This window comes from Salipiger bermudensis, assembly GCF_020171625.1.
Classification (GTDB): domain Bacteria; phylum Pseudomonadota; class Alphaproteobacteria; order Rhodobacterales; family Rhodobacteraceae; genus Salipiger; species Salipiger bermudensis_B.
Genome location: NZ_JAIUZY010000013.1, coordinates 1 through 54,656, shown reverse-complemented (window position 1 = coordinate 54,656; position 54,656 = coordinate 1). Strand labels below are relative to the sequence as shown.

The 54,656-nt window shown below is 66.8% G+C and carries 57 protein-coding genes (1 of these 57 running past the window's edge); 24 read left to right on the top strand and 33 right to left on the bottom strand.

The genetic code is table 11. From position 1 onward, the window contains the following. The 4 genes from LCM15_RS18775 to ccrA all read right to left on the bottom strand — a co-directional run. Positions 1 to 798: the 5' portion of an ATP-dependent DNA helicase gene (locus tag LCM15_RS18775; RefSeq protein ID WP_224859134.1), read on the bottom strand. The gene continues 738 nt to the left of window position 1, outside the view; only the first 798 of its 1,536 coding nucleotides appear in the window; it begins with the start codon at positions 796 to 798; the stop codon falls past the left edge of the window. A 60-nt stretch (positions 799 to 858) separates the two neighbouring features. Continuing rightward, positions 859 to 1,530 (bottom strand): autoinducer binding domain-containing protein, encoded by a 672-nt coding sequence (locus LCM15_RS18770; RefSeq protein ID WP_224859132.1) that lies wholly within the window; start codon positions 1,528 to 1,530, stop codon positions 859 to 861. Positions 1,531 to 1,534: 4 nt separating this feature from the next. After that, positions 1,535 to 1,732, bottom strand: a complete 198-nt coding sequence (locus tag LCM15_RS18765) for a hypothetical protein (protein ID WP_224859131.1) — start codon at positions 1,730 to 1,732, stop codon at positions 1,535 to 1,537. Positions 1,733 to 1,946: 214 nt separating this feature from the next. Further along, on the bottom strand, positions 1,947 to 3,233 hold the full coding sequence (gene ccrA, locus LCM15_RS18760; protein ID WP_224859129.1) for a crotonyl-CoA carboxylase/reductase: 1,287 nt from the start codon (positions 3,231 to 3,233) through the stop codon (positions 1,947 to 1,949). A 429-nt stretch (positions 3,234 to 3,662) separates the two neighbouring features. Between ccrA and LCM15_RS18755 the strand changes: the two genes are divergently transcribed. The 3 genes from LCM15_RS18755 to deoD all read left to right on the top strand — a co-directional run bounded on the left by LCM15_RS18755 (position 3,663) and on the right by deoD (position 6,864). Beyond that, on the top strand, positions 3,663 to 5,660 hold the full coding sequence (locus LCM15_RS18755) for a protein meaA (protein ID WP_224859127.1): 1,998 nt from the start codon (positions 3,663 to 3,665) through the stop codon (positions 5,658 to 5,660). Between the two features lie 188 nt (positions 5,661 to 5,848). Further along, the gene (locus tag LCM15_RS18750) at positions 5,849 to 6,160 is read left to right on the top strand and encodes an H-NS family nucleoid-associated regulatory protein (RefSeq protein ID WP_224859125.1); all 312 of its coding nucleotides are present in this window, start codon (positions 5,849 to 5,851) and stop codon (positions 6,158 to 6,160) included. Next, complete coding sequence (deoD, locus tag LCM15_RS18745; RefSeq protein WP_224859124.1) at positions 6,160 to 6,864, top strand: purine-nucleoside phosphorylase; 705 nt, start codon at positions 6,160 to 6,162, stop codon at positions 6,862 to 6,864. Before LCM15_RS18750 ends, deoD begins: the two co-directional genes overlap by 1 nt. Before the next feature lie 19 nt (positions 6,865 to 6,883). Here the strand turns inward: deoD and LCM15_RS18740 are convergent, their stop codons facing one another. The 8 genes from LCM15_RS18740 to LCM15_RS18705 all read right to left on the bottom strand — a co-directional run bounded on the left by LCM15_RS18740 (position 6,884) and on the right by LCM15_RS18705 (position 12,932). Next, on the bottom strand, positions 6,884 to 7,729 hold the full coding sequence (locus tag LCM15_RS18740) for an urea carboxylase-associated family protein (RefSeq protein WP_224859123.1): 846 nt from the start codon (positions 7,727 to 7,729) through the stop codon (positions 6,884 to 6,886). 69 nt (positions 7,730 to 7,798) lie between these two features. Next, positions 7,799 to 8,485 carry an ABC transporter ATP-binding protein gene (locus tag LCM15_RS18735; protein WP_224859122.1) on the bottom strand — a complete coding sequence of 229 codons (687 nt, stop codon included), beginning with the start codon at positions 8,483 to 8,485 and terminating at the stop codon, positions 7,799 to 7,801. Then, a complete protein-coding gene (locus LCM15_RS18730) occupies positions 8,482 to 9,231 on the bottom strand; it encodes an ABC transporter ATP-binding protein (protein ID WP_224859121.1) in 750 nt (249 codons plus the stop codon). Before LCM15_RS18730 ends, LCM15_RS18735 begins: the two co-directional genes overlap by 4 nt. Then, entirely contained in the window at positions 9,224 to 10,204 is a 981-nt protein-coding gene (locus tag LCM15_RS18725) for a branched-chain amino acid ABC transporter permease (RefSeq protein ID WP_224859120.1), read from the bottom strand. The genes LCM15_RS18730 and LCM15_RS18725 overlap by 8 nt, the downstream gene beginning before the upstream one ends. After that, positions 10,201 to 11,121 (bottom strand): branched-chain amino acid ABC transporter permease, encoded by a 921-nt coding sequence (locus tag LCM15_RS18720; protein ID WP_224859119.1) that lies wholly within the window; start codon positions 11,119 to 11,121, stop codon positions 10,201 to 10,203. The genes LCM15_RS18725 and LCM15_RS18720 overlap by 4 nt, the downstream gene beginning before the upstream one ends. A 50-nt stretch (positions 11,122 to 11,171) precedes the next feature. Next, positions 11,172 to 12,308 carry an ABC transporter substrate-binding protein gene (locus LCM15_RS18715; RefSeq protein ID WP_224859118.1) on the bottom strand — a complete coding sequence of 379 codons (1,137 nt, stop codon included), beginning with the start codon at positions 12,306 to 12,308 and terminating at the stop codon, positions 11,172 to 11,174. Positions 12,309 to 12,505: 197 nt separating this feature from the next. Then, entirely contained in the window at positions 12,506 to 12,703 is a 198-nt protein-coding gene (locus LCM15_RS18710; protein WP_224859117.1) for a hypothetical protein, read from the bottom strand. 70 nt (positions 12,704 to 12,773) lie between these two features. Next, a complete protein-coding gene (locus tag LCM15_RS18705) occupies positions 12,774 to 12,932 on the bottom strand; it encodes a hypothetical protein (RefSeq protein ID WP_224859115.1) in 159 nt (52 codons plus the stop codon). A 268-nt stretch (positions 12,933 to 13,200) separates the two neighbouring features. Here LCM15_RS18705 and LCM15_RS18700 point away from each other — a divergent pair, with 268 nt between their 5' ends. After that, positions 13,201 to 13,977, top strand: a complete 777-nt coding sequence (locus tag LCM15_RS18700; RefSeq protein ID WP_224859113.1) for a transglutaminase-like domain-containing protein — start codon at positions 13,201 to 13,203, stop codon at positions 13,975 to 13,977. Between the two features lie 67 nt (positions 13,978 to 14,044). Here LCM15_RS18700 and LCM15_RS18695 read toward each other — a convergent pair whose 3' ends face one another. The 10 genes from LCM15_RS18695 to LCM15_RS18650 all read right to left on the bottom strand — a co-directional run bounded on the left by LCM15_RS18695 (position 14,045) and on the right by LCM15_RS18650 (position 21,545). After that, positions 14,045 to 14,824 carry a succinate dehydrogenase iron-sulfur subunit gene (locus LCM15_RS18695; RefSeq protein ID WP_224859111.1) on the bottom strand — a complete coding sequence of 260 codons (780 nt, stop codon included), beginning with the start codon at positions 14,822 to 14,824 and terminating at the stop codon, positions 14,045 to 14,047. Between the two features lie 139 nt (positions 14,825 to 14,963). Continuing rightward, the gene (locus LCM15_RS18690) at positions 14,964 to 15,284 is read right to left on the bottom strand and encodes a hypothetical protein (RefSeq protein WP_224859109.1); all 321 of its coding nucleotides are present in this window, start codon (positions 15,282 to 15,284) and stop codon (positions 14,964 to 14,966) included. A gap of 10 nt (positions 15,285 to 15,294) precedes the next feature. Beyond that, positions 15,295 to 15,681 (bottom strand): hypothetical protein, encoded by a 387-nt coding sequence (locus LCM15_RS18685; protein WP_224859107.1) that lies wholly within the window; start codon positions 15,679 to 15,681, stop codon positions 15,295 to 15,297. A 44-nt stretch (positions 15,682 to 15,725) separates the two neighbouring features. Then, positions 15,726 to 17,531: a succinate dehydrogenase flavoprotein subunit gene (gene sdhA / locus LCM15_RS18680; RefSeq protein WP_224859105.1), complete on the bottom strand. Its 1,806-nt coding sequence runs from the start codon at positions 17,529 to 17,531 to the stop codon at positions 15,726 to 15,728. Positions 17,532 to 17,549: 18 nt separating this feature from the next. Then, positions 17,550 to 17,921, bottom strand: coding sequence for a succinate dehydrogenase, hydrophobic membrane anchor protein (gene sdhD, locus LCM15_RS18675; RefSeq protein ID WP_224859103.1), 372 nt, complete (start codon positions 17,919 to 17,921; stop codon positions 17,550 to 17,552). 14 nt (positions 17,922 to 17,935) lie between these two features. Continuing rightward, positions 17,936 to 18,331 (bottom strand): succinate dehydrogenase, cytochrome b556 subunit, encoded by a 396-nt coding sequence (gene sdhC / locus LCM15_RS18670; RefSeq protein ID WP_224859101.1) that lies wholly within the window; start codon positions 18,329 to 18,331, stop codon positions 17,936 to 17,938. 514 nt (positions 18,332 to 18,845) lie between these two features. Continuing rightward, positions 18,846 to 19,877, bottom strand: a complete 1,032-nt coding sequence (locus LCM15_RS18665; protein WP_224859099.1) for a MaoC family dehydratase — start codon at positions 19,875 to 19,877, stop codon at positions 18,846 to 18,848. Further along, positions 19,877 to 20,080, bottom strand: a complete 204-nt coding sequence (locus LCM15_RS18660; RefSeq protein ID WP_224859097.1) for a DUF1737 domain-containing protein — start codon at positions 20,078 to 20,080, stop codon at positions 19,877 to 19,879. Before LCM15_RS18660 ends, LCM15_RS18665 begins: the two co-directional genes overlap by 1 nt. A gap of 13 nt (positions 20,081 to 20,093) precedes the next feature. Next, positions 20,094 to 20,651, bottom strand: a complete 558-nt coding sequence (locus LCM15_RS18655) for an NnrU family protein (protein ID WP_224859095.1) — start codon at positions 20,649 to 20,651, stop codon at positions 20,094 to 20,096. 42 nt (positions 20,652 to 20,693) lie between these two features. Further along, entirely contained in the window at positions 20,694 to 21,545 is an 852-nt protein-coding gene (locus LCM15_RS18650) for an HpcH/HpaI aldolase/citrate lyase family protein (protein ID WP_224859093.1), read from the bottom strand. Between the two features lie 282 nt (positions 21,546 to 21,827). On the opposite strand from LCM15_RS18650, the gene LCM15_RS18645 reads away from it, so the two are divergent. The 11 genes from LCM15_RS18645 (at position 21,828) to lpdA (ending at position 33,960) form a co-directional block, all read left to right on the top strand. Next, positions 21,828 to 22,148, top strand: a complete 321-nt coding sequence (locus LCM15_RS18645) for a hypothetical protein (RefSeq protein WP_412103303.1) — start codon at positions 21,828 to 21,830, stop codon at positions 22,146 to 22,148. A 275-nt stretch (positions 22,149 to 22,423) separates the two neighbouring features. Further along, on the top strand, positions 22,424 to 23,386 hold the full coding sequence (mdh, locus tag LCM15_RS18640; RefSeq protein WP_224859091.1) for a malate dehydrogenase: 963 nt from the start codon (positions 22,424 to 22,426) through the stop codon (positions 23,384 to 23,386). A gap of 481 nt (positions 23,387 to 23,867) precedes the next feature. Beyond that, the gene (gene sucC, locus LCM15_RS18635; protein ID WP_224859089.1) at positions 23,868 to 25,061 is read left to right on the top strand and encodes an ADP-forming succinate--CoA ligase subunit beta; all 1,194 of its coding nucleotides are present in this window, start codon (positions 23,868 to 23,870) and stop codon (positions 25,059 to 25,061) included. Between the two features lie 87 nt (positions 25,062 to 25,148). Further along, positions 25,149 to 25,499 (top strand): hypothetical protein, encoded by a 351-nt coding sequence (locus LCM15_RS18630; protein WP_224859087.1) that lies wholly within the window; start codon positions 25,149 to 25,151, stop codon positions 25,497 to 25,499. Positions 25,500 to 25,644: 145 nt separating this feature from the next. After that, the gene (gene sucD / locus LCM15_RS18625) at positions 25,645 to 26,529 is read left to right on the top strand and encodes a succinate--CoA ligase subunit alpha (protein WP_224859085.1); all 885 of its coding nucleotides are present in this window, start codon (positions 25,645 to 25,647) and stop codon (positions 26,527 to 26,529) included. Positions 26,530 to 26,722: 193 nt separating this feature from the next. After that, entirely contained in the window at positions 26,723 to 29,695 is a 2,973-nt protein-coding gene (locus tag LCM15_RS18620) for a 2-oxoglutarate dehydrogenase E1 component (RefSeq protein ID WP_224859083.1), read from the top strand. Between the two features lie 4 nt (positions 29,696 to 29,699). Next, a complete protein-coding gene (gene odhB, locus LCM15_RS18615) occupies positions 29,700 to 31,241 on the top strand; it encodes a 2-oxoglutarate dehydrogenase complex dihydrolipoyllysine-residue succinyltransferase (RefSeq protein WP_224859081.1) in 1,542 nt (513 codons plus the stop codon). A 200-nt stretch (positions 31,242 to 31,441) separates the two neighbouring features. Then, entirely contained in the window at positions 31,442 to 31,678 is a 237-nt protein-coding gene (locus tag LCM15_RS18610) for a hypothetical protein (RefSeq protein WP_224859079.1), read from the top strand. Between the two features lie 2 nt (positions 31,679 to 31,680). After that, positions 31,681 to 32,073: an MAPEG family protein gene (locus LCM15_RS18605; protein WP_224859077.1), complete on the top strand. Its 393-nt coding sequence runs from the start codon at positions 31,681 to 31,683 to the stop codon at positions 32,071 to 32,073. Between the two features lie 2 nt (positions 32,074 to 32,075). Continuing rightward, complete coding sequence (locus tag LCM15_RS18600) at positions 32,076 to 32,465, top strand: MAPEG family protein (protein ID WP_224859276.1); 390 nt, start codon at positions 32,076 to 32,078, stop codon at positions 32,463 to 32,465. 100 nt (positions 32,466 to 32,565) lie between these two features. Further along, positions 32,566 to 33,960: a dihydrolipoyl dehydrogenase gene (gene lpdA / locus LCM15_RS18595; RefSeq protein ID WP_224859075.1), complete on the top strand. Its 1,395-nt coding sequence runs from the start codon at positions 32,566 to 32,568 to the stop codon at positions 33,958 to 33,960. Between the two features lie 78 nt (positions 33,961 to 34,038). Here lpdA and LCM15_RS18590 read toward each other — a convergent pair whose 3' ends face one another. The 5 genes from LCM15_RS18590 to LCM15_RS18570 form a co-directional block, all read right to left on the bottom strand. Further along, the gene (locus LCM15_RS18590; RefSeq protein ID WP_224859073.1) at positions 34,039 to 34,830 is read right to left on the bottom strand and encodes an intradiol ring-cleavage dioxygenase; all 792 of its coding nucleotides are present in this window, start codon (positions 34,828 to 34,830) and stop codon (positions 34,039 to 34,041) included. 84 nt (positions 34,831 to 34,914) lie between these two features. Beyond that, entirely contained in the window at positions 34,915 to 35,517 is a 603-nt protein-coding gene (locus tag LCM15_RS18585) for a pyridoxamine 5'-phosphate oxidase family protein (RefSeq protein ID WP_224859070.1), read from the bottom strand. Continuing rightward, positions 35,504 to 36,238, bottom strand: a complete 735-nt coding sequence (locus LCM15_RS18580) for a lysophospholipid acyltransferase family protein (protein ID WP_224859068.1) — start codon at positions 36,236 to 36,238, stop codon at positions 35,504 to 35,506. The genes LCM15_RS18585 and LCM15_RS18580 overlap by 14 nt, the downstream gene beginning before the upstream one ends. Next, on the bottom strand, positions 36,238 to 37,137 hold the full coding sequence (locus LCM15_RS18575; protein ID WP_224859066.1) for a cell division protein FtsX: 900 nt from the start codon (positions 37,135 to 37,137) through the stop codon (positions 36,238 to 36,240). The genes LCM15_RS18580 and LCM15_RS18575 overlap by 1 nt, the downstream gene beginning before the upstream one ends. A gap of 2 nt (positions 37,138 to 37,139) precedes the next feature. Next, positions 37,140 to 37,817, bottom strand: coding sequence for a cell division ATP-binding protein FtsE (locus LCM15_RS18570; protein ID WP_224859064.1), 678 nt, complete (start codon positions 37,815 to 37,817; stop codon positions 37,140 to 37,142). 158 nt (positions 37,818 to 37,975) lie between these two features. Here LCM15_RS18570 and LCM15_RS18565 point away from each other — a divergent pair, with 158 nt between their 5' ends. Continuing rightward, positions 37,976 to 38,932 (top strand): zinc-ribbon domain-containing protein, encoded by a 957-nt coding sequence (locus tag LCM15_RS18565; protein WP_224859063.1) that lies wholly within the window; start codon positions 37,976 to 37,978, stop codon positions 38,930 to 38,932. 122 nt (positions 38,933 to 39,054) lie between these two features. Here the strand turns inward: LCM15_RS18565 and LCM15_RS18560 are convergent, their stop codons facing one another. The 3 genes from LCM15_RS18560 to LCM15_RS18550 form a co-directional block, all read right to left on the bottom strand. Next, complete coding sequence (locus LCM15_RS18560; RefSeq protein ID WP_224859062.1) at positions 39,055 to 40,320, bottom strand: ABC transporter permease; 1,266 nt, start codon at positions 40,318 to 40,320, stop codon at positions 39,055 to 39,057. Continuing rightward, positions 40,317 to 41,123, bottom strand: coding sequence for a taurine ABC transporter ATP-binding protein (locus LCM15_RS18555; RefSeq protein WP_224859060.1), 807 nt, complete (start codon positions 41,121 to 41,123; stop codon positions 40,317 to 40,319). Before LCM15_RS18555 ends, LCM15_RS18560 begins: the two co-directional genes overlap by 4 nt. Before the next feature lie 109 nt (positions 41,124 to 41,232). Continuing rightward, the gene (locus LCM15_RS18550; protein WP_224859058.1) at positions 41,233 to 42,225 is read right to left on the bottom strand and encodes an ABC transporter substrate-binding protein; all 993 of its coding nucleotides are present in this window, start codon (positions 42,223 to 42,225) and stop codon (positions 41,233 to 41,235) included. A gap of 316 nt (positions 42,226 to 42,541) precedes the next feature. On the opposite strand from LCM15_RS18550, the gene LCM15_RS18545 reads away from it, so the two are divergent. Both LCM15_RS18545 and LCM15_RS18540 read left to right on the top strand, forming a co-directional pair. Then, on the top strand, positions 42,542 to 43,930 hold the full coding sequence (locus LCM15_RS18545; RefSeq protein ID WP_224859056.1) for an aspartate aminotransferase family protein: 1,389 nt from the start codon (positions 42,542 to 42,544) through the stop codon (positions 43,928 to 43,930). A gap of 3 nt (positions 43,931 to 43,933) precedes the next feature. After that, positions 43,934 to 44,635 carry a GNAT family N-acetyltransferase gene (locus LCM15_RS18540; protein ID WP_224859054.1) on the top strand — a complete coding sequence of 234 codons (702 nt, stop codon included), beginning with the start codon at positions 43,934 to 43,936 and terminating at the stop codon, positions 44,633 to 44,635. A 663-nt stretch (positions 44,636 to 45,298) separates the two neighbouring features. Here the strand turns inward: LCM15_RS18540 and LCM15_RS18535 are convergent. From LCM15_RS18535 to LCM15_RS18525, 3 genes are all read right to left on the bottom strand, one after another. Further along, on the bottom strand, positions 45,299 to 45,586 hold the full coding sequence (locus LCM15_RS18535) for an HU family DNA-binding protein (RefSeq protein ID WP_007793529.1): 288 nt from the start codon (positions 45,584 to 45,586) through the stop codon (positions 45,299 to 45,301). Positions 45,587 to 45,727: 141 nt separating this feature from the next. Then, positions 45,728 to 47,212, bottom strand: coding sequence for an AMP nucleosidase (locus LCM15_RS18530; RefSeq protein ID WP_224859052.1), 1,485 nt, complete (start codon positions 47,210 to 47,212; stop codon positions 45,728 to 45,730). 828 nt (positions 47,213 to 48,040) lie between these two features. Further along, a complete protein-coding gene (locus LCM15_RS18525; RefSeq protein WP_224859050.1) occupies positions 48,041 to 48,910 on the bottom strand; it encodes a branched-chain amino acid aminotransferase in 870 nt (289 codons plus the stop codon). A 165-nt stretch (positions 48,911 to 49,075) separates the two neighbouring features. On the opposite strand from LCM15_RS18525, the gene LCM15_RS18520 reads away from it, so the two are divergent. The 6 genes from LCM15_RS18520 to dxs all read left to right on the top strand — a co-directional run bounded on the left by LCM15_RS18520 (position 49,076) and on the right by dxs (position 54,353). Next, positions 49,076 to 49,588 (top strand): MarR family winged helix-turn-helix transcriptional regulator, encoded by a 513-nt coding sequence (locus LCM15_RS18520; protein WP_224859048.1) that lies wholly within the window; start codon positions 49,076 to 49,078, stop codon positions 49,586 to 49,588. Beyond that, positions 49,585 to 50,286, top strand: a complete 702-nt coding sequence (locus tag LCM15_RS18515) for a response regulator (protein WP_224859046.1) — start codon at positions 49,585 to 49,587, stop codon at positions 50,284 to 50,286. Before LCM15_RS18520 ends, LCM15_RS18515 begins: the two co-directional genes overlap by 4 nt. A gap of 84 nt (positions 50,287 to 50,370) precedes the next feature. Then, entirely contained in the window at positions 50,371 to 51,297 is a 927-nt protein-coding gene (locus tag LCM15_RS18510) for a histone deacetylase family protein (RefSeq protein WP_224859044.1), read from the top strand. After that, a complete protein-coding gene (locus LCM15_RS18505; protein WP_007793548.1) occupies positions 51,294 to 51,536 on the top strand; it encodes an exodeoxyribonuclease VII small subunit in 243 nt (80 codons plus the stop codon). The genes LCM15_RS18510 and LCM15_RS18505 overlap by 4 nt, the downstream gene beginning before the upstream one ends. Before the next feature lie 6 nt (positions 51,537 to 51,542). Further along, positions 51,543 to 52,412 carry a polyprenyl synthetase family protein gene (locus LCM15_RS18500; protein WP_224859042.1) on the top strand — a complete coding sequence of 290 codons (870 nt, stop codon included), beginning with the start codon at positions 51,543 to 51,545 and terminating at the stop codon, positions 52,410 to 52,412. Positions 52,413 to 52,427: 15 nt separating this feature from the next. Continuing rightward, entirely contained in the window at positions 52,428 to 54,353 is a 1,926-nt protein-coding gene (gene dxs / locus LCM15_RS18495) for a 1-deoxy-D-xylulose-5-phosphate synthase (RefSeq protein WP_224859040.1), read from the top strand. Positions 54,354 to 54,656 lie beyond the last annotated feature (303 nt).

The following is a 54,656-nucleotide window of genomic DNA, read 5'->3' as shown; positions in this document are numbered from 1 at the left end:
ATCGGCCAGCGCGTGGGCGAGATCGAGGATCGGGTTGTCGGCCTCCTGCCGATGAACGCGGTGCAGCTCGAGCTTCTGTTCGTCCGGCACGCCGTCGAACACCATCTTGCCCGACTGGTTGACCGGCGCGAGCTGCGCGGGATCGCCGAACAGCACGAGGTTGGGAAAGATTTCCTGCAGGTCCTCGAACTGGCGGTCGTCGAGCATCGAGGCCTCGTCGACGAAGCCGATGTCGAGCGGTTCCTCGCGACGCTTCCAGCCAGTGATGAAATCGCTGCCCCGCAGACCGGCGGCGGCGAGCGCGGCGGGCACCGATTTGTGTGCCTCGTAGGAGGTCCGGGCGCGTTCCAGCGCCTCGGGGCTGAGATCCTCGATCTCGGGCTGCTCGACATTGCCCATCAGCCACTCGGCGATGCGCTCGTATTCGGGATCGTAGACCGGCGTGTAGATGATGCGGTGGATGGTCGTGGCCGGCACCCCGCGCATCCGTAACACGCTGGCCGCCTTGTTGGTCGGCGCCAGGACCGCGAAACTGCGCTTGTCGCCCTTGCGGCGGGTCTCGTAATCGCCCGAGACGATTTCGGCCCCGGCATTGCCCAGCGCCTTGCAGAGTTCCGACAGCAGCAGCGTTTTGCCCGATCCCGCCTTGCCCATCAGCGCCATGACCCGGCCCGGCGCCTCCTTGGCGGGCACCACGGTGCCCTCGACGAGATCGACGCCGGCCTCGCGCAGCATCTCTGCCACGCGGTCCCAGGCCTCGGCCTGGTCTTCGGAGAATGTCAGTGCGGGCAGATCCATGGCGCGGACCCTAAAGCCGCTGGCGGGCGAGGGCCAGAGCCCATCGTGCCCAGCAGGCCCCTAGATCGCGATCAGCCCGCAGCTCAGCGCGCGGGCCACCGCGTGGGTGGTGTTGAGCGCGCCGAGCTTGAAGCGCGCGCCCTCGATATAGACCCGCACGGTGTGCTCGGAGATGTTGAGCTCGGCGGCGATCTGCGCCCGGCTGAGGCCGGTGGCAAGCAGGCGCATGGCGTCGAGCTCGCGCGGGGAGAGCGCCACCGGCGTCTGAGTGGCAGGCTCCGGCATCAGTTCCAGCGCCTTGGCGTTGATGCCGTGTGCCGCGAGGATCAGCTCTGCGCGCCACTGCGCGAGGAAGTCGGCCCAGAGCGCATCGTCGCAGCTGTGGCTGACGGTGAAGATGGCGAACTGGCCGTTCGGCCCCCGGATCGGCACCGTGAAGCCCTGGTTTCCGACCCCGTGCGCCAGCGCGTCCTTGAGGAAGGCGCGGGCCGCCTTCGATGACCAGTCGAGCGCCTTCCAGTCGACCGGGTGGACGCGCTGGAAGCAGCTCTGGATCACCGGGTCGACGCGCAGGTAGCCCTGCGCGGCGTAACGCGCGAGCCAGAGGGGAGAATAGGTGCCACACCCGTATTGCGCCCCCTGCGCCCCCATCCAGTGATAGACGAGGTGATCGATCCCCAGACAATCCCTCATCTCTTCGGTCAGGCGCTGGAGGTCCTCCAACCGCCGCACATCCTCAAGCGGAGCGATAAACCCTCCCGCTGCCGGTACCCTGTCCACTCGTCCCAAAACCACGCTCTCCCGCAGACGGTGCCAGCTCGACCTCTGCCACGGCCCGCGCGCCTTCGAGTTGCTCTGCCAGAGCTTCGAGCGCGTTGGCGCGTGCATATCCCCCGAGATCGGTCAGCACATCGATGATCCATTCGTGTCGCATGGAGAGCGTGTCCTTCACCAAGTTAACAAAATGTAAATGCGAGCCTAGCAGCCGCACGATTTCTTATAAATTCACGCAAATCCCCTCCCCCGAAATGGCGAGGGCGCGCGTCGTAAGCCCCCGATCCGACACGACCCTCCCCCTGACACGGCGACGCCCGCGAACCGGAGCACGATTCACGGGCGTTTCTAGCAGGGGCAGTCTGAAGGCGCGGTTAACCGCGGGCCTCCAGCGCCTCTTCGAAGGTGCGCAGACCGGTCTTCGGCGCCTGCACCAACACCGACATGTTGCCGGGCTTGTGCTGGTTGCGCAGCATCTTTATGTGCGCGTCGGGGATCTCGTTCCAGCCGAACACCTCGGACATGCAGGGATCGAGGCGTCGCTCGACCATCAGGCGGTTGGCCGAGGCGGCCTGCTTGAGATGGGCGAAGTGCGAGCCCTGCAGGCGCTTCTGGTGCATCCACATGTAGCGCACGTCGAAGGTGCAGTTGAAGCCGGTGGTGCCGGCGCAGATCACGACCATGCCGCCCTTCTTGCAGACCAGCGTAGAGACCGGGAAGGTCGCCTCGCCCGGGTGCTCGAAGACCATGTCCACATTCACGCCCTTGCCGGTGATGTCCCAGATCGCCTTGCCGAATTTGCGGGCCTCCTTCATCCAGTCATTATATTCCGGCGTGTTGACCGTGGGCAGCTGGCCCCAGCAGTTGAATTCCTTGCGGTTGATCACGCCCTTGGCGCCGAGGCCGAGCACGAAGTCGCGCTTGTCCTCTTCCGAGATCACCGCGATGGCATTGGCGCCGGCGGTGTTGATCAGCTGGATCGCATAGGAGCCAAGTCCGCCCGAAGCCCCCCAGACCAGCACGTTCTGGCCAGGCTTGAGTTCGTGCGGGTGGTGCCCGAAGAGCATCCGGTAGGCGGTGGCCAGCGTCAGCGTGTAGCAGGCGCTTTCCTCCCAGGTCAGGTGCCTGGGGCGCGGCATGAGCTGCTGTGCCTGCACGCGGGCGAACTGGGCGAAGGAGCCGTCGCCGGTCTCGTAGCCCCAGATCCGCTGGGTGGGCGAGAACATCGGGTCGCCGCCGTTGCATTCCTCGTCGTCGCCGTCGTCCTGGTTGCAATGGATCACGACCTCGTCGCCGACCTTCCACTGCTTGACCTTGTCGCCCACCGCCCAGACGATGCCAGAGGCGTCGGAGCCTGCGATGTGGTAGTCCTGCTTGTGCACGTCGAAGGGGGAGATCGGCACACCGAGCCCGGCCCAGACGCCATTGTAGTTGACCCCTGCCGCCATCACGAGGACCAGCACCTCGTGGCTGTCGACCTGCCAGGTGTCGACCACTTCCTTCTGGAAGGACTTGTCCGGCTCGCCGTGACGCTCGCGCCGGATCGCCCAGGCATACATCTTCTTCGGCACGTAGCCGAGGGGCGGCATCTCGCCGATCTCGTAGAGGTCTTTTTCCGGCGCATCGTAGGGCGCGATCCCGGTTTGCGTATCCAGAGCCATCGGGGCCTCCTTCCTCAAGGGATCCGTTCGGATCCTGTCCGTGTGTCTGGTCCTATCTCGCCGACCGCGCCGCAGCGCAGAATCGCAAGGCTTCTGTCACTGAGATACAATTGGCTGCGAAACATTGCAACAATTGCAGCGCAGCATTTTGAAATTTTATAACTCAACCTTTGCGAGTTGTCCGCGCTGGCCGCCCGCGAACGAACGCTCCTGTTTCGCGGACGGGCCGTATTATGCAGGCAGTTTGGCCCATATTCCTGCGAATCCGTGCAGGATTTCGGAGCTTCAGCGCGCCGCGACCCGGTAGCGGCGCGTGATTGCTCGGCAACGCCGCAGCGCAGCGAATTGACGAGACATTTTGTTTCGCATAACAAGTCATAAACGCAACATGCTTGCCACGCCGAATCTGTTCTGCCCAGGGAGACCGACATGACGGACGTTCAGAAAGACAGCCCCCGGAGCGCACTCGCCGCCAAGGCCGACCGCCCCTGGCTGATCCGCACCTATGCCGGCCATTCCACCGCGAAAGCCTCCAACGCGCTCTACCGCAGCAACCTCGCACGCGGGCAGACCGGGCTCTCGGTGGCGTTCGATCTGCCGACCCAGACCGGCTATGACAGCGACCACATCCTGTCGCGCGGCGAGGTCGGCAAGGTCGGCGTGCCGGTCTGCCACCTGGGCGACATGCGCACCCTGTTCGACGAGATCCCGCTCGAGCAGATGAACACCTCGATGACGATCAATGCCACCGCACCGTGGCTGCTCTCGCTTTATATCGCGGTGGCCGAGGAACAGGGCGCCGATGTCTCGAAGCTGCAGGGCACGGTGCAGAACGACCTGATCAAGGAGTATCTCAGCCGCGGCACCTATATCTGCCCGCCGAAGCCCTCGCTGAAGATGATCGGGGACGTGGCAGAGTACTGCTACACGAACGTGCCGAAATGGAACCCGATGAACGTGTGTTCCTACCACCTGCAGGAGGCCGGGGCGACGCCCGAGCAGGAGCTGGCCTTCGCGCTGGCCACCGCCATCGCGGTGCTCGACGAACTGCGCCCCCGTGTCGCGGCGGAGGATTTCCCGGCGCTTTGCGGGCGGATCTCGTTCTTCGTGAATGCCGGCATCCGCTTCGTCACCGAGATGTGCAAGATGCGCGCCTTCGTCGATCTCTGGGACGAGATCCTCGAAACCCGCTACGGCGTCGAGGACCCCAAGTTCCGCCGCTTCCGCTACGGCGTGCAGGTCAACTCGCTCGGGCTGACCGAGCAGCAGCCCGAAAACAACGTCTACCGCATCCTGATCGAGATGCTGGCGGTGACGCTCTCCAAGAAGGCCCGCGCCCGCGCGGTGCAGCTTCCGGCGTGGAACGAGGCGCTCGGCCTGCCCCGCCCGTGGGACCAGCAATGGTCGATGCGGATGCAGCAGATCCTCGCCTACGAAACCGACCTGCTCGAGTTCGAGGATCTCTTCGACGGCAATCCGGCGGTCGATGCCAAGGTCGAGGCGCTGAAGGACGGCGCCCGTGCCGAGCTTGGCAATATCGACAGCATGGGCGGGGCGATCGGCGCGATCGACTACATGAAATCGCGGCTGGTCGACTCCAATGCCGAGCGCCTGAACCGGATCGAGCGCAACGAGACTGTCGTCGTCGGGGTCAACAAGTGGACCGAGGGCGAGCGCTCGCCGCTGGTCGGTGAGGATGGCGGCATCATGGTGGTCGATCCGGCGGTGGAGCAGGAACAGATCGACCGCCTGAACGAATGGCGCGCCGAGCGCGACGACGCCGCGGTCAACGCCGCTCTGGCCGAACTGCGGGAGGCCGCCGCCGAGGGGCGCAACGTGATGCCGGCCTCGATCAAGGCCGCCCGCGCCGGTGTCACCACCGGCGAGTGGGCGCAGCAGATGCGCAGCGTGCACGGCGAGTATCGCGGCCCGACCGGGGTGTCGCGCGCGGTCAGCAACAAGACCGAAGGCCTCGATGACATCCGCGAAGCGGTCGACGCGGTCAGCGACCGGCTTGGCCGGCGGCTGCGCTTCCTGGTCGGCAAACCGGGACTCGACGGGCACTCGAACGGGGCCGAGCAGATCGCCTTCCGCGCCCGCGATTGCGGCATGGAGATCGATTACGAAGGCATCCGCCTCACCCCCGAGCAGATCGTCGAGGCGGCGAGAAACGGCGCCCACGTGGTGGGCCTCTCGATCCTGTCCGGCAGCCACATTCCACTGGTCGAGGACCTGATGGAGCGGATGCAGGCAGAGGGGCTTTCGGATGTGCCGGTGATCGTTGGCGGGATTATTCCCGAAGAGGATGCAAAACGCCTCAAGGCGATGGGCGTGGCGAAGGTCTATACCCCGAAAGACTTCAATCTGAACACGATCATGATGGATATTGTCACACTGGTCGATCCTCAGGCCGTCGCCGCCCAATAAGGCGCCAAAACGGCAATACGCGACCGCAATAACCGAGAAATTGCAAAGCCGCTCCCGGAAAGGGTGAGCGGCTTTATGCCTTTGCGCAGAATTTGGTGCGTCTGACACATAATGTACCTTGAGTTTACCTCTTAAAAGTAAAAATACCGAAAGAGGAGATCCCCTTTGGAATATCAAGGAGAATAAGAATGAACTTCGAACTGGAGTCCCTTTCGAAAGAAGAGCTCATCGAGCTCAAAGGCGACGTCGAAAAGGCACTCAAGACGATTGACACGCGCCGTCGCGCGGAAGCCAAGCGCGCCGCCGAACAGGCCGCGAAGGAATTCGGCTTCTCGCTCGAAGAGATCGTCGCCTCGACCGAAAAGAAAGGCTCGAAAGGCGCGCCGAAATACGCCAACCCGAACGATCCGGAACAGACCTGGACCGGTCGTGGCCGCAAGCCCAACTGGGTCGTCGCCGCGCTTGAAGACGGCAAGTCGATGGACGACCTGGCGCTCTGATGACGGTTCATATCGGTGCAGACGCCGGGCAGATCGCCGAAACGGTGCTGATGCCCGGAGATCCCCTGCGGGCGGAATGGGCGGCGAACACCTTTCTCGACGACCCGGTTTGCGTGAACCGCGTTCGTGGAATGCTGGCATTCACCGGCACCTGGAAAGGCAACCGCGTGACCATTCACGGCTCGGGCATGGGGATGCCAAGCCTTTCGATCTATGCCAACGAACTGATCCGCGAATATGGCGCAAAGACGCTGATCCGCATCGGCTCCTGTGGGGCGATGCAGGAAAAGGTCGCGATCCGCGACGTGATCGTCGCGATGACCGCCTCGTCACTGTCCACCCCGTCGCGCGGCATTTTCCGGGAATTGAACTTCGCGCCCTGCGCCGATTACGGCCTGCTCAATGCAGCGGTCGAGGCGGCGAAAGGCACCGGCGCGAATTGCCATGTGGGCGGCATCTATTCCGCCGACGTGTTCTATGACGAACGCCCCGACCTGAACGAGATCATGACCCGTCATGGTATTCTCGGGGTCGAAATGGAAGCGGCCGAGCTTTACAACCTCGCCGCCCGTCACGGCGTGCGCGCGCTGGCGGTGCTCACCGTCTCCGATCACCTCCTCACCGGCGAGGCCCTGCCCTCCGAAGACCGGCAGAGCTCGTTTGGCGACATGGTGCAGATCGCGCTCGAGGCGGCCTTCAGCTAGGCCGCCTCCGCTCTTCGGTTCAGCGCCCGTGGCTGCGGTCATACCCGTTGCGCGCGGGCGCGTACCACCCCTCCAAGGCCCCGGCTCGCGGCGCGAGGATCTCGACCTGCAGCGGGTGGCACGCGGCACTGTCCGAGCTGTGCTCGGACGAGCAATCGCCGCCGGGACAGGCGCTGAGCGCGCCTAGCAGATTGATCTCGGCAAAGAACGTCAGGTGATCGCCGGGGCGCACGGGGCTCGCCTTCATGAAATACTGCCCGGTGTCGCGGGTGAACCCGGTGCACATGAACACGTTCAGCACGTCATGCACGTGCGGCTCGGCCTCCTGCAGGCTCATCCCGGTGGCGTCGGCCAGCGCACGGGTCAGGTTCGAATGGCAGCAGTGATGGTAGTGCGACCCCGACAGCAGGTTCCCGGTATAGGGATCGCAGCGCGTGCCGATCACGTCATGCACCGACCCGCCATAGGCGTCGATCCCGTACCAGCCGAGCGTATCCTCGACGATGGTTGCCATCGGGCGCAGATGCGGAAAGGCCGACCACATGCGCTCGCCCGTGGTCAGGTGGGTGCCGTGCAGCGCCCGCGTCTTGCCCGAGTAGAAACGCTCGGAGAGGTCCTCGGCATTCCAGAGGTTCAGGTCTCCGACCTGCGGCCCCTCGACGCTGGTGATGCGGAAGAACTGCCCGGCGCGCACGCGAAAGCTGCAGGCCTCGCGCGGCGCGGCAAGGACCGTCTCGATCACCTCGGCGCCCTCGAGCGCCTGCCCATAGAGCGCCATGTCCGGCATCGGCAGCGTTTCGTTCGGATAGCAGATCACCGGCGCAACGGCGCGGCGGGCCTCGGCATCGGCGGGGGCTTGGGTCATGACGGGCGCTCCTTGGTCAGTCTTGCACGACGTGGCTAGTGAGAGAGGCGGTCGAATTCAATGGCGGCCTCAGAGCCCGAGATGGCGCTCGCCGATCTCGGGCGAGAGCTCGGCCATGGCGCCCGACCAGACGCTGCGCCCACGCTCGAGGATCACCGCGCGGTCGCAGGCCCAGCGCAGCTCCTTCAGCGACTTGTCGATCACCAGAAGCGCCATGCCGGTCTCGGCCTTGAGCGCCGCCACCGCCTGCCAGATCTCCTGCCGTACGGTGGGCGCCAGGCCTTCGGTGGCCTCATCGAGGATCAGCAGGCGCGGATTGGTCATCAGCGCCCGGCCGATGGCGAGCATCTGCTGCTCGCCGCCCGAGAGCGAGGCGGCGCGCTGGCCCCGGCGCTCCGCCAGCCGCGGGAACAGCGCCTCGACCCGGGCCGCATCCCAGTGGCCGGGCCGGGCCGCGGCGATCAGGTTCTCGGAAACGCTCAGATCGCGGAAGCAGCGCCGCCCCTCTGGCACCAGCCCGAGGCCCAGCCGCGCGGCGCGGTGGCTCGGCAGGCGCGACAGGTCATGGCCGTCGAACACCAGCGTGCCACGGGCCGGCAGCATCCGGCAGATGCAATGCACCGTGGTGGTCTTGCCCATGCCGTTGCGCCCCATCATCGCCACCGCCTCGCCCTCGGCAATCTCGAGGTCGACGCCGAACAGCGCCTGGCTGGCGCCGTAGGAGGCGGTGAGGCGATGCAGCGACAGCAGGCTCATGCGTCGTCTCCCAGATAGGCGTCGCGCACCAACGGGTCGCGGCGGATCTCCGCGACGCTGCCGGTGGCGATGACCTTGCCATAGACCAGCACGCTGATCCGGTCGGCCAGCGCGAACACCGCGTCCATGTCATGCTCGACCAGCAGGATCGGCGCCTGCACCCGCAGCCCGTCAAGAAAGCCCGTCAGCCGCTTCGACCCCTCCTGCCCCAGCCCGGCCATCGGCTCGTCCATGACGAAGGCCTTCGGCTCCAGCGTCAGCGCAACGGCGACCTCGAGCTGCCGGCGTTGTCCGTGGCTCAGCTCAGCGGTGCGCAGCTCGGACAGATCGGCGAGGCCCACCGCCTCGAGCGCCGCCTCGGCCCGGTCGCGCAGCGCCGCGTCTTGCGTGGCGCGCGAGAAGAACCGCCATGGCCGCCCCGACGCGCCGAGCGCCCCCAGCAGGGCGTTCTGCAGCACCGTGTCCTCCATCGCCAGCGCCGAGGTCTGGAAGGTGCGCGCCAGCCCCCGCGCCGCCCGTGCCTGCGTGCTCTCTCGGGTCACATCGCGGCCGAGAAACTCGACCAGCCCCGCATCCGGCGCCAGCGCGCCGCAGATCTGCGCGATCAGGGTCGACTTGCCAGCGCCGTTGGGGCCGATCACCGCGTGGATCTCTCCGGCGCGCAGGTCGAGGGAGATGGCGTCGCTGGCCTGCAGCGCGCCGAAGGCCTTGCTGAGGCCGTGGGTCGCGAGGATCGGATCAGCCATCGCGCCGCCTCCCCCCGATCATGCCGACCACGCCGCCCTTGCCGAACAGCACCACGATCAGCAGCACCAGCCCGAGGAAGATCTGCCAGTACTCGCTGACCCCGCCCAGCAGATGCTCGAGCAGCACGTAGATCCCCGCCCCCGCCACCGGTCCGAACAGCCGCGCCACGCCGCCGATGATGACGAAGACCATGATCTCGCCCGACATCTGCCAGCTGAGCATGGTGGGCGAGACAAAGCGGTTGAGATCGGCAAAAAGCGCGCCGGCCAGCCCGGTGATGGCGCCCGAGATCACCAGCGCCACCAGTTGCAGCCGCCGCGGATCGAGCCCCACGGCACGCACCCGCTCGGGCACCTGCCGCGCGGCATCGAGCGCCAGCCCGAAGGGCGAGCGCATCAGCCGCGCGTTGACGGCCAGAACGAGGCAGAGCAGCGCGAGACACAGGCCGTAGAACTGAATCGGGTCGAGCGTGTTGAGGCCGGGAAAGCCGTTGCGAACATAGATCGACAGGCCGTCCTCGCCGCCATAGGCCGGCCAGGAGATGGCGAAGAAGTACATCATCTGACCGAAGGCCAGCGTGATCATGATGAAGTAAACGCCCGAGGTGCGCAGGCTCAGAAGGCCGATGAGCAGCGCCGCGCCTGACGAGGCCACGATGGCCACCAGCCAGATCACCGGCATCGACTTGGTGCCTTCGATCACGAAGGGCCACTCGATCAGCGGCGTGTAGCTCTGCGCGTGGCTGGCGAGGATGCCCATGGCATAGCCCCCGATGCCGAAGAACACCGCGTGGCCAAGGCTCACCAGCCCCCCCAGCCCAAGCGCGATATTGAGCCCCACAGCGGCCAGCGCGAAGATCACCGCGCGGGTGGCGAGCGTGATGGTGAACGGCTCATCGGCGTAGAGCGCCCAGGCCGGGATCAGGATCAGCGCCAGCAGCAGCGCGCCGTTCAGCAGGCGCTCCCGGCTCATGGGCGCGCTCCGAACAGGCCCGTGGGGCGCCAGATCAGCACGCTCGCCATCAGCACGTAGATCGCCATCGAGGCGAAAGCCGAGCCGGTGGCGGCGGCGCTCGCCGGATCGGTGAAGAGCTTGAACAGCTCGGGCAGCAGCACCCCGCCCAGCGTATCGGTGAGTCCCACCAGAAGCGCCCCGATGAGCGCGCCCTTGATCGAGCCGATGCCGCCGATCACGATCACCACGAAGGCAAGGATCAGCACCGGCTCGCCCATGCCCACCTGCACCGACTGGATCGCCCCCACCAGCGCGCCCGCCAGCCCCGCCAGCGCCGCACCGATGGCGAAGACCAGCGTGTAGAGCCTCGAGATGTCGACCCCGAGCGCCGCGATCATCTGGCGGTCGTTCTCGCCGGCGCGGATCTGGATGCCCAGCCGGGTGCGGGTGTTGAGCCACCACAGCCCCAGCGCCACCGCGATGCCCACGGCGATCAGCGCCAGCCGGTAGACCGGGTAGACGATGCCGCCGGGCAGCGTGACGGTGCCCGACAGGGCGTCGGGCATGTTGAGATAAAGCGGGAAGGAGCCGAAGAGCCAGCGCGTGCCCTCCGACAGGATCAGGATCAGCGCGAAGGTGGCCAGCACCTGATCGAGATGGTCGCGGGCATAGAGCCTGCGGATCACCAGCAGCTCGATCAGCGCCCCGGCGGCCGCGGCGGCGGCCAGCGCCGCGACCAGCGCCAGCGCGAACGAGCCGGTGGCGCCTGCGACCGCGGCGGCGGCGAAGGCGCCGATCATGTAGAGCGAGCCATGCGCGAGGTTGATCAGCCCCATGACGCCGAAGATCAGCGTCAGACCAGCGGCCATGAGAAACAGCATCACGCCGGATTGCAGGCCGTTCAGGACCTGTTCAACAAGCAGGATTGGGGACATCTGGGGCCTTCGTGCTGTCGGGGGCCTGCCACCGCAGACCCCCCGCAGGGTCAGTTCATCGAGCACTCGTCGACATAGGCCGAGGAGCGGTCCTCGAGCGCGGTGGCGACGATCTTGTTGGTGTAGACCTCGCCCTCCTTGATCACCTCGCGGATGTAGATGTCCTGGATCGGGTGCTGGTTGGTGTCGAAGCTGAACTCACCGCGCACGCTGTCGAAATCCGCCGCCTTCAGCGCCGCGCGGAACGCCTCTGCGTCGGAGGGCTCTGCCACGTCGAGCGCCGAGAGCAGCAGGTTGGCGGTGTCGTAGCCATAGGCGGCGTAAAGCGACGGCAGGCGGTCGTACTTTTCCTCGAAGCCCGACACGAAGGCGGCGTTGGCCGCGTTGTCGAGATCCTTGGACCAGTTGGAGCCGTTCTTCACGCCCATCGCGGCCTCGCCCACCGCCTGCAGGATGGCCTGATCGAAGGAGAAGGCCGGACCCATCACCGGCAGATCGACACCGCTGTCGGCATATTGCTTGAGGAACGAAATCCCCATGCCGCCGGGCAGGAAGAAGAAGATGCTGTCGGCGCCCGAGGCACGGATCTGCGCGATCTCGGCGGCGTAGTCGGTCTGTCCGAGCTTGGTATAGACCTCGCCCGCCAGTTCACCGCCATAGAAGCGCTTGAAGCCGTTCAGGCTGTCCTGCCCCGCCGGGTAGTTGGGCGCCATGATGAAGGGCTTGGTATAGCCTTCGGACTTGGCATAGGCACCTGCCGCCTCGTGCAGGTTGTCGTTCTGGTAGGAGACCGCGAAATAGTTCTGATGACAGCCACGCCCGGCCAGCTGCGCCGGCGCCGCGTTGGTCGAGAGATAGAACTTGCCCTGCGCCGTCGCCGCCGGCACCACCGCCATGGCGAGGTTCGACCAGACAATGCCGGTGAGGATGTCGACCTTCTCGGACTGGATCATCTTGTCGGCCAGCTGCACCGCCACGTTGGGCTTGCGCTGGTCATCCTCGATGATCACCTCGACATCGTCGCGGCCTGCGGCCTCCATCGCCAGCATGAAGCCATCGCGCGTGTCGATGCCGAGGCTGGCGCCGCCGCCAGACAGCGTGGTGATCATGCCAATCTTGACCTCGGCCTGCGCGCTGGCGGCCATCGCAACGAGGCTCGCCGCTGCGAGAAGCGTTTTCATGGACATTGCGGAACTCCCTGTTCTCTTCCCTTATCCCCTGCCGGATCTTGCGCCCGGCGTTGTGCGAAAGGGTGACCGGAAAAGCCGGGGATGTCCATGCGCGAGCGCCCTGCGCCGTGCAAGCGGTGCCGCTTTCCATGACCAAGCGGGTCACAGGGGGTCGACAGGAGTAAAGTCAGGCTGCGCGGGCGCTCTCGGGCGCGTCAGCTCCGAGGTTGGAAGCAGAGCTTCGGGGCCTCGCCGGCGGGGCCGTCTGTCGTCGCGCCGCAATGGATGCAGCGCCACTGGCTGGTGTCGCCCTTCCGGTACTCGCGCCAGCGGCATTGCCGGCGGTCGCGGTTCTTCATGTTGAAGACCAGCAGAATGACGAATGCGATAACGAGGCCGACAGCAAAGATCACCGCGGGCCTCGTTCGGGAAGATCAGAAACCATGAGGAAAACCTAGCTCTGCCGTCCTGGCAGGCCAGCCCTCAGGCGGCCTGATAATAGGCGCAGGTGCCAAGCTCTTCATCGGCGACGCGGTCGGCATCGTGCACGAGAACCGGCTCGGGCTGGTAATAGGCATAGGCCTGCTCGAGGATGGCGAGGGCCTCGGCGGCGTCGATCTGCTGTTGGGTCTGGTCTTGCATCGGGTTGGCCTTTCGGTGTCGTATCCGTCTTTCCCCCCTCACGGGCGCAAGATAGCCCTTGCTGCAGCGCAGCACATCCCCGATTGCTGCAAGTGCGAAATGCGCTGACTGCATGTTTCCCTTAGGTCCGCACTGTGTTCGCACGCGCCAAAGGCGCTACGGTTGCATCGTGCCCCCGAATCCCCACAGGGAACGCCGGATGGTCGCCGCGTGGCCGACACTGCCACCGCGCCCTCCCCCACACAGAGCCAAGGAAAGGACGAGCCTCATGCGCGTGTCGATCGACGTTCAGATGCACTACAGTTTCACCGCCCCCAACACCGTGGCGCTGGTGCTCGAGGCAGCGCGGACCGAGGGCCAGACGATCCTGAGCGAACACATGGATCTTGGCGATGCCGAGCTGCATCGCATCGCGGGCGATTGCGCTGTCGGCCAGCGCATCTGGGCACGCATTCCGGGGCAGGAGATGCGGCTGAGCTACCGATCCGAGGTCGAGATCACCCGCCCTGCGCCCGCGCTCGAGGGGCTGAAGGCGCTGCCGCTGCATCTCATCCCGGCCGAATCCGCGCCCTATCTCAGGCCCTCGCGCTACTGCCAGTCCGACAAGTTCGTGGCCTTCGTCAGCAAGCGCTTCGGGCATCTCGACGGCGGACGGAAGGTGGCGGCGATCCGCGACTGGATCGAGGCCGAGTTGTCCTACGTCCCGGGCAGCTCGGATTCCGACACCAACGTGCTCGAAACCTTCGCTGGGCGCGAGGGCGTGTGCCGCGACTACGTGCACCTGTTCTGCGCCATGGTGCGTGCGGCGCAGATCCCGGCGCGGGCCGTCGCCGCCTACGGCCCCGATGTGACACCACAGGACTTTCACGCCGTGGGGCAGGTCTGGCTCGAGGATGGCTGGCACCTCGTCGATCCCACCGGCATGTGCAGCGCGGACAGCCTCGCCGTGGTGGCCGTCGGGCGCGACGCCTATGACATCGCGTTCATGGAGTCGCAGGCCCCCGCGACACTGCTCTCGCAAAGCGTCTCGGTCATCCGCGCATAACTCCCCAGTAACGGAAAACGCCGCTCCCCCAGGGGAACGGCGTTACTGTCAGGCGATCAAACTGCGATCAGACGTGCCGGTTCAGCAGCATCTTCTTGATCTCGGCGATGGATTTCGCCGGGTTCAGACCCTTCGGGCAGGTCTTGGTGCAGTTCATGATGGTGTGGCAGCGATAGAGCTTGAACGGGTCCTCGAGCTGATCGAGACGCTCGCCGGTGGCTTCGTCGCGGCTGTCGATGATCCAGCGGTAGGCGTGCAGCAGCGCCGCCGGTCCGAGGTAACGGTCGGAGTTCCACCAGTAGCTCGGGCAGGCTGTCGAGCACGAGGCGCACATCACGCACTCATACAGACCGTCCAGCTTCTTGCGGTCCTCGATGGACTGCTTCCACTCCTTCTCGGGACGGTTGGTCTTGGTCTCGAGCCACGGCATGATCGAGGCGTGCTGGGCATAGAAGTGGGTCAGGTCCGGGATCAGGTCCTTGACCACCGGCATGTGCGGCAGCGGGTAGATCTTCACGTCGCCGCTGATCTCGTCGAGACCGTAGATACAGGCCAGCGTGTTGATCCCGTCGATGTTCATCGCGCACGAACCGCAGATGCCTTCACGGCAGGAGCGGCGGAAGGTCAGGGTCGGGTCGACCTCGTTCTTGATCTTGATGAGCGCGTCCAGAACCATCGGGCCGCACTTGTCCATGTCGAGATGATAGGTGTCGACGCGGGGGTTCTCACCGGTGTCGGGATCCCAGCGGTAGATCTTGAACGCGCGCACGTTCGTCGCGCCATCCGGTTTCGGCCAGGTCTTGCCGGTACGGATGCGGGAATTCTTCGGAAGCGTGAACTGAACCATGGCGAGCCTCTGCTTTCCTTTCGGTGAGTCTATGGGTTGGCAAGGTCCGGCCCGGACGATGTCCCGGACCATACAGAATTTCGGGTCGGCGCGAAACGCACCGACGGTAACATGCCGTTGTCCGCGGCACGCCCGGTCGTCACGCCCTCGCCCCCGACAGGACCGCGGCAAGGCCCGTGGTCCTCAGGCAGGTGATGGTCTCGGGCTTCTGCACCACGTCGGCAACGATCTGGATCGAGCTTTCGGTCGGGCCGCCGATGGTGTCGGCTGCAAGCGCGTAGATCTGCGTTGCGTTGGCGTTGTCGATGACGCAATCGAGCACCGGCTCGACCGCGGCGCCGGGGAAGCGGTCCACCACGATCTTGGTGACGGTCGAGCGCGCCGCACCGCGTGCAATCGCATCCTGGCTCTGGGTCGAGCAGGCGGCGAGCAGCAGGGTGAGGATCAAGGTCTTGCGCAAGTCGGATCTCCTAGAACAGCACGCGGTCGATGAGATTGTCGCTCATGCATTCGCGCGTGCCCCGGGTGAAGAGAATGTCGGTCACGATGTCATCGCTCAGCTCGGGCTGGCCGAGAGCCGAGTTCTGCGCCAGCGCCTGAAGTTGCCCCTGGGTGGCATAGCTCAGAGCGCAGGCCACCGCCGTGTCGGTCGGCACGCCCGGCGCCTTGCGGGCCAGAATCGGCGCCATCGCCGTCGCCGCCACGTCGAGCGTGAGGTCGTCGCCTGGGGGCGAGATCACGCTGCAGCCAGCCGCCGCCCCCAGCACGAGGACCGAGAGCCCGGCGCGAAGCGCAACCGCCATCCGCGCCGGAGAGGTCTTGCCGTTGCCCCGCACGACGCCGGCAGGCGCCGCCACTGGGGCGGCGCGATCCGGACACGAGACGGAGGCCAGGGCGCGCATCAGAACGTGCGGGCCTTCGGCGCGATCTTGGCGAGGCTGATGCCGCCTTCCCCTTCCTGCGTCAGCGGATCCACGATCACCGGGCGCTGCGACAGGGTGACCTTGGTGTCGTCGACACGGCTGATCGTGTGGACGCGCCAGTTCTCGTCGTCGCGCTCGGGATAGTCCTCGTGGGCGTGCGCCCCTCGGCTTTCCTTGCGCGCCTCGGCGCCCACGATCGTGGCGAGCGCGTTGGGCATCAGGTTGGTCAGCTCGAGGGACTCCATGAGGTCCGAGTTCCACACTAGCGAGCGGTCCGAGACCTTGATGTCGCCCATCTTGCCGGCGATCGCGGTCATCTTCTCGACGCCCTCCTTGAGGGTCTTGTCGGTGCGGAACACTGCCGCGTCTTCCTGCATGGTGCGCTGCATCTCGAGACGCAGCTCGGCGGTCGGCGTGCCGCCCTCGGCGTAGCGCATCGCGTCGAACCGGTCGAAGGCCTTGTCCACCGACGGCTGGTTCGGCGTGTGGATCGGCGCGGCGCGGTCGACCACCTCGCCGGCGCGGATCGCGGCGGCGCGGCCGAAGACCACGAGGTCGATCAGCGAGTTGGAGCCCAGACGGTTGGCCCCGTGCACCGAGGCACAGCCCGCCTCGCCCACGGCCATCAGGCCCGGCACGACGGCGTTGGGGTTCTCGGAGGTCGGGTTCAGCACCTCGCCCCAGTAGTTTGTCGGGATGCCGCCCATATTGTAGTGCACCGTCGGCAGCACCGGGATCGGCTCTTTGGTGACGTCGACGCCGGCAAAGATCTTCGCCGATTCCGAGATGCCGGGCAGACGCTCGGCCAGCGCTTCGGCCGGCAGGTGCGACAGGTTCAGGTGGATGTGATCCCCATGCTCGCCTACACCGCGGCCTTCGCGGATCTCCATGGTCATCGAGCGCGAGACGTAGTCCCGCGGCGCGAGGTCCTTGTAGGTGGGGGCATAGCGCTCCATGAAGCGCTCGCCTTCCGAGTTGGTCAGGTAGCCGCCTTCGCCGCGGGCCCCTTCGGTGATCAGGCAGCCCGAGCCGTAGATGCCGGTCGGGTGGAACTGCACGAACTCCATGTCCTGCAGCGCGAGGCCGGCACGGGCCACCATGCCGCCGCCGTCGCCGGTGCAGGTGTGCGCCGAGGTGGCCGAGAAATAGGCCCGGCCATAGCCGCCGGTGGCGAGCACGACCATCTTGGCGTTGAACACGTGGAACGTGCCGTCGTCGAGCTTCCAGCAGACCACGCCCTGGCAGACGCCGTCGTCGCTCATGATGAGGTCGATGGCGAAATACTCGATGTAGAACTCTGCGTTGTTCTTCAGCGACTGGCCATAAAGCGTGTGCAGGATGGCGTGGCCGGTGCGGTCGGCGGCGGCGCAGGTGCGCTGCACCGGCGGGCCTTCCCCGAACTCGGTGGTGTGGCCGCCGAACGGGCGCTGGTAGATCTTGCCTTCCTCGGTACGCGAGAACGGCACGCCGTAATGCTCGAGTTCGTAGACCGCGGCGGGGGCGGACCGCGCAAGGTACTCCATCGCGTCTGTGTCGCCGAGCCAGTCCGAGCCCTTGACGGTGTCGTACATGTGCCACTGCCAGTTGTCGGGGCCCATGTTGGACAGCGACGCGGCGATGCCGCCCTGTGCGGCGACGGTGTGCGAGCGGGTCGGGAACACCTTGGTCACGCAGGCGGTGCGCAGACCCTGTTCCGCCATGCCGAGCGTGGCGCGCAGACCGGCGCCCCCGGCCCCGACGACCACGACGTCATAGTTGTGCGTCTCGTATTCGTATGCAGCCATTTTTCTGGTCTTCCTGTCTCAGAGCGCGATCTTGACGAGCGCGAAGATCCCGCAGGCGATCATCAGGTAGCCAAAGGCGTTGAAGGCCATGACGAGCAGCTTGCGGGGGGTGCCGCCGACGTAATCCTCGAGCATCGTCTGCGCGCCCTTCTGGAAGTGGACCATGCCCACGATCAGCACCAGCGCGGTGAGGATGGCCGGGAACGGGCGCGACATGGTGGCGAGTGCGGCGTCGTAGCCGGAGCCCAGCGCGCGGCCGAAGACGATCAGCCAGACGGGCAGCATGAAGGCCAGCGCAACGGAGCTGACGATCATGAACCAGTGATGCTCGGCGCCCGCATGGGCAGAGCCCTTGCCTACGGCGCGCTTGCGGTCGGTCAGGTAACGCATCGGTCGTGCCTCCCTCAGATCCAGTAAATGATAACGGTGAGGACGGTCAGGACAACCGATCCGTAAACGCAGCCCCAGCCGAGCTTTTCGGCGGTCTCGAGCTCCAGTCCCTTGCCGGCGTCGAAGACGAGGTGACGCAGGCCGCCGAGGTAGTGATACCAGACCGCCCAGAGCGATCCGAACATCACCAGATTGCCGACCCACGAGGTGATCCACCACTCGGCGGTTTCGAAGGCTTCCGGCCCTGCGGCGAGCGCAAGCAGCCACCAGACCACGAGAAGCGTCGCCACCATCAGGGCGTTGCCGGTGATCCGGATCATCACCGAGGTCACCGCGGTGAGCTGCAAGCGATAGTACTTGACGAACATGAAGGGGGAGAGCGGGCGCTCGATCCGTTTAGCTTCGGCCATGGCTAGTCCTTTCGGTTCCCTTGTGAGGGCGTTCTAACGGGTTTTTCGCATCTCTGTCACCAGAGTGCACGTCCTGCAGTCACGTTTTTTGACCGCTTTGGCGGAAAATACACGTGATCTGTGATCACAGCCGAAAAAGTGTGATCACAGATCACACGCTAACATTCAACAGGCGGGCACGGCGCCATCCGCTTGATTCTGCGGGGACAGGAAACTTGGCACTCAACCCCGCGCGCCGGGACGCCCAGCCGGCTCGGCACGAGCGCCGAGTTGGTGGACCTTAGATCGCGATATAGGCCGGACACCAGTTCGCTCAACCGGCGTTCCGCGCTTCGGAACCGGAGGACGTCAGGCCCCCTGACGCCCGGCAAATCATGCGCATCGCATCGACCCTGCGGCAAAGGGGCAGTGGTCAGGGTCTGACCTCTCGGCACTGCCTGCCCCTCCTCCGTCAACACGCGTTTCATAGAGAGGAAACCGACCGGAAGCCAATAGGTTGGCCCCTGTCCGCAGCTTATTTCGGTATCAAGGCCCAGTAGTCGAGATCGAGCAGCACGTCGGGCCTGTACTTGCCATCCTCGCCGCGCAGCGCGAACGGTGCGCCGCCCTTCGTGGCCACCAGCCGAAGCCGGATCGCCCCGACGCCCGGCGCCGGCGTGTCGGCCTTGTCGAGCACCTCGGACCACGCCTTTACGGTATCGCCCGAGAAGCACGGGTTGGCATGGGCGCCACCGTTGAGGCCCGCGATCATCTGCGCGTTGGCCAGCCCGTTGAAGCTTAGCGCGCGGGCCATCGAGATCACGTGGCCGCCGTAGATCAGCCGCTGGCCGTCGGGGCGGAAGGTGGCGTCGAAATGCACCTTGGCGGTGTTCTGCCACAGGCGCGTCGCCATCATGTGCTCGGCTTCCTCGATGGTGACGCCATCGACATGGTCGATGGTCTCGCCGATCTCGTAGTCGCCCCAGCGATGCGGCTCGCCCGCGAGCGTGAAATCGTAGCCCTCGAAGCTCAGACCGTCGGGGATCACCAGATCCTCGGGCGCCAGCACCTTCTTCAGCTCCGGCAGCACCGTTTCGGGCGCAGGAGCGTCGAGGTCGTTCTTGCGCACCATCACCCAGCGGCAATACTCCAGCACGCTCTCGCCGCGCTGGTTGGTTCCGGTGGTGCGCACATAGACCACCCCGGTCTTGCCGTTGGAGTTCTGCTTGAGCCCGATCACCTCCGAGGACGCGCGCAGCGTGTCCCCGGCATAGACCGGCTTCAGCCAGCGCCCCTCGGCATAGCCGAGATTGGCCACCGCATTCAGGGAGACGTCCGGCACGGTCTTGCCGAACACCACGTGAAACGCCGCCAGATCGTCGATCGGCGCGGCGGGAAGCCCGCAGGCCTGCGCGAAGGTATCCGACGAATAAAGCGCGTGCCGCGCCGGGTAGAGCGCGTGATAGAGCGCCCGCTCACCGCCCGAGACGGTGCGCGGCACCGCGTGCTCGATCACCTGACCGATTCTGTAATGCTCGAAGAACCGCCCCGGATCGGTCTTGGCCATCAGTGCTCTCCCAGCTTGGTGTCGGGGGTGTAGGTGCCCTCGACCTCCTTGGTCACCGCCTGCCCGCAGCGCATCACGCCGTTGGCCGCGTCAAACGCGTAGGTCGGATCACCATGGAGCTCCCAGCCCTTGTTCAGCGCCGCGGTGACCTTGTGACAGAAGGTCGAGGTGTCGTCCTCGGAGAGAAAGCGATAGAGTTTCATGTGTGTCCCCAGTTCATGAGCCGAAGGCCGGATAGCCGAGCCAGGTGTGGATGAAGCCGATCACGACGAGCAGGACCAGGCTGATCGCGAGGAACATCGCGTCCTTGGCGATGCTGCCCTTCGCGGGCGGGGTCCAGTTGGGTTCGGCGCGGTTGATCACCGCCATCTCGACGATGGCCCAGAGGCCCAGCCCGCCGAACAGCACGAAGGACGGCACGTCGCCGTTCACCAGCAGGTGCGCGACGGTCCAGAGCAGGAAGCCCGTCAGCATCGGGTGGCGCATCCGGTAGAGCAGCGCGCCCTTCTTGGGGCCGGGCGACGTCAGGTAGAGTGCGAACAGCATCAGCAGGTTGTTGATGCCGACGGTGGCCGGGTGACGCCCCCAGAAAAACGCGCCGTGGGGCACATCGGCCATGCGGTAGCCAAAGATCATCAGCAGGATCGAGGCAACGAGCGCCAGCGCGACAAGGCCCTTGCCCTTGTCGCCCATGGCGGCGCGGCGCGCCGGGGCCAGCCGCTTGAACAGGTGGGCGCCCCACCAGAGTGCAACGCCGAGAATGAGCAGGACCATGGGTGTCTCCTTTGGCCGGGTCTCTTTGGCGGCACCCTGCGATCATTCTGCCATGGCGGCAATGGCTTCTGCCTTCGCGAGCACACTCTGTGCCGTCGCGACATGCAGGTTCTCCACGATCTTGCCGTCCACCACCGCCACGCCCTGCCCCTGCTTTTCGGCCTCCTCGAAGGCCTCGATCTGTCGGCGGGCCAGCTCGACCTCGGCCTCGGTCGGCGCAAAGGCGGCGTTGGTCACGGCAACCTGCGCCGGGTGGATCAGCGTCTTGCCGTCGAAGCCCATGTCGCGGCCCTGATCGCATTCCAACTTCAGCCCGTCGTCATCCTTGAAGGCATTATAGACGCCATCGACGATGACGCAGCCGGTGGCCTTGGCCGCCAGCAGGCACATGCCGAGCGCGCTCTGCATCGCGAGCCGGTCCGGCCGGAAGCGCGCGTTCAGTTCCTTGGCAAGGTCGTTGGTGCCCATCACCATGCCAGAGAGCTGCGCGTGCGCGCCGATGGCAGCGGCGTTGAGGATGCCGCGCGGGGTCTCCATCATCGCCCAGAGCGGCTTGTCGGTGAGCTTGGCCAGCGCGTCGAGCTGCTCGGGGCTCTCGACCTTGGGCAGCAGCACCGCGTCGCAGTCCATGTCGTTCGCCGCCGCCGCATCCTCGCGCCCCCATTGGGTTTCGAGGCCGTTGATGCGCACGATCCGGGTGCGCTTGCCATAGCCGCCCTGAGCCAGTGCCTGAGCCAGCGTCGCGCGCGCGGCTGCCTTCTCGCCGGGCGACACCGCGTCCTCGAGATCGAAGATGATGGCGTCGACGGCGAGCGAGCGGGCCTTGTCGAGCGCGCGCTCCTTGGAACCGGGGATATACAGCACCGAACGGTAGGGGCGCATCGTGAGGTCCATGGGACTGCTCCTCCAAGAAGAAATAAAGTTGCGTGAAATTGGCCAGAAAATTGCAAAACGTGCAAGGCCCTTTGCGCCGCAATGCAGAAAAAGGCGGAACGCGCGTGATCCGGCGTGGCCTGCAACGCTCACGCGTCGTGTCATTAACCTTTCCTAGAGCAATGCCCGTCAGCCTGATTTGCAAGGTGGCGAGCGCCGGCGGGGGCGCCATCGGGCCTTGGAGGGACAGCATCCGCATCGCGCGGCCGGGCCGGCGGTGCCGCATCCGAAAGGGGCAAGCCGATGAATGTGAAGAACGCGAAAGCAGGGATGGCCATGCTGGCCTTGGGGGTCATGCTCGTGCCGCAGGTGCTTGAGGCCAGAAGCCCGGCCTGCGCGCCGCGCGATGCCGTGCTGCAAAAGCTCGCCGACAAGTACGGCGAAACCCGGCAAAGCATCGGCCTCAACGGCAACGACGCACTGGTCGAGGTGTTTGCCTCGGACGAGACCGGCAGCTGGACGATCACCGTCACCTCCGTCGCGGGGATGACCTGCCTGATCGCGAGCGGCCAGGCCTTCGAGACGCTGGCAGAACCGCTGCCCTCGAGCGACACCGATGCGTGATCGGCACGGCTCCCGCGGCGGCAGGCGGCAGAATCGTTCAAATTGCGTGCATCCGCGGCACTGCGCCGGTCGCCTGCGCGCCCTCCCCCTGAAAACCCGCGCTCCGCGCAGTTTGCCGGTGCCGCGCTAACCCTTCGATTTTCCTGTCTTTAGCGCCACCAATCGCCCGCCTGCGCCGCCGCGCGCGCCCGATGCTGCCGTGCAGCACCCTTGCGTGTGGCCGGTCAAACCCTTACGCAAACGTCGGAATTCACAAATGGAGCGGAGACAGATCCATGGCCAGACCCAAGATCGCCCTGATCGGCGCGGGACAGATCGGCGGCACCCTCGCCCACCTCGCAGCCCTCAAGGAACTGGGTGACGTCGTTCTCTTCGACATCGCCGAAGGCACCCCCGAGGGCAAGGCGCTCGACATCGCCGAGTCGGGCCCCTCGGAAGGCTTCGACGCCACGCTGAAGGGCACGCAGGACTACGCCGACATCGCCGGCGCCGACGTCTGCATCGTGACCGCCGGCGTGCCGCGCAAGCCGGGCATGAGCCGCGACGACCTGCTGGGCATCAACCTCAAGGTCATGAAGTCGGTCGGTGAAGGCATCCGCGACAACGCGCCTGACGCCTTCGTCATCTGCATCACCAACCCGCTCGACGCGATGGTGTGGGCGCTGCAGAAGTTCTCGGGCCTGCCCGCGAACAAGGTCTGCGGCATGGCCGGCGTGCTCGACAGCGCGCGCTTCCGCCACTTCCTCGCGTCCGAGTTCAACGTGTCGATGAAGGACGTGACCGCCTTCGTGCTCGGCGGCCACGGCGACACCATGGTGCCCTGCGTCCGTTACTCCACCGTGGCCGGTGTGCCCCTGCCCGACCTCGTCGACATGGGCTGGACCACGCAGGACAAGCTCGACGCGATCGTCCAGCGCACCCGTGACGGCGGCGCCGAGATCGTCGGCCTGCTGAAAACCGGCTCGGCCTTCTACGCGCCCGCCACCAGCGCCATCGAGATGGCGGAAGCCTACCTCAAGGACCAGAAGCGCGTCCTGCCCTGCGCCGCCTATTGCGACGGCGACCTCGGCGTGAAGGACATGTATGTGGGCGTGCCCACCGTGATCGGCGCCGGCGGCATCGAGAAGATCATGAACATCAAGCTCAACAAGGACGAGCAGGAGATGTTCGACACCTCGGTCAACGCCGTGAAGGGCCTGGTCGAGGCCTGCAAGGGCATCGACAGCTCGCTCGCCTGATCTGAGCGCGAACGACGAAAGGGGCCCTCGCGGGGCCCCTTTTTCTTTCGGGGGTCGCCGATCCCCGGAGCATTCGAGCGGAGCGCTTGGCTTGGCCTCCGCCGCGACAAGGCCAACGCATGTCGATGATGAAGTCATTGCCGCGCGAGGCCGGAAAGCCCCCCTCTTTAGCTCCCCCATCACGCAATCGCCCGCGCCGCTACCTAGGCGCTGCGCTGCCGACCGCGACCAGCGGCCCTCGATCGGCGTCATCACGCGTGCGGCGGGGACGGGTGATTCACCCAAACAAGCGAGAACCTGCCGGTCTGCGCTAACATCGCAGGCAATCCGCCACCGAGTGTGATCACAGGCCCAAAACGTGTGATCACAAAGGCCAGAAAATGCTCGCAATTGGAGGGGTCGGGCAATATTTCGATTAACGAGCGCCGTTATGCATGGCTATACCGGCAGGGAAATCGCAGCAAGACGGGAAGATTCTTTCATGAACATCCATGAATATCAGGCGAAGGCGCTTCTGCGCGACTATGGCTGCCCGGTCTCAGACGGCCGTGTCGTGCTGTCGGCCAACGACGCCAAAGCCGCCGCGGGCGAGCTCGACGGCCCCCTCTGGGTCGTCAAGGCGCAGATCCACGCAGGTGGCCGCGGCAAGGGGTCGTTCAAGGAGCAGGACGCCGGCGAAAAGGGCGGTGTCCGCCTCGCCAAGTCGGTTGAGGAAGCCGCCGATGAAGCTGGCCGGATGCTCGGCCACACGCTGGTGACCCACCAGACCGGCCCGGCGGGCAAGCAGGTCAACCGCATCTACATCGAGGACGGCTCGGACATCACCTCCGAATTCTACCTCGCGCTTCTGGTCGACCGCGTCACCTCGCGCGTCTCGATCGTGTGCTCGACCGAAGGCGGCATGGACATCGAGGAGGTCGCCGCGTCGACCCCCGAGAAGATCCTCTCCTTCTCGATCGATCCGGCCGTCGGCTACCAGGGCTTCCACGGTCGCCGCGTCGCCTTCGCCCTCGGGCTCGAAGGCAAGGCGGTTCGCCAGTGCTCCAACCTGCTCGGCAATCTCTACCGCATGTTCACCGAGAAGGACATGGAGATGCTGGAGATCAACCCGCTGATCCTGACCACCGAGGGTGAGATCAAGTGCCTCGACTGCAAGGCTGGCTTCGACTCCAACGCGCTCTACCGTCACCCCGACATCGTCGGCCTGCGTGACGAGACCGAGGAAGACCCCAAGGAACTGGCTGCCTCGCACCACGACCTGAACTACATCGCGCTCGACGGCGAGATCGGCTGCATGGTCAACGGCGCAGGCCTTGCCATGGCGACCATGGACATCATCAAGCTCTACGGCGGCGAGCCGGCCAACTTCCTCGACGTGGGTGGCGGCGCGACCAAGGAGAAGGTGACCGAAGCGTTCAAGATCATCACCTCTGACCACAACGTCAAAGGCATCCTCGTGAACATCTTCGGCGGCATCATGCGCTGCGACGTCATCGCCGAGGGCGTGATCGCCGCGGTGAAAGAGGTTGGCCTGCAGGTTCCGCTGGTGGTGCGCCTTGAGGGCACCAACGTGGATCTCGGCAAGAAGATCATCAACGAGTCCGGTCTCGACGTGATCGCCGCCGACAACCTGTCCGACGGTGCCGAGAAGATCGTGAAGGCGGTCAAGGGCTGAAGCTGATGCGGTCGATGCAGCATATCGCGCTTTTCGCGGAACACTCCGCGGGCCTGGCGGGTTGCCTCCCGAAAGGAGACACCCGTCATGTCGCTCAAGCTGCCCGGCCGCACCAATCTGCCCTCTCTGTCCCACAAGGCGCTTCCCGCCAGTCGCGACCGGCTGATGCCGGTGGCCTACGCCGGCGGCCTGCTGGCAGTCGGCGCGGTGCTGCTGATTGCCAAGCCCCGCTTCGGGCAGGTTCCGCCGCCCAATCGCATGGGCGACGGACCGCGTCGCAGCCGTCTGCGCCGTATCGCGCAGCGCGGTCGGGACGGGATTCAGACCTTCGCGCCCACCAACGTGACGGATTCGCTCGGCCGCTCGCTGATCCTCGGGGGCATCGCGCTCCTGCTAGCGCGGGTGCTGGACGAGGTCGCGGGGCGCGACGGGCAGTAACGCCTTATTTTCTCACGTCTGAGCATTCCGGACAGTGCGCGCCTCTGGGCTGCGCGCTGTCTTGTCGTGTCATCGGCCCGCATCTCGCGGCGCCGTCTCAAAACATGCGCCGCGCAGTCGCGGCCCAATAAGGAGAACGCCACCAATGGCAGTCCTCGTCGACGAAAACACCAAAGTCATCTGTCAGGGCTTCACCGGCTCGCAGGGCACCTTCCACTCCGAGCAGGCCATCGCCTACGGCACCAAGATGGTCGGCGGCGTGACCCCCGGCAAGGGCGGTCAGGAGCACCTCGGCCTGCCGGTCTTCAACTCGGTCCACGAAGCCGTGCATAAGACCGAGGCGAACGCCTCGGTGATCTACGTGCCGCCGCCCTTCGCCGCCGACTCCATCCTCGAGGCGATCGACGCCGAGATCGAGCTGATCATCTGCATCACCGAAGGCATCCCGGTGCTCGACATGATGAAGGTGAAGCGCGCCCTGATCGACAGCAGGTCGCGCCTGATCGGCCCGAACTGCCCCGGTGTCATCACCCCCGACGCTTGCAAGATCGGCATCATGCCGGGCCACATCCACAAGCGTGGCAAGGTCGGCGTCGTGTCGCGCTCGGGCACCCTCACCTATGAAGCGGTCAAGCAGACTTCCGATCTGGGCCTCGGCCAGTCCACCGCCGTGGGCATCGGCGGCGACCCGATCAAAGGCACCGAGCACATCGACGTGCTGGACATGTTCCTCGACGATCCGGAAACCGAATCCATCATCATGATCGGTGAGATCGGTGGCTCGGCAGAAGAAGAAGCCGCCGAGTTCCTCAAGGAGCAGAAGAAGAAAGGCCGCTGGAAGCCGACCGCAGGCTTCATCGCCGGCCGCACCGCCCCTCCGGGCCGCCGCATGGGCCACGCCGGCGCCATCGTCGCCGGTGGCAAGGGCGACGCCGAGTCCAAGATCGAGGCCATGAAGTCGGCCGGCATCGTGGTCGCGGACAGCCCCGCCACCCTCGGCGAAGCCGTCGTCAAGGCGATGGAAGCCTGAGGAAATATCTTCGCCCCGGGCTTGCGTCCGGGGCGACCGGCACAAATGTCGGTCTTCAGTATCGCACGGTCCGGGCCCTGCCCGGGACGCGCCATTGAAAAGCCAAGCAGATTGGCTGAGCATCACGACAGGCGCCGGGCGGTCCGGCCTCTTTCCTGCTGCTACAGCGATCGGTCAGAAAGGAAGACGCGCGATGACGGATCAGAGTCCCAACGACCAGTTCCACGCCTCCAGCTTCATGCAGGGCGCGAACGCGGAGTACCTCGAACAGATGTACGCCCGCTACGCCAACGACCCCAACGCGGTGGATGCCGCCTGGGCGGAGTTCTTCAGCGCCCTGGGCGATGACGATTCCAGCGTGAAGGCCGAGGCACAGGGCGCCTCTTGGCACCGGGCCGACTGGCCGCCGACCCCGGATGACGACATCACCGCCGCGCTGACCGGCGAATGGCCGATGCCGATGGCCCCGGCCGAAGCCAAGGGCGCCGGCAAGAAGATCTCCGACAAGGCCGCCGAGAAGGGCGTCAGCCTGACCGATGATCAGGTCAAGCGCGCCGTGCTCGACTCGATCCGCGCGCTGATGATCATCCGCGCCCACCGCATCCGCGGCCACCTTGCCGCCGATCTCGACCCGCTGGGCCTGCATGGCAAGGAGCCGCACCCCGAGCTCGACCCCAAGGCCTACGGCTTCACCGATGCCGACATGGACCGGCCGATCTTCATCGACAACGTGCTGGGCCTGCAGATCGCGTCGATGCGCGAGATCATGGGCGTGCTCAAGCGCACCTATTGCGGCACCTTCGCGCTGCAGTACATGCACATCTCCGACCCCGAGCAGTCCTCCTGGCTCAAGGAGCGCATCGAGGGCTACGGCAAGGAAGTGAAGTTCACCCGTGAAGGGCGCCGCGCCATCCTCAACAAGATGGTCGAGGCGGAGGGCTTTGAGAAGTTCCTGCACGTCAAGTACATGGGCACCAAGCGCTTCGGCCTCGACGGCGGCGAAAGCCTGATCCCGGCGATGGAGCAGATCATCAAGCGCGGCGGCAACCTCGGCATCAAGGAAGTCGTGGTGGGGATGCCCCACCGTGGCCGCCTGTCGGTGCTCGCCAACGTGATGAACAAGCCCTACCGCGCGATCTTCAACGAGTTCCAGGGCGGCAGCTTCAAGCCTGAGGATGTCGACGGTTCCGGCGACGTGAAATACCACCTCGGCGCCTCCTCGGACCGCGAGTTCGACGGCAACGAGGTGCACCTGTCGCTGACCGCCAACCCCTCGCACCTCGAGGCGGTGAACCCGGTGGTTCTGGGCAAGGTCCGCGCCAAGCAGGACCAGCTCGGCGATGTCGAGCGCACGCAGGTCCTGCCGGTGCTGCTGCACGGCGACGCGGCCTTCGCCGGCCAGGGCGTTGTGGCCGAGTGCTTTGCCCTCTCGGGTCTGCGCGGTCACCGCACCGGCGGCACCATCCACATCGTGGTGAACAACCAGATCGGCTTCACCACCGCGCCGCACTTCTCGCGCTCCTCGCCCTACCCCACCGACAACGCTCTGGTGGTCGAGGCGCCGATCTTCCACGTCAACGGTGACGATCCCGAGGCCGTGGTGCACGCCGCCAAGGTGGCCACCGAGTTCCGCCAGAAGTTCGGCAAGGACGTGGTCATCGACATGTTCTGCTACCGCCGGTTCGGTCACAACGAGGGCGACGAGCCCATGTTCACCAACCCGGTGATGTACAAGCAGATCAAGAAGCAGAAGACGACGCTGACGCTCTACACCGAGCGGCTGGTCAAGGACGGCCTGATCCCCGAGGGCGAGATCGAGGACATGAAGGCCGCCTTCCAGGCCCATCTCAACGAGGAGTTCGAGGTCGGCAAGACCTTCAAGCCGAACAAGGCCGACTGGCTCGATGGCCGCTGGTCGCACCTCGACAAGCAGAAAGAGGGCAACTACCAGCGCGGCGAGACCGCCATCAAGCCCGAGACCATGGAAGAGATCGGCAAGGGCCTGACCACGGTTCCCGAGGGCTTCCCGCTGCACAAGACCGTGGGTCGCTTCCTCGAGCAGCGCAAGAAGATGTTCGAGGCCGGCGAAGGCTTCGACTGGGCGACCGCCGAGAGCATGGCCTTCGGCTCGCTGCTCACCGAAGGCTACCCGGTGCGCCTGTCCGGTCAGGACAGCACCCGCGGCACCTTCTCGCAGCGCCACTCCGGCCTGATCAACCAGGACGACGAAGAGCGGTACTACCCGCTCAACAACATCCGCGAGGGCCAGGCCCGCTACGAGGTGATCGACAGCGCCCTGTCGGAATACGCGGTCTGCGGTTTCGAGTACGGCTACTCGCTGGCCGAGCCCAACTCGCTGGTGCTCTGGGAAGCGCAGTTCGGCGATTTCGCCAACGGCGCCCAGATCATGTTCGACCAGTTCGTGAGCTCGGGTGAATCCAAGTGGCTGCGCATGTCGGGCCTCGTCTGCCTGCTGCCGCACGGCTACGAGGGCCAGGGCCCCGAGCACAGCTCGGCCCGCCTCGAGCGCTTCCTGCAGATGTGCGGTCAGGACAACTGGATCGTCGCCAACTGCTCGACCCCGGCGAACTACTTCCACATCCTGCGTCGCCAGCTGCACCGCAGCTACCGCAAGCCGCTGATCATGATGACGCCGAAATCGCTTCTGCGTCACAAGCTGGCGGTCTCCAACGCCGAGGATTTCGTCACCGGATCGAGCTTCCACCGCGTGCTCTGGGACGATGCCGAGAAGGGCCATTCGGAAACCACCCTGAAGCCAGATGCCGAGATCAAGCGCGTCGTGATGTGCTCGGGCAAGGTCTATTACGACCTGCTCGAAGAGCGCGACGCCCGCGGCCTCGACGATGTCTACATCCTGCGCATCGAGCAGTTCTATCCCTTCCCGGCGCTCAGCCTCGTGAAGGAACTGGAGCGCTTCAAGGGCGCCGAGATGATCTGGTGTCAGGAAGAGCCCAAGAACCAGGGCGCGTGGACCTTCATCGAGCCCAACATCGAATGGGTGCTGGGCCGCATCGACGCCACCCACAAGCGGCCGGTCTATGTGGGCCGCGCCACCTCGGCCTCGCCCGCCACGGGTCTGGCCAGCCAGCACAAGGCACAACAAGAAGCGCTCGTGAACGAGGCGCTGACCATCGAAGGGAATTGAGACTATGACGACCGAAGTGCGCGTCCCCACGCTCGGGGAATCCGTGACCGAGGCAACGGTGGCCACCTGGTTCAAGAAGCCTGGCGACAGCGTTGACGTGGACGAGATGCTCTGCGAGCTGGAAACCGACAAGGTGACCGTCGAGGTTCCCTCGCCGGTGGCCGGTAAGCTCGCCGACATCGTCGCCAACGAAGGCGACACCGTCGGCGTCGATGCACTGCTGGCAAACATCGCCCCGGCGGGCGAGGCCGGCTCGACCACCGTCGAGGAACGCCCCTCCGCCAAGTCCTCCGACGAGGCACCCGCCGCTTCCGGCGACGATGCCCCGGTCGACGTGATGGTCCCGACGCTGGGCGAGTCCGTCTCCGAAGCCACCGTCTCGACCTGGTTCAAGAAGGTCGGTGACAGCGTCGAGCAGGACGAGATGCTCTGCGAGCTCGAGACCGACAAGGTCTCGGTCGAAGTGCCCGCCCCGGCCTCCGGCACCCTGACCGAGATCCTGGCCGAGGAAGGCGCCACCGTCGAAGCCGGCGGCAAGCTCGCGGTCATGTCCGGCGGCTCCGGTGCCTCCGGCGGCTCCAATGGCGCCGTCGCAGCCCCTGCCCCGAACTCCGCCTCCGCCGCCGAGCCCACCACCTCGGGCCGCGGTGATGTCGAGGATGCGCCGTCGGCCAAGAAGGCGATGGCCGAAGCCGGCCTCGATGCGAAGGACGTCAAGGGCTCCGGCAAGGACAGCCGCGTCATGAAGGAAGACGTCTCCGCCGCGATCGCCGCCGCCAAGTCGGCTCCGGCAGCCTCCTCCGCCCCGGCGCAGCCGCAGCGCGCGCCGAGCCCGGCCGAGGACGCCGCCCGCGAAGAGCGCGTCAAGATGACCCGCCTGCGCCAGACCATCGCGCGCCGCCTGAAGGACGCTCAGAACACCGCCGCCATGCTCACCACCTACAACGAGGTGGACATGACCGAGACGATGGCGCTGCGGAAGCAGTACAAGGACCTGTTCGAGAAGAAGCACGGCGTGCGGCTCGGCTTCATGTCGTTCTTCACCAAGGCCTGCGTGCACGCGCTGAAAGAGGTTCCCGAGGTCAACGCCGAGATCGACGGCAACGAGGTGGTCTACAAGAACTTCGTGCACATGGGCATCGCCGCGGGCACCCCGCAGGGTCTCGTGGTGCCGGTTCTGCGCGACGTCCACGAGAAGTCCTTCGCCGAGATCGAGGGCGAGATCGCCGAGAAGGGCAAGCGCGCCCGCGACGGCAAGCTCTCGATGGCCGAGATGCAGGGCGGCACCTTCACCATCTCCAACGGTGGTGTCTACGGCTCGCTGATGTCCTCGCCGATCCTCAACCCGCCGCAGTCGGGCATCCTCGGGATGCACAAGATCCAGGACCGCCCGATGGTCGTCAACGGCGAGATCAAGATCCGCCCGATGATGTACCTCGCGCTGAGCTACGATCACCGCATCGTCGACGGCAAGGGCGCCGTGACCTTCCTCGTCCGCGTCAAGGAAGCGCTCGAGGATCCCCGTCGCCTGCTGATGGATCTCTGATCCCGATCCCCGGGCGGGCCCGTCCCGCCCGGGATCCCCTTTCGGAGAGGGTTCATGCCGCGCAGCCCCGCGACCAGATCGACCACATGTCCGACGGCCTCCGCCCCAGCCGCGTTCGACCCCCGATGCCTCGCCGGCATCTGCCGCCGCGCTAGCTTTACGATTCCGTCCACGAAACCCCTGAAAACGGAGACCTGAGCATGGCCACGCAGCTTCTTCTTCAATTCCCGAGTTTCGACCCGTCCGAGTTCGACAGCGACGCCGAGAACCGCGCCAATGCCGGCCTCACGCTGCTGCAGCGCTGGACCGAGGAAAGCGGCAGCGGCCAGTGGCTGCTGTTCTCCGTAAATGACATTCCCAAGGCCAAGAACTGGCTCGAGACGAGCTCCGCGCTCGGCCACGGCCCCGCCGCCTCGCATTTCCTGAGGACCGCATGACCATGAGCCCCGAACTCGCCGCCCTCGCCGTCACCGCCTTCATCCAGCTCGCCGCCGTTATCTGGTCGCAACGCGCGCTCGAGGCCGATATCGGCCACGACGGCAACCTCGGCACCCGCGAGGGGCTCGACCAGCGCCTCTCCGAGCACGCCAAGCGCCTGCGCCGGGCGCTGGCCAACCACACCGAGAATATCGGCCTGTTCATCACCGCCGTGGTGCTGGTGGAGTTCACCGCCAGCAACGGCTGGATCACCGGGATCGCCGCGTGGGTCTTCGTGGCCGCGCGCGCACTTTACCTGCCGGCCTACGCCTTTGGCTGGGTGCCGTGGCGCTCGGTCATCTTCATGGCGGGCCTGGTATCGTGCTTCGTCATGATCATCGCGAGCGTCTTCTGACCATGACCCCCGAGCTCACCGCCCTCATCCTCGCCGCGCTGCTGCAGATCTGCCAGTTCGTCCTGTTCTCGGTGCTGGCGCAGCGCCAGGTCGGCCGGAAATACGCCGCCTCGCCCCGCGACACGCCGCGCCAGCTCACCGGCTATGCCGGCCGGGCCCATCGCGCCATGAACAACCATTTCGAAGGGCTGATCCTGTTCACCATCGCGGTGGTCGCAGTGACCTATGCCGACAAGACCTCGGCGGTCACCGTGCTCTGCGCGCTGCTCTATCTCGGCGCCCGCCTGCTCTACATCCCCGCCTATCTCTTCGGCTGGGCGCCCTGGCGCTCGCTGATCTGGGTGGTGGGGCTTCTGGCAACCGCCATCATGCTCGTGGCGGCCCTGTTCTGATGCGGCCTCTTCTGGCCCGAAATATCCCGGGGTGAATGCGGCGCAGCCGCAGAGGGGCAGCGCCCCTTGCCCGCCTAGACGACAAGGAAAGGACTACCACATGGCACAATACGACGTCATCGTCATCGGCGCGGGTCCGGGCGGCTACGTTGCCGCCATCCGCTGCGCCCAGCTCGGCCTCAAGACCGCCTGCGTCGAGGGCCGCGAGACCCTCGGCGGCACCTGCCTGAACGTGGGCTGCATCCCCTCCAAGGCGCTGCTGCACGCCAGCCACCAGCTGCACGAGGCGGAAGAGAACTTCGCCAAGATGGGCCTCAAGGGCGACGCGCCCACGGTCGACTGGACGCAGATGCTCGCCTACAAGGACGACGTCATCGGCCAGAACACCGGCGGCATCGAGTTCCTGTTCAAGAAGAACAAGATCGACTGGCTCAAGGGCTGGGGCTCGATCCCCGAGGCCGGCAAGGTCAAGGTCGGTGACGAGGTCCACGAGGCCAAGAACATCATCGTCGCGTCGGGCTCCGTGCCTGCCTCGGTGCCCGGCGCCGAGGTAGAGATCGACGAGAAGGTCGTGGTCACCTCGACCGGCGCGCTCGAGCTGCCCGAGATCCCCAAGAAGATGGTGGTGATCGGTGCCGGCGTCATCGGCCTCGAGATGGGTTCGGTCTACAAGCGCCTCGGCTCCGAGGTCACCGTGATCGAATACCTCGACACCATCACCCCCACGATGGACACCGAGGTGCAGCGCAGCTTCAAGAAGCTGCTGACCAAGCAGGGCCTCGAGTTCACCCTCGGCGCGGCGGTCTCCAAGGTCGAGACCAAGGACGGCAAGGCCACGGTGACCTACAAGCTGCGCAAGGATGACAGCGAGCACAGCGTCGAGGCCGACGTGGTGCTCGTCGCCACCGGTCGCAAGCCCTTCACCGAGGGTCTGGGCCTCGACGCGCTCGGCATCGAGACCTCCAAGGGCGGTCAGATCAAGACCGACGGCCAGTGGGCCACCAGCATCAAGGGCATCTACGCCATCGGCGACGCGATCGACGGCCCGATGCTCGCCCACAAGGCCGAGGACGAGGGCATGGCCTGTGCCGAGGTCATCGCCGGCAAGCATGGTCACGTGAACTACAACGTGATCCCCAGCGTGATCTACACCCACCCCGAGGTCGCCTCTGTCGGCGCCACCGAGCAGGAGCTCAAGGAGGCCGGCAAGGCCTACAAGGTCGGCAAGTTCTCGTTCATGGGCAATGGCCGCGCCAAGGCCGTGTTCGCCGGCGACGGCTTCGTCAAGCTGCTGGCAGACAAGGAAACCGACCGCATCCTCGGCTGCCACATCATCGGCCCGGCGGCCGGCGACCTGATCCACGAGGTCTGCGTGACGATGGAATACGGCGGCTCCGCAGAGGACCTCGCGCTGACCTGCCACGCCCACCCGACCTTCTCGGAAGCGGTGCGCGAGGCGGCGCTGGCCTGCGGCGACGGTGCCATCCACGCCTGACGCGGCCCGCAGGTCGAAACCGAAAAGGCCCCCGCGATGCGGGGGCCTTTTTCATGGCTTCGAGGCTAACCGGCGGTCTCAGCCGGTGCGCCCGGGAATGAAGACCCCGCCGGCGCTCACTGCTGCGGAGGGCTGAGGGGTCTGTCCGCCGCCGCCCTGAGGGTCGATCCCGACCACCAGCGCCGCGTCGTAGCGCTCCTTCTGCTCGCGGATCGCGGCGAAGGCGCCCTCGCCCGCCTGCTGGGCCACGCTGTCATTGCCGTTCGTCGTATCGCGCTCGTCGTCACGATCGTTGTAGGGCGGGACCGCGAGGTAGAGATACTGGCTCAGCGCGTCGGGAAAGAAGATCTGGCTGGTGAGCACCGTCTCCTCGTCGAGATGCACCTTGTAATTGATGTGCGTGGTGCGCCCACGATGCCAGCCGGGATAGATCGTGTCGAAGTTCACCTGCCCGTCCTCGCCCGAGATCTGGGTGCCGCGCAGGAAGGTTTCCTCGGCGGTGTCCCCGGCACCGTCGCTGCCCTGCTCCGGATCGCCCGAATAGCTGCCGCGCGCGTCGCAATGCCAGATGTCGACCCGCGCCTCGGGCACCGGACGGCAATCCGCCGTCACCACCTGAAGCCGCAGCCGCAGCGGCACGCCCTCGCGTGCGTCGGTGATATCTGTGCGCAGCAGCCTCTCGTCGAGGGAAGACGCCGCCTCGGGCCCCTCGGGCTGTACCATGCAGACATTTGGCGTCAGTAGCCCAGCCGCGCTCGCCTGCGCCCGCGCCGCGCTCGGGAAGACCCCGACACCGGTCGCCACCACCGGAGAGGCGGCGAACCCGGCAAGCATGGCACGGCGGTTTGGGCGGGGCGTATCGGCGGACATGGGATCTCCTGAATAATGAAACTCAGTAGACCAACGTGCCCGCCCCCCTGTCCCGTTCCGCGGTTCGGGAAATAATATGCCCGCTCACCAGAGCGTACTGCGCGCCCGCTCCGGATAGTCCCGCTCCCACGCGCCGGCGTTGATCTCGCCAGAGGTCATCTCGTCGAGGATCTCGCCGAGGCTCGGCGTGGCGGCGCTGTCGTCGCGCCCCCAGAGGCCCGAGCGCAGCAGCGCCTTGGGGCATTGCGCGTAGATCTCGGATATCTCGATCACCGCCACCGTGGCCGGCAGCATCGTCTTGTGGCGGAAGCGCTCGCGTAGCGCGGTGTCATCGGTGAGCCAGGCGGTGCCGTTCACCCGCACGACCACGTTGTCGCCGGGCACCATGAACATCAGCGAGATGCGTCCGTCCGAGACGATGTTGCGCAGGCTGTCGAGACGGTTGTTGCCGCGCCAGTCCGGCAGCGCCAGCGTGCCGGGGTCAAGCTCGGCCACCACCGGGCCATCGTCGCCGCGAGGCGTGCCGTCGGTGCCGTCGGGTCCGACGGTCGAGATCACGCAGAAGCGCGCCGCCTCGATCCAGCGCCGATAGGCCGGGGTCAGCCGCTGCGCCACCTTGCGCAGCGCCGCGTCGGAGGGAGTGCCGTAGAGGGCCTCGAGCTCTGCGATATCCTCAATCCTGCGCATGGGGCTCCGCCTCTTGGTGCAGCGCCTCGCTCGCGATCTCGATCTCCTGCTCGAGCCGACCGAGGAAAGCCTGCTTGGACAGGCCCGGCTCGATCACCGGCAGGAACTCGACCACGGCAAGACCGGGTTTGCGGTAGATGCCCTTGCGCGGCCAGAACAGGCCCACATTGGTCGCCGCCGGAACGCAGGGCTGGCCGGTCTGCTGGTAGAGCAGCGCTGCGCCGACCTTGTAGGGCGCCTTCACGCCCGGCGCCACGCGGGTGCCCTGCGGGTAGATGATCAGCTGGCCGGGCTCGATGGCGCCGCGCTTCACGTCCTTGAGCATCCGCGAGATGGCGGCGCCCCGCTTGCCGCGATTGACCGGCACGCAGCCGATGCGCATGGCGTATTGTCCCAGCACCGGGGCCCAGAGCAGCTCGCGCTTCATGATGAACTTGCCCGCCGGGACGGCGCCGAAGATCAGGATGATGTCGAGGAAGCTCTGGTGCTTCGAGGCGATGATGACCTCGCCCTGCGGCGGCTTGCCGCGCACTTCGGTCCTCAGCCCGACCATCCAGCGCGCGCTCCAGCGCACCCAGCGGCACCAGGTGAGACAGGCGGCACGGGCGCCCTTGCGCGACAGCATCGCCCAGGGAAAGTACACGAGGCCGATCACCGCCATTCCGCCATAGATCGCCACCAGAAACACCAGCGAGCGCAGCCATTGCAGCGCGTATGCCATCAACTCAATCCTCCAAGAACGCGGCGCGCGGCCACTGCCGTCGCGGCGAAGCCCACCGCCGCCGCGAGCAGCGGCACCAGCACCGGAATGCCCCAGTGCCAGCCGCGGAAGCTCAGCCCGGTCAGGAAGCCGGCGGTCTCGTCGCCGCTCGGCAACAGCGCGACTGCGGCGATGCCGAGCACCGTGCCGACCGCAGCACCGCCCAGCGTGCGCAGGGTAAAGCGGCGCACGAAGGCGCGGGCGATATAGGCATCTGTGGCTCCCACGAGGCGCAGCACTGCGATGACCTGCGCATTGGCAGACAGCGCCGCGTTGGCGGCTAGCGTCACCATGGCGCCCATCGCCGCGGCGATGAGAAGCCCCGAGACCCAGCCCAACACTGTCAGCCGCGCCGCCGCCGCCACCAGCGGCTTGCGCCAGCGAGCGTGATCGTCAAGCACCGCGCCGGGCACCTCGGCCTGCAGGCGCAGCCGCAACCCGGCCGCGTCGTAGCCCTTGGAGGTTTCGGTCACCTCGATGAGCTGCGGCACCGGCAGCTCCGACACCGGCAGGTCGGGGCCGAACCACGGCTCGAGCAGCGCCTGCTGCTCGGCCTCGCTCAACGCCCTTGCAGACGCCACGCCCGGGGTCTGCTGCAACAGACGCAGCGCCGCTTCGGTCTGCGCCGCCACCTGCCCCACCGGGGCCGAGATCCGCACCGTCGAGGCGCGCGCCAGCTCGTCGCCCCACGACGTGGCAAGCCGCCCCGCCGCCAGCGACAGGGCCAGCGCGAAAACCGCGAGAAAGGCCATCACGGCGGCGGCGAAGACCGTCAGCCGCGCGGTGAAGCCGGTGGGCGGCACGACCCGGTCGGCGGCCTTGTCGCCGCGCGCCAGCGCGACGAGCGTCTGAAGCGACATCTTCACAGATCCACCCCCGCCGATTGCAGCCTGCGATTGACGATGCGCAGCACCCGCGCGGGCACCTGGCTCTTGGCGGCGCGGATGAGCTGCAGGTCATGGGTGGCGATCAGCACGGTCACCCCCATCCGGTTGAGCTCGATCAGCAGCCGCAGCAGCCGCTGCGACATCTCCCAGTCGACATTGCCGGTGGGCTCGTCCGCAAGCACCACCTCGGGCGAAGATATCACCGCCCGCGCCAGCGCCGCGCGCTGCCGTTCGCCCCCAGACAGTTCGGGCGGTCGGGCGTTCGCCCGCGAGGTCAGCCCGACCCAACCCAGCAGCTCGCGCAGGTTCTGATCCTGCCCCGAGATAGCTTCTCCGGCCACGGTCAGCGGCAGGGCAACGTTCTCGGCGAGCGACAGATGGTCGAGGAACTGGCAATCCTGGTGCACCACGCCGATGCGGCGGCGGCTCAGGGCGACGGCATCGCGGTCCATGTTGCGCACGTCGGTGCCGAAGAGCCGCGCATGACCGGCGGTCGGGCGCAGCGCGCCGTAGCAGAGCTTGAGAAGCGTCGTCTTGCCGGTGCCGGAGGGGCCGGTCAGGAAATGGAAGGAGCCGGGGGCAAGCTGCAGGGACAACTCCGAGAGGAGCTCTCCGCCGCCGTAGCTGTAGGCCACATTATCGAGCTCGATCACGCGTGTTCCACCATTCCGAAATCAGGCCCTGTTGTGCATGAGCCGCGGCGCATATGCAATCCGCCCGGGTTTCGGAAAAGAGGCTTTCCCGACCTGAGGCGGTAACTTATTGTGAAACCTTGAAGACCAGCAGACCCTTGGCAGGATATGGGGACCAGATGCGGCTGATATGCCCGAATTGCGGCGCGCAATACGAAGTACCGACGAATGCCATTCCCGACGGCGGGCGTGACGTTCAGTGCTCGGATTGCGGCCACACCTGGTTCCAGTCCCACCCCGATGACGCCCCCCTGTCGGCGCCGGAGCCATCGCTTCCCCCGACTGACGACGACTGGCAGCCCGCCCCCGAGGACGCGCCGGAGACCACGGCGCAAAGCAAGGCCGAGTTCGCCGACGCGTTCGAAGAGACGCTGGACGACGCGGGCGAGGACGAGGCCCCGGACGCAGACGCGCTCCCGGAGCCCGAGCCGGCCTTCGCCCCGCCGCCGCGGACCCGACCGCGCCGCGAGCTCGATCCCTCGGTCGCCGAGGTTCTGCGCGAGGAAGCCGAACGCGAAGCCCGCCGTCGCGCCTATGAGGCGGGCAGCCTCGAAACCCAGCCCGAGCTGGGGCTGACCGACCCGTCTGAGGACGACGCGCGCAGCTTCCAAGAGCCGGATGATGCACTGGGCACGGCGCCGGACGAGGCAGAGCCAGTCAGCGTCGCCGACATGCCCCCCGCCGCGCCCGAGCCAACGCCCGCGCCTGTGCCGCCCGTCACCCCGGCGCCCGAGTCCGCCGCGGCCAGTTCGCGCCGCGAATTGCTGCCGGATATCGAAGAAATCAACCAGACCCTGCGCGCCTCTTCCGAGCGCCGCAGCATGGAGACGCCCCAGGGCCGCGCCGCCTACGAGGAAGAGGACGAGGCCCAGACCCGCGGCTTCAGTCGCGGCTTCCGGCTGGTGATCGTGCTCGCCGTCGTCGCGGTGGCGCTCTACCTGCTCGCCCCGACCATCGCCGAGCTGGTTCCCGGCGCGACCCCGCTTCTCGCTGACTATGTCGAGCTGATCGACACCGCGCGGCTCTGGCTCGACGATCAGGTCGGCGCGCTGATGCGGCAGATCGGCGGCCAGTAGGCGCCACCGGCGCGTTCGGGGCCGCTGTCTGACCGGCCGCGCCAAGCGCCCCCCTCCGCGCCGTAGCGCGTCTTACCGCAGACCTGCGAACAGGCCCGGGCGGGCCTTCGGCCCTCCTGCCGTCAGCCCCGGCCCTTCCACGGCACCAGCGCCTTCTCGGCCAACCGCATCAAGATGTCGATGCCGAAGCCTATGACGCCGATCATGATGATACCCATGATCACGATGTCGGTAAGCTGGAACTTCGACGCCACCATGATCATCATGCCCGCGCCCTTTTCGGCGGCGACCAGCTCGGCGGCGACCACGGTGCCCCAGCAGACGCCCATCGCCACCCGCGCGCCGGTGAAGATCTCGGGCAGCGAGTTCGGCACGATCACGTGGCGCATGATCTGCGCCTTGGACGCGCCCAGCGAATAGGCCGCGTGCACCTTGGAGATCTTCACCCCCGACACGCCCGAGCGCGCCGCGATTGCCATGATCCAGAGCGCCGCGAGGAACAGCAGAATGATCTTGCCGGTCTCGCCGATGCCGGCCCAGATGATCACCAGCGGGATCAGCGCCAGCGGCGGCACCGGGCGCATGAACTCGACGATCGGGTCGAACCAGCCGCGGAACCAGTCGCTGAGGCCCATCGCGTAGCCCAGCGGGATGCCGATCAGCGCCCCGAAGGAGAACCCCGCGATGACCCGGAACAGCGACCAGCCGAGATGCTCCCACAGCGTGCTGTCGCGATAACCATCCTGCGCAATCTCCTTGAGCCGCGCCAGCACCGCCTCGGGGGGCGGCAGCCAGATCGGCTCCATCTGCCAGCCCTTGCGCGGCTCGACATTCAGCGTGCCCTTGGGCGACATGCCGACCCGGCCGAACGCGGTCAGGACCTCGCCGCCCGGCGCGATGGGCTCGCCGTTGACCGCCACGACCCTGTGGCCCGCGTCGCGGCCATGATCGTCGTTGCGGTCGACCCGGATCAGCCCCGAGCGCCACGCACCGACGCTGTCGGCATCGTTCTTGGCCCAGCCGGGGCCGGGATCGACCTCGGGCGTCTCGACCTCGGCGCCGACCGGGAAGACCCGCACCGTCACCGTGGCCTCGTCGGGCGCCACGCCGTCGGCCTCGGCGGTGTAGGTGAAGGTGGCGTCGCCCACGAACGGCCCCGGCGCGTGCAGAAAGCCCGGCACCCAGGCCGAGCCGGTGAAGGCGCCCCAGAGCAGGAAGATCGTCAGCACCGAGATCACGCTGGCGATGCGGTTCGGGCGCACTGCGCTCTCGTCGCCGAAGGTGACGGTCTTGCGGGCGGTGAAATCGCGCGTGGTCTTGTGCACCAGCAGCTTCACGAGGAAGAACGAGGCCACGAAGATCGCGACATAGATCAGCAGGACGATCATTGCGCTCCCTCCGTGCGGCCCATGATTTCCTCTTCCATGTCCCAGATCATCCCGAGGATCTCTTCGCGGGTCTTGCCGAACTGCGGGTGTGTCTTGACCGTGCGCAGGTCTTCTCCGACTCCGAGATCGGCGAAGGGCAGACGGTATTCCTTGTGGATGCGGCCCGGGCGCGGCGCCATCACCAGCAGCCGCTCGCCCAGAAGCAGTGCCTCTTCGACCGAATGGGTGATGAGGATGATGGTCTTGCCGGTCTCCTTCCAGAGCTTCAGCACGAGGGACTGCATCTTCTCGCGGGTCAGCGCGTCGAGCGCGCCCAGCGGCTCGTCCATCAGGATCACATCGGGATCGTTGGCGAGACAGCGGGCCAGCGCCACGCGCTGCTGCATCCCGCCCGAAAGCTCGTAGACCGCCTTTTCCTTAAACTCCCTCAGGCCCACTACGTCGAGCAGGTGATCGACGGTACCAGCCCAGTCCCGTTCGCGCTTGCCGGCCATGCGCGGGCCGAAGGAGACGTTCTCGCGCACGTTCATCCACTCGAAGAGCGCGCCCTGCTGGAACACCATGCCGCGCTCGGCGGCAGGGCCGGTAACGGTGTGACCGTTGAGCCGGATCTGCCCCTCCGTGGGCGCGAGAAAGCCCGCCACGATGTTGAGAAGCGTGGTCTTGCCGCAGCCCGAGGGGCCGAGCACCGAGAGCAGCTCGCCCTCGGCCAGATTCAGCGACACGTCCTTCAGCGCCTGCACCGAGCTGCCGTTGGGCAGGTCGAAGCGCATCGACAGGTTTTCAATCTCTAATCCGCTCATGGCCCCCGCCTGCCGGTGCGTTGCCGGCGTAGGGGCCTTGCCTCGCCCCCTGCTTCATTCGTCAAAGAGTGTCGGGCGCGGCGCAGGATCGCCCCGCGCCCGCGCGTCCTTAAAGGCCCGAGGCCGTCTCGAGCGGGCCGGTGTTCACCGCGTCGGCATAGCTGTCGAGCGCCGCGTCGATCGAGCCTGCCTCGACAAACACGTCGGCCACGCCCTTCATGAACTCCTGCGCGCCGCCTGCGAGCCACTTCCCGGTGAGCTGCTCCTCGACGCTGGGGAAGACGAAGGTGGCCAGCGTCTCGGCGGTGGCCTCCTCGTCCATGCCCGCATCCCTTGCGATCACCGGCAGCATCTTGTCGTGGTTGGCCTCATCGGCCCACATGGCATTGGCCTCGGCGGTCACCGCGAGGAACTCGGCCACGATGTCGGAATTCTCGGCCACCCAGCCCGCCGGGCCGGAGGTCACGTCGAACACCAGAATGCCCAGTTCTTCCTTCTCGGCCCCGGTCAGCAGCACGTTGCCGTGCTCCTTCATGCGGCGCAGCGAGCCGCCCCAGCCGCAGGCCATGTCGACCGAGCCCTGCGCGAGGGCGGCGGCACCATCGGGCGGCGCCATGTCGACGATCTCCATGGTCGAGATGTCGACGCCGAAGTGAGACATTTGCTTGAGAAAGCCGTAATGCGCCGCCGTCCCCAGCGGCACGGCGACCTTCTTGCCCTCGAGCTCGCCGGCGGAGTCCTTGTCGATCTCGAGCGCCTCGGCCACGACGCAGTTGTCGTTGTCGGCGTAGCTCACCGCGACGTCGAGGATCTGAAGATCCTGCCCCGCCGAGGCGGCGACGACGAAGGGCGGCACGCCCTGGCTCACCGAGAGGTGCACGTCGCCAGAGGCCATGGCGGCGCTCATCGCGGTGCCAGTGTCGAAGCTCACCCAGTTGATCTCGAGGCCCATCGCCTCTTCGTACAAGCCTTCCGCTTTCGCGTATTCGAACGGCATCGGCCATTCGAGAAAATAGCCTACGGTCAGATCCTGCGCGCTGGCGGCGCCGGTCATCAGCGCGGCGGTGGCAGCCCCCGTCATCAGGCCCTTGATCGTCGTCATCATGTCTCTCCCTGTCATCCGGCCCCTGCTCAACCGGCGGCGCCTTGTCTGTGGCGCGGGCCCGGAGGTCCTGCGCCGGGGCCAATCCGAGCCGAAATTGAGCGACCGATCAACGCTTTTCCCGGCGATGACGCCCGGTTTTCGTGCAACTGCACAACCCGCAGGCCCTCCGTTCCGCTGCCGGTTTTGACCGCAACGCCGCCGGCGCAGCCCCGCGCAAGAAGCCGTTTTGGTTGCCAGCCCCGAATATGTGTGTGCTAACATTCGCCCCAGACGGCCCCGGGGCCGGAATCACGCTTCCCAGGAGACAGGAAAAATGGACGGCACGCTCACGCAGAACGATCTCAGCCACGTTGTCGAGGCGGACAAGCGCCACGTCTGGCATCATCTGACGCAGCACAAGCCGTTCGAGACCTCTGACCCGCGCATCATCGTCGAGGGCAAGGGCCTGCGGGTCTGGGACCAGCACGGCCGCGAACATATCGATGCCGTCTCGGGCGCGGTCTGGACCGTGAACGTGGGCTACGGGCGCCAGTCCATCGTCGACGCGATCTCCGAGCAGCTGATGAAACTGAACTACTTCGCCGGTGCCGCGGGCTCGGTGCCGGGCGCGCTGTTTGCCGAGAAGCTGATCTCGAAGATGCCGGGCATGAGCCGGGTCTACTACACCAACTCGGGCTCCGAGGCGAACGAGAAGGCCTTCAAGATGGTCCGCCAGATCGCCCACAAGCGCTATGGCGGCAAGAAGAACAAGATCCTCTACCGCGAGCGCGACTACCACGGCTCGACCATCGGCGCGATGTCGGCCGGTGGCCAGCTCGAGCGCAACATGCAGTACGGCCCCTTCGCACCGGCCTTCGTCTCGGTGCCGCACTGCCTCGAGTACCGCGCCCAGTGGGACCTGTCGGGCGAGGCCTATGGCCAGCGCGCCGCCGACGCCATCGAGGAGGTCATCCTGCGCGAGGGTCCCGACACGGTGGGCGCGCTCTGCCTCGAGCCGGTGACCGCCGGCGGCGGCGTCATCCTGCCGCCCCCGGGCTATTGGGAGCGGGTGCAGGAGATCTGCCGCAAGTACGACATCCTGCTGCATATCGACGAGGTCGTCTGCGGCGTGGGCCGCACCGGCACGCACTGGTTCGGCTACCAGCATTACGGCGTCGAGCCGGATTTCGTGACCATGGCCAAGGGGGTCGCGTCGGGCTACGCCGCCATCGCCTGCTGCGTCACCTCGGAACGCGTCTTCGACATGTTCAAGGACGATGACAGCGATCCGCTGAACTACTTCCGCGACATCTCGACCTTCGGCGGCTGCACCGCCGGCCCGGCGGCGGCGCTCGAGAACATGCGCATCATCGAAGACGAGAACCTGCTCGAGAACACCACCAAGATGGGCGACTACATGCTCGAGAAGCTGGCCGCGCTTGGCGACAAGCACGCCGTCGTGGGCGAGGCGCGTGGCAAGGGGCTGTTCCTCGGGCTGGAACTGGTCAGCGACCGCAGCACCAAGGAGCCGGTCTCGGAAAAGCAGATCGGGGCCGTGGTTGGCGCCTGTGCTGCCGACGGGGTCATCATCGGCGCCACCAACCGCTCGAACCCGGGGCTGAACAACGTGCTGTGCTTCGCGCCGCCGCTGATCGCCACGGCGGACGATATCGACCAGATCGTCGACGCGGTGGACCGCAGCCTCACCAAGGTCTTCGCCTGATCCATGTCCGAGACGCCGCTGAACGAACTGGGGCAACCCGTCGGCCATCCGGTCGACGGGTCCTTCCCCCGCCCGCGCCCGGAGCGCCGCGTCATCGAAGGCCAATGCGTGCGCCTCGAGCCGCTGACCGTGGACCATGCGCCGGGCCTTTTCGAGGCCTTCGCCGAAGACAGCACGGGCCAGGGCTGGACCTACCTGCCGATTGCCCCCTTCGCCGATCTCGCGGATGCGAGAGACTGGGCCAGCACGGCAGCGGCCAGCGCGGACCCGCTCTATTTCGCCATCTGCACGCCCGACGGGCAGCCGGTCGGCTTCTGCTCCTATCTGCGCATTGACCCGTCCGTCGGGTCGATTGAGGTCGGCTTCATCCACATGGCGCCGCGCCTGCAGAAGACCGCCGGCGCCACCGAGGCGATGTACTTGATGATGGCGCACGCCTTCGACACGCTGGGCTACCGCCGCTACGAATGGAAATGCGACGCGCTCAACGAGCCCTCGCGCCGCGCGGCGCAGCGGCTCGGCTTCCAGTACGAGGGCACCTTCCGGCAGGCGACCATCGTCAAGGGCCGCAACCGCGACACCGCGTGGTTCTCGGTGCTGGACGGCGAATGGCCCGCCCTGAAGGCCCGGTTCGAGCACTGGCTGGCGCCCGAGAACTTCGACGCGGACGGGCGCCAGCTCGCCAGGCTCGGCGCCGTCGCCTGAGGCGGCGCCCTTGGCGTCCTCGTTCGCCGTGCGCGTAGGCTCCCCGAGATCGGGCAGCTCTCGTGACTTCCTCCAACGGACGCCCGCCGCGCTCGCGCAGGCGCTCGGAGCTCCGCGCGGCCTCTTCCGGCGGCGCATGGCCCTTGGCCGTCAGCTCGATTACCATCCGCCGGTCGTCCTGTCCCGCCTGCGGCGGACCAGCCCCTGCCCTTCAAAGCGCGTCGGCATCGGTCTTGGCGTGTTCGATTCGAGACGCAGCGCTTTTCCCATTGCCCCGACGGTGCACCCGCCCTCGGCCCGGAGCGCCGTGGTCAGCCGGTATTGCGGACAGGTCAGCCCGAAACCGTCGGGCCGGTCTGCATAGGACTGCTGCATCGCGTGTGGCGCCGAGTGAAGCGCGAAGCAAAGCAGCTCGCACGGCAGCGATTTCATCAGAATGTGTGAAAGGGGGGCGCTTCCGGATCGCACGCAGGTTGCAACACCCACCACCGTCCCTAGCACCGGGCGCCACCCGAGCGGCACTGGGAGGTCTAGAATGCACCGCCCTGCCGCGGCGCTGGCACGCGCCGCGGCCACGCACCACGACCCGACAACCCCCTGTATACAAACGAAAAAGGACCGCCAGATGGCGGTCCTTTCAAGGTCATGTCGTCCGGGGCTGGATCAGCCGTTGACGCTGTCCTTCAGAGCCTTCGCGATGGTCATCTTGACCTGCTTGTCGGCTTCTTTCTTGAACTGTTCGCCGGTGGCGGGGTTGCGCACCATGCGCTCGGGGCGCTCGCGGCAGTAGATCTTGCCGACGCCCGGAAGGGTCACCGCGCCGCCTTCGGCGACTTCCTTGGTGATGATCCCGGTGATCGCATCCAGCGCGGTGGAGGCGGTCTTCTTGTCTGCGCCCATCTCTTCGGCCAGAGCGGCCACCAGCTGGGTCTTGGTCATCGGTTTCGCCATTTCATGGTCTCCTTGAACTGCCCGAACGATTGGGCCTCGATACGGGAAAGTAACATCATATGGAGTTCAAACACAACGAATAGGGGCTATTTGCAAGGGAAAACTGCGCATATAGCGGCTTTCGGCGGCGATGTACCGATGTCAGAGGAAAGCTGTTTCCTCAAAGCTACGCAGCTTGCGCGAGTGCAGGCGCTCCAGCGGCATCCCGCGCAGTCTCTCCATGGCTCGTATCCCGATCATCAGGTGGCGTGCAACCTGCGTCTTGTAGAAGTCGCTCGCCATGCCCGGCAGTTTCAGCTCGCCATGCAGCGGCTTGTCGCTGACGCAGAGCAGCGTGCCGTAGGGCACCCGGAAGCGGAAGCCGTTGGCGGCGATGGTGGCGCTCTCCATGTCGAGCGCGACGGCGCGCGACTGGCTCAGGCGCTGCACCGGGCCGGACTGGTCGCGCAGTTCCCAGTTGCGGTTGTCGACCGAGGCCACGGTGCCGGTGCGCATGATCCGCTTGAGGTCGAACCCGTCGAGCTGGGTCTCCTCGGCCACCGCCTGCTCGAGCGCCACCTGTATCTCGGCCAGAGCCGGGATCGGCACCCAGACCGGCAGGTCGTCGTCGAGCACCTTGTCCTCGCGCAGATAGGCATGGGCGAGCACGAAATCGCCAAGGCTCTGCGAAGAGCGCAGCCCGGCGCAATGACCGACCATCAGCCACGCATGGGGGCGCAGCACGGCGATGTGGTCGGTGGCGGTCTTGGCGTTCGAGGGCCCCACCCCGATATTGACCAGCGTGATGCCCGAGCCGTCCTTGCGCTTGAGATGGTAGGTCGGCATCTGCGGCATCTTCAGGCTCGGCGGGATCGCCGTGTCGGGATCGGTGATCTCGACATTGCCGGTTGAGACGAAGCTGGTGTAGCCGCTCTCGGGATCGGCGAGCTGCTGGCGCGCATAGGCCTCGAACTCGCTGACATAGAACTGGTAGTTGGTGAACAGCACGTGGTTCTGGAAGTGCGCCGGATCGGTGGCGGTGTAATGCGCCAGCCGCGCCAGCGAGTAGTCGACGCGCTGCGCGGTAAAGGGCGCCAGCGGCCCGGCGCCGTCCTCGGCTGGCTTTGCCACGCCGTTGACGATGTCGTCATTGGTCGAGCTGAGATCCGGCACGTCGAACACGTCGCGCAGGATGAAGCGCCCGGCCCCCTCCTGCGGCACCGCAAGGTCGGGATAGTTGGCGACGGCGAAATGCACCGGCATCGGGGTCGACGATAGACCGACCTGCACCGCCACCTGGTGGTTCTCGAGCAGCAGTCCGATCTGCTGCTTGAGGTAGTGCCGGAAGAGATCGGGTCGGGTGATGCTGGCAGCGTGGGTGCCGGGCGCTGCCACGTGGCCAAAGCTCAGGCGACTGTCGACCTTGGCATGGGTGCCGGTGGTGATCCGCACTTCCGGATAGAAAGCGCGCAGCCGCACGCCGGGGTGACCGGTCGCCATAGCGTCAAGAAAGCGGTCGTGCAGGAAGGTGACCGACAGCTCGTAGAGGTCGCAGAGCCGGTCCACCGCGGCCTCCGCCTCGGTAAAGAGCGCGGCCTCGGGGGCCTCGGGAGACACGATCTCCAGCGGTGCGTGGTTGTCCTGCATAGCTGCCTCGTCACTATCTTTGCGCGGCAGGGTGACACCAAGGCGCGGGGCGTTCAAGCGCTGGTATGCCGGTTAACGTCAGGGAGGGTTGTGGGGGCGCTCATCGCGGTGCGAGCCGTCGCCCCTGCCAATAGGGGTAGGTCTGTGAAAACCGTGTGTCGGCCTCGCAGCCCCTGAGCGTCCGGGACGCCGCTGCGCCATCGCCGGCCCGCGGGGTGGCGATCTGCGCGTCGAACCTTTCGATTTATCCCAGCCAGATCCGAAGACCCCCAACACGCAGCGCCTAGCCCAACCAAATCGCCAGCCCGTCCGGGCGGGCCGGCGATGGCGCGGCGGCCTTCGGCCTTGGTTCCGCGCAGTCGGGCGACGAAACGACGGACAGAGGTATTCAAGTCGGCACCGCCAGACCAAGGCGCGGCGATCTGAGCCTTGTCCCTCAACGTATCACAGCCAGATCCGAAGAACCCCGACACGCCGCGCTTGCGTCACCAAATCGCCGTGGCGCGCCTACGGTGGCGCACGTGCCTTTCCCGACCCGATACAGCGAACCAGCGCGGCCCGGGGCGCCGCCGCGCCATCGCCGGCCCGCTGGGTGGCGATCTGCGCTTTGAACCTCTCGATTTATCCCGGCCAGATCCGAAGACCCCCAACAAGCGGCTCTTGCGTCACCAGATCGCCAGCCCGTCGGGGCGGGCCGGCGATGGCGCGGCGGCCTTCGGCCTTGGTTCCGCGCAGTCGGGCGACCAGCCTTAGCCCCCTCCCCCGGAACACAAAGCACCCCGCGGCGTCAGCCACGGGGTGCCCTGTCTCATACACGTAATGTCAGCCTCAGCTGCGCACCAGCGTCTCGTAGGTCTCGGCGATGTCGAGGGTCAGCGCGCCGACCTCGAAGGTGTAATCGCCGATCTGCCCCACCGGGGTGACCTCGGCGGCGGTGCCGGTGAGCCAGCACTGCTCGAAGCCCTCAAGCTCCTCGGGCATGATGTGGCGCTCGTGCACGGTGATGCCCTTTTCCTTCAGCAGCCGGATCACCGTCTGCCGGGTCAGGCCGTTGAGGAAGCAGTCGGCCAGCGGCGTGTGCACCTCGCCATCCTTCACGAAGAAGATGTTGGCGCCGGTCGCCTCGGCCACGTAGCCGCGGTAATCCATGAACAGCGCGTCCGAGCAGCCCTTTGCCTCGGCGGCGTGCTTGGACATGGTGCAGATCATGTAGAGGCCGGCCGCCTTGGCGTGCACCGGGATGGTCTCGGGCGACGGGCGCTTCCACTTGGCGATGTCGAGCTTGGCGCCCTTGGTCTTGGCGTCACCATAGTAGTTGCCCCACTCCCAGGCCGCCACGGCAAGCTGCACCGGGTTGCGCGACGAGGCGACACCCATGTCCGGGCCCGCACCGCGCCACGCCACCGCCCGCACATAGGCATTGGTGAACCCGTTGACCTTGAGCACCTCGGCCTTGATCGCGTCGATCTCGTCGGCGCTGTAGGGGATCTCGAAATCGAGCATATTCGCCGAGGCGATCAGGCGCTCGGAATGGGCGTGGCCAAGGAAGATCTTGCCGTTATAGGCCCGCTCGCCCTCGAAGACCGAGCTCGCGTAATGCAGCGCATGGGTCAGGACGTGTACCTTCGCATCGCGCCACTCCACCATCTGCCCATCGAGCCAGATCTTACCGTCGCGGTCGTCATACGCACCTTCCATAGCGGGTCTCCTTCTCGGCGTTGTTTTTTCATTTGTTGCGCAGGTTATGTCCGATGCGGACATATAATTGCGGAAAAACTGCGACTCGCTACCAGTTTGCTATTGGAATGTCAACAAGGCTGACTTAAACTGCGGCAAAAGACGGAAGACGAAAGAGGGGCAGCAATGGCGGACGGACCGGGCAGTCAGGGACATGGCGGCGAACTGCTGCTCTATCTCACCGACGAACAGCTCCGGCAGGGCATCGAGGCGATGTTCTTTGCGTACCGGGCGTTTACCGCCGATCCCGACCGCATCCTGCAGGGCCTGCAATACGGTCGCGCACATCACCGCGCCATCCACTTCATCCACATCGCGCCCGGCACCACGGTCAACAACCTGCTGTCGATCCTCGGGGTCACCAAGCAGTCGCTCAACCGCGTGCTGCGCACCCTGATCGAGGACGGGCTGGTCGAAAGCCGGGTCGGCCGCGCCGACAAGCGCGAGCGGCACCTACACCTGACCGAGGCCGGCGCGGCGCTTGAGCACCAGCTGTCCGAAGCGCAGCGGGCGCGGATGCGCGCCGCCTACCGGCAGGCCGGCCCCGAGGCCGTTGCCGGGTTCCGCAGGGTGCTCGAGGCGATGATGGACCCCGAGATGCGCCGTCACTACTCCGGCCTGCGCGAGGCCCGAGGATGAGCGATCCCGATGCCCACATCCTGATCGTCGACGACGACGAACGCATCCGCGGCCTGCTGCAGAAGTTCCTGATGCGCCACGGCTTCCTTGTCAGCGCCGCGCGCGATGCCGCCCATGCCCGCCGCCTGCTCACCGGGCTCGAATTCGACATGATCGTGCTCGACGTGATGATGCCCGGCGAGGACGGCATCTCGCTCACCGGGGCGATCCGCGAGACCTCGAGCACGCCGATCATGCTGCTCACCGCACGCGGCGAGACCGAGGACCGCATCAAGGGGCTCGAAGCCGGGGCCGACGACTACCTCGCTAAGCCGTTCGAGCCGAAGGAGCTCTTGCTGCGCATCAATGCCATCCTGCGGCGGATGCCCGAGGCCCCGTCCGAGACCACCGTGCCCAAGCTCATCGGCCTCGGCCCCATCCGCTACGACATCGAGCGCGGCGAGATGTGGAAGGGCGAAGACCTCGTGCGCCTCACCGCCACCGAGAGCCAGCTGATGCGGATCTTCTCGGCCCGCCCGGGCGAGGCGCTGAGCCGGACCCAGCTGGTCGAGGAACTGGGCCGCGACAAGGGGCAGGCGCAGGAGCGCGCGGTCGACGTGCAGATCACCCGCCTGCGCCGAAAGATCGAGACCGACCCCAAGCAGCCGCGCTACCTGCAGACCGTGCGCGGCGCGGGCTACATGCTGGCGCCCGACTGAGCCGCCGCCAGCGCTGCAATTCGCACCTTGTTCCTGCCGGCCAATCGCGGTCTGGTGGCCCGGACCGATGAGGGAGGATCCGTCATGACCACGGCACTGATCAGCCATGCCGACTGCCTCGAGCATGTCACGCCCGAGGGCCACCCCGAGCAGGTGGCCCGGCTCGAGCATGTGCTGCACGCGCTGGCCCCGCTCCACCTCCTGCGTCTGAGCGCACCGCCGGCGAGCGACGAGGATCTCGCGCGGGTGCATCCGCAGGCCTACATCGCGCGCATCGCCGGCGCCGAACCCGCCGAGGGCGAGATCGCGCTCGATGGCGACACATGGATGTCGCCGGGCTCGATGATGGCGGCGCGCCGGGGCGCCGGGGCCGCGATCCGCGCCGTCGACGCGGTGATGTCGCGCGAGGTGCGCAACGCCTTCTGCGCCACCCGGCCCCCGGGCCACCATGCCGAGCGCGAGACCCCGATGGGCTTTTGCCTCTTCGGCAACGCCGCGCTGGCGGCGAAATACGCGCTCGATCACCACGGGCTCGAGCGCGTCGCGGTGGTGGATTTCGACGTGCATCACGGCAACGGAACGCAGGACCTGCTCTGGGACGAGCCGCGCGCGCTGTTCATCTCGTCGCAGCAATATCCGCTCTGGCCCGGCACCGGTGCGGCGACCGAACGCGGCGCACATGACAACGTGCTCAACCTGCCCCTCGCCCCCGGCAGCGGCGGCACCGAGATGTATCGCGCCTACACCGAGCAGGCCCTGCCCCGTCTGCGGGACTTCCGCCCCGACCTGATCGTAATCTCGGCCGGCTTCGACGCCCATCAGGACGATCCGCTGGCACAGCTGAAGTGGAAGGATCAGGATTTCGCCTGGCTGACGCGCGAGCTTTGCCGGATCGCCGCCGATCAATGCGAGGGGCGGGTGGTCTCGGTGCTGGAAGGCGGCTATGATCTCGCCGCGCTGGCCGGCTCGGCCCGCGCCCATGTGGAAGAACTGATCGAGGCAGGAAAATGAGCGACACGCCCGTCGAGGAGATGACATTCGAACAGGCCATGGCCGAGCTCGAGCAGGTGGTGGGCCAGCTAGAACGCGGCGAGGTGCCGCTGGAGCAGTCGATCGCGCTCTACGAACGCGGCGCCAAGCTCAAGGCGCGCTGCGAGACCAAGCTCAAGGAAGCCGAGGAGAAGGTCGCTCAGATCACCCTCGATGCCGAAGGCCAGCCCGCCGGGCTGAAGGCCGCCGAAGGTCTCTGACCCCCGATGTTCCGTGACAGCCTCGAGGCCGGCGCCCGCGCCGTCGCCGCCCATTTCGATCACGTCCTGAGCGACGCCGCCGACCTGCCGGTGCTGCACGCGATGCGCTACGCCACCGCCGGTGGCAAGGGGCTGCGCGGCTGGCTGGTGCTCGAGACGGCCCGGCTGCACGACGTGGCGCCGGAGCGCGCCCTCTGGCCGGCCTGCGCCATCGAGGCGATTCACGCCTACAGCCTCGTGCACGACGACCTTCCCTGCATGGACGATGACGATCTGCGCCGCGGCCTGCCCACGGTGCACCGCAAATGGAACGAGGCCACCGCCGTCCTGGCGGGCGATGCGTTGCAGGCGCTGAGCTTCGAGATGGTCGCGGACCCGCGCTGCCACCCCGACCCGCTGGTGCGCGCCGATCTGGGCCTGAGCCTCGCCCGCGCCGCCGGTGTCCGCGGCATGGTGCTGGGACAGGCGCTCGACATGGCCGCCGAGCGCGCAGACACGCCGCTCACGCTGGAGCAGATCACCGCATTGCAGGCCGGCAAGACCGGCGCGCTCATCGTCTGGTCGGCCGAGGCCGGCGCGCGGCTGGCGCAGGCCGATGCCACGCCGCTCACCGCCTATGCCGAGCGCCTCGGCCTCGCCTTCCAGATCGCCGACGACATCCTCGATGTCGAGGGTGACGCCGCAACCGTCGGCAAGGCGGTGGGCAAGGATGCCGGGCGCGGCAAGGCGACCTTCGTGTCGCTGCTCGGCCTCGATGGCGCCAGAACGCGCGCCGCGTCACTCGTGACCGAGGCCTGCGACGCGCTATCTCCGTATGGTCACCGGGCCGACGCCTTGCGGGAGGCCGCCCGCTTCGTTATCTCCCGCCGGAACTGAGTGTCGAGGGACAGGATGTCTGACAGCCCCCAAACGCCGCTTCTCGACCGGGTGAGCTCGCCCGCCGATCTCAAGCGCTTCTCCGATGCCGAGCTCGAGCAGATCGCCCACGAGCTGCGCCACGAGACCATCGCCGCGGTCTCCGAGACCGGCGGCCATCTCGGCGCGGGCCTCGGCGTGGTCGAGCTGACCGTGGCGCTGCACGCGGTGTTCGACACGCCGCGCGACAAGGTGATCTGGGACGTCTCGCACCAGGCTTACCCCCACAAGATCCTGACCGGACGCCGCGACCGCATCCGCACGCTGCGCAAGAAGGGCGGGCTGTCGGGCTTCACCAAGCGCTCCGAGTCGCCCTACGATCCGTTCGGCGCCGGCCACAGCTCGACCTCGATCTCCGCCGCGCTCGGCTTTGCCGTGGCACGCGATCTCGGCGGCGTCTGCGACACCGGCACGGGCGATGCCATCGCGGTGATCGGCGACGGCGCGATGAGCGCCGGCATGGCCTTCGAGGCGATGAACAACGCGGGCCATCTCGGCAAGCGGCTGATCGTCATCCTCAACGACAACGAGATGTCCATCGCGCCGCCCACCGGGGCGATGTCGTCCTACCTGTCGCGGCTCTATGCCGAGGAGCCGTTTCAGGACCTCAAGGCCGCCGCCAAGGGCGCGGTCTCGCTGCTGCCGCCGCCGTTCCGCGAGGGCGCCAAGCGCGCCAAGGAGATGCTCAAGGGCATGACCGTGGGGGGCACGCTGTTCGAGGAGCTGGGGTTCGACTATCTCGGCCCGCTCGACGGCCACGACCTGCACCAGCTGCTGCCGGTGCTGCGCATGGTGCGCGCCCGCGCCAGCAAGCCGATCCTGCTGCACGTGCTGACGAAGAAGGGCAAGGGTTACGGCCCGGCGGAGGAGTCCGCCGATCGCGGCCACGCCCGCGCCAAGTTCGACGTCGCCACCGGCGAGCAGAAGAAGGCCCCCTCCAACGCGCCGGCCTATACCAAGGTCTTCGCCAAGGAGCTGACCCGCCTCGCCGCCGAGGACAGCCGCATCTGCGCGGTGACCGCCGCCATGCCCGACGGCACCGGTCTCGACCTGATGGCCGAGCGCTACCCCTCGCGGGTGTTCGACGTGGGCATCGCCGAGCAGCACGGCGTGACCTTCGCCGCCGGTCTCGCGGCGGGCGGCATGAAGCCGTTCTGCGCCATGTACTCGACCTTCCTGCAGCGCGGCTACGATCAGGTAGTGCATGACGTGGCGATCCAGCGCCTGCCGGTGCGCTTTGCCATCGACCGTGCCGGGCTTGTCGGGGCGGACGGCGCCACCCATGCCGGCGCCTATGACATCGCCTTCATGGCCAACCTGCCGGGCATGGTGGTGATGGCCGCCGCCGACGAGGCCGAGCTCAAGCACATGGTGGCCACCGCCGCCGCCCATGAAGAGGGCCCCATCGCCTTCCGCTACCCGCGCGGCGAGGGCGAGGGGGTCGAGATGCCCGAGGCCGGCGAGATCCTCGAGATCGGGCGCGGCCGCATCGTCTCCGAGGGCAAGCGCGTGGCGCTCCTGAGCTTCGGGACCCGTCTCGGCGAGGTCCGCAAGGCCTGCGAGAAGCTCTCGGCCCGGGGCATCACGCCCACCGTCGCCGATGCCCGCTTCGCCAAGCCGCTCGACCGCGACCTGATCCTGCGGCTCGCGGCGGAGCACGAAGCCCTGATCACCATCGAGGAAGGCGCGGTTGGCGGCTTCGGCAGCCACGTGGCGCAGCTGCTCTCCGACGAGGGTGTGTTCGACCACGGGCTCAAGTTCCGCTCCATGGTGCTGCCGGACACGTTCATCGACCACGCCAGCCCCGACGACATGTACGAAAGCGCCGGCCTCGATGCGCGGCACATCGAGGAAAAGGTCCTCACCACCCTCGGGGTCGACCTCCTCAGCCGCAAAGCCTGACCCAAGGCGCATTGGACGCAGCCGCGCCCACGCCCGGCCTCGCGAGAGCTGCCCCCTCGGACGCCTCCGGCGGGAGTATTTTTGACGAAGAGAAGATGCGGGCGCAGCGCTCCTGGCTTCTTTGGTTCAAAAATACCTCGGGGGTGAATTGGCGCACAGCGCCAAGAGGGGGCAGAGCCCCCTACTTCCCCTTCCAGACGAACCTCCGTTGCGACAGGGCGCTGCGTCCCTCCCCTGCCCAACAGCTCAGAGACCCATGTCTGACCCAACCCGCTTTTATCCCGCCAGCGTCTCCGGCACGAT

Excerpts from the sequence above, each read along its gene's own strand:
- LCM15_RS18605 (WP_224859077.1), top strand. The coding sequence starts at position 31,681 with ATGAGCCCCGAACTCGCCGCCCTCGCCGTCACCGCCTTCATCCAGCTC.
- LCM15_RS18705 (WP_224859115.1), bottom strand. The coding sequence starts at position 12,932 with ATGCAAGACCAGACCCAACAGCAGATCGACGCCGCCGAGGCCCTCGCC.
- odhB (WP_224859081.1), top strand. The coding sequence starts at position 29,700 with ATGACGACCGAAGTGCGCGTCCCCACGCTCGGGGAATCCGTGACCGAG.
- LCM15_RS18520 (WP_224859048.1), top strand. The coding sequence starts at position 49,076 with ATGGCGGACGGACCGGGCAGTCAGGGACATGGCGGCGAACTGCTGCTC.
- LCM15_RS18755 (WP_224859127.1), top strand. The coding sequence starts at position 3,663 with ATGACGGACGTTCAGAAAGACAGCCCCCGGAGCGCACTCGCCGCCAAG.
- LCM15_RS18695 (WP_224859111.1), bottom strand. The coding sequence starts at position 14,824 with ATGGTTCAGTTCACGCTTCCGAAGAATTCCCGCATCCGTACCGGCAAG.
- LCM15_RS18740 (WP_224859123.1), bottom strand. The coding sequence starts at position 7,729 with ATGACCCAAGCCCCCGCCGATGCCGAGGCCCGCCGCGCCGTTGCGCCG.
- LCM15_RS18620 (WP_224859083.1), top strand. The coding sequence starts at position 26,723 with ATGACGGATCAGAGTCCCAACGACCAGTTCCACGCCTCCAGCTTCATG.
- LCM15_RS18660 (WP_224859097.1), bottom strand. The coding sequence starts at position 20,080 with ATGAAACTCTATCGCTTTCTCTCCGAGGACGACACCTCGACCTTCTGT.
- LCM15_RS18765 (WP_224859131.1), bottom strand. The coding sequence starts at position 1,732 with ATGCGACACGAATGGATCATCGATGTGCTGACCGATCTCGGGGGATAT.
- LCM15_RS18650 (WP_224859093.1), bottom strand. The coding sequence starts at position 21,545 with ATGGACCTCACGATGCGCCCCTACCGTTCGGTGCTGTATATCCCCGGT.
- LCM15_RS18505 (WP_007793548.1), top strand. The coding sequence starts at position 51,294 with ATGAGCGACACGCCCGTCGAGGAGATGACATTCGAACAGGCCATGGCC.
- LCM15_RS18525 (WP_224859050.1), bottom strand. The coding sequence starts at position 48,910 with ATGGAAGGTGCGTATGACGACCGCGACGGTAAGATCTGGCTCGATGGG.
- LCM15_RS18515 (WP_224859046.1), top strand. The coding sequence starts at position 49,585 with ATGAGCGATCCCGATGCCCACATCCTGATCGTCGACGACGACGAACGC.
- ccrA (WP_224859129.1), bottom strand. The coding sequence starts at position 3,233 with ATGGCTCTGGATACGCAAACCGGGATCGCGCCCTACGATGCGCCGGAA.
- LCM15_RS18720 (WP_224859119.1), bottom strand. The coding sequence starts at position 11,121 with ATGTCCCCAATCCTGCTTGTTGAACAGGTCCTGAACGGCCTGCAATCC.
- lpdA (WP_224859075.1), top strand. The coding sequence starts at position 32,566 with ATGGCACAATACGACGTCATCGTCATCGGCGCGGGTCCGGGCGGCTAC.
- LCM15_RS18645 (WP_412103303.1), top strand. The coding sequence starts at position 21,828 with ATGAATGTGAAGAACGCGAAAGCAGGGATGGCCATGCTGGCCTTGGGG.
- sucD (WP_224859085.1), top strand. The coding sequence starts at position 25,645 with ATGGCAGTCCTCGTCGACGAAAACACCAAAGTCATCTGTCAGGGCTTC.
- LCM15_RS18600 (WP_224859276.1), top strand. The coding sequence starts at position 32,076 with ATGACCCCCGAGCTCACCGCCCTCATCCTCGCCGCGCTGCTGCAGATC.
- deoD (WP_224859124.1), top strand. The coding sequence starts at position 6,160 with ATGACGGTTCATATCGGTGCAGACGCCGGGCAGATCGCCGAAACGGTG.
- LCM15_RS18590 (WP_224859073.1), bottom strand. The coding sequence starts at position 34,830 with ATGTCCGCCGATACGCCCCGCCCAAACCGCCGTGCCATGCTTGCCGGG.
- sdhD (WP_224859103.1), bottom strand. The coding sequence starts at position 17,921 with ATGCGTTACCTGACCGACCGCAAGCGCGCCGTAGGCAAGGGCTCTGCC.
- LCM15_RS18535 (WP_007793529.1), bottom strand. The coding sequence starts at position 45,586 with ATGGCGAAACCGATGACCAAGACCCAGCTGGTGGCCGCTCTGGCCGAA.
- LCM15_RS18725 (WP_224859120.1), bottom strand. The coding sequence starts at position 10,204 with ATGAGCCGGGAGCGCCTGCTGAACGGCGCGCTGCTGCTGGCGCTGATC.
- sdhA (WP_224859105.1), bottom strand. The coding sequence starts at position 17,531 with ATGGCTGCATACGAATACGAGACGCACAACTATGACGTCGTGGTCGTC.
- LCM15_RS18510 (WP_224859044.1), top strand. The coding sequence starts at position 50,371 with ATGACCACGGCACTGATCAGCCATGCCGACTGCCTCGAGCATGTCACG.
- LCM15_RS18630 (WP_224859087.1), top strand. The coding sequence starts at position 25,149 with ATGTCGCTCAAGCTGCCCGGCCGCACCAATCTGCCCTCTCTGTCCCAC.
- sucC (WP_224859089.1), top strand. The coding sequence starts at position 23,868 with ATGAACATCCATGAATATCAGGCGAAGGCGCTTCTGCGCGACTATGGC.
- dxs (WP_224859040.1), top strand. The coding sequence starts at position 52,428 with ATGTCTGACAGCCCCCAAACGCCGCTTCTCGACCGGGTGAGCTCGCCC.
- LCM15_RS18750 (WP_224859125.1), top strand. The coding sequence starts at position 5,849 with ATGAACTTCGAACTGGAGTCCCTTTCGAAAGAAGAGCTCATCGAGCTC.
- LCM15_RS18560 (WP_224859062.1), bottom strand. The coding sequence starts at position 40,320 with ATGATCGTCCTGCTGATCTATGTCGCGATCTTCGTGGCCTCGTTCTTC.
- LCM15_RS18715 (WP_224859118.1), bottom strand. The coding sequence starts at position 12,308 with ATGTCCATGAAAACGCTTCTCGCAGCGGCGAGCCTCGTTGCGATGGCC.
- LCM15_RS18530 (WP_224859052.1), bottom strand. The coding sequence starts at position 47,212 with ATGCAGGACAACCACGCACCGCTGGAGATCGTGTCTCCCGAGGCCCCC.
- LCM15_RS18545 (WP_224859056.1), top strand. The coding sequence starts at position 42,542 with ATGGACGGCACGCTCACGCAGAACGATCTCAGCCACGTTGTCGAGGCG.
- mdh (WP_224859091.1), top strand. The coding sequence starts at position 22,424 with ATGGCCAGACCCAAGATCGCCCTGATCGGCGCGGGACAGATCGGCGGC.
- LCM15_RS18730 (WP_224859121.1), bottom strand. The coding sequence starts at position 9,231 with ATGGCTGATCCGATCCTCGCGACCCACGGCCTCAGCAAGGCCTTCGGC.
- LCM15_RS18610 (WP_224859079.1), top strand. The coding sequence starts at position 31,442 with ATGGCCACGCAGCTTCTTCTTCAATTCCCGAGTTTCGACCCGTCCGAG.
- sdhC (WP_224859101.1), bottom strand. The coding sequence starts at position 18,331 with ATGGCCGAAGCTAAACGGATCGAGCGCCCGCTCTCCCCCTTCATGTTC.
- LCM15_RS18540 (WP_224859054.1), top strand. The coding sequence starts at position 43,934 with ATGTCCGAGACGCCGCTGAACGAACTGGGGCAACCCGTCGGCCATCCG.
- LCM15_RS18555 (WP_224859060.1), bottom strand. The coding sequence starts at position 41,123 with ATGAGCGGATTAGAGATTGAAAACCTGTCGATGCGCTTCGACCTGCCC.
- LCM15_RS18565 (WP_224859063.1), top strand. The coding sequence starts at position 37,976 with ATGCGGCTGATATGCCCGAATTGCGGCGCGCAATACGAAGTACCGACG.
- LCM15_RS18500 (WP_224859042.1), top strand. The coding sequence starts at position 51,543 with ATGTTCCGTGACAGCCTCGAGGCCGGCGCCCGCGCCGTCGCCGCCCAT.
- LCM15_RS18575 (WP_224859066.1), bottom strand. The coding sequence starts at position 37,137 with ATGTCGCTTCAGACGCTCGTCGCGCTGGCGCGCGGCGACAAGGCCGCC.
- LCM15_RS18735 (WP_224859122.1), bottom strand. The coding sequence starts at position 8,485 with ATGAGCCTGCTGTCGCTGCATCGCCTCACCGCCTCCTACGGCGCCAGC.
- LCM15_RS18580 (WP_224859068.1), bottom strand. The coding sequence starts at position 36,238 with ATGGCATACGCGCTGCAATGGCTGCGCTCGCTGGTGTTTCTGGTGGCG.
- LCM15_RS18550 (WP_224859058.1), bottom strand. The coding sequence starts at position 42,225 with ATGACGACGATCAAGGGCCTGATGACGGGGGCTGCCACCGCCGCGCTG.
- LCM15_RS18700 (WP_224859113.1), top strand. The coding sequence starts at position 13,201 with ATGCGCGTGTCGATCGACGTTCAGATGCACTACAGTTTCACCGCCCCC.
- LCM15_RS18665 (WP_224859099.1), bottom strand. The coding sequence starts at position 19,877 with ATGGCCAAGACCGATCCGGGGCGGTTCTTCGAGCATTACAGAATCGGT.
- LCM15_RS18655 (WP_224859095.1), bottom strand. The coding sequence starts at position 20,651 with ATGGTCCTGCTCATTCTCGGCGTTGCACTCTGGTGGGGCGCCCACCTG.
- LCM15_RS18585 (WP_224859070.1), bottom strand. The coding sequence starts at position 35,517 with ATGCGCAGGATTGAGGATATCGCAGAGCTCGAGGCCCTCTACGGCACT.